Source organism: Nocardia alni (assembly GCF_019038435.1).
In the GTDB taxonomy this organism is placed as follows: domain Bacteria; phylum Actinomycetota; class Actinomycetes; order Mycobacteriales; family Mycobacteriaceae; genus Nocardia; species Nocardia alni.
Map to the genome: position 1 here is coordinate 1 of NZ_JAGPOX010000047.1, position 57,671 is coordinate 57,671.

Consider the following 57,671-nt stretch of genomic DNA (forward strand, 5'->3'; position numbering starts at 1 on the left):
GACCCACCCCGGCGAAGCCCCGTCGCCGGGGGCACCGGCATGCGCACCCTGCCCAGCGGTCCAGCGTCTTTCCTACTCACCGCCAACCAGGACCACGCGCTCACCGCCAGCCAGGACCACGCGGCAGGCCAAATATCTTCAGCTCACCGGACATTCGGTCACCAGCGCACGCGCGGCGGAAATGGCCTGGATCGCCAAGAGTTTCCCGGCCGCGGAGCCGGACGCCCTCCACCAACCCCACGAGCACGAAGACCTCGAGCAACCGATCACCCGACCGCACCAGCGCCAGACGGCTGTCCACTGAAACCCCTCCTCGAGCAAAGTCATTCACTCGCCTGCACACCGGCACTGTTCGCATGCTGCAACAGAAACACGCGGCAATCCACCACTGGCCCCATCGCCGCCCGACACGCAGCACACAGCCGAACCCCACAGCCGGAGCACCCGCTATATTCTGGCCCTCCGCTGCCCTCCGCGCCGAAACTCCACAGTTATTGCGTCCGCCTAGGGAGTTCCGGCACACAGAGACGCTTCGCTGTTGGGGGTCGAATTCCCCACCGGCCCAGCACTTGCGACCGGGACCAGTGGCTTGACCTTCGGGTTACCCGAGGCTTCAGGATGGACGCATGACGGAATCCGATGAATTCATCACGATCGGGGTACTGGCCCGTACGAGTGGGCTCACCTCGACCGCATTGCGGTTCTACGACGATTGCGGTCTGCTGCCGCCCGCTCGGGTCGACGCTGCCACGGGGTACCGCTACTACTCGCCCGACCAGCGTGAGCGGGCGGTGACGATCCGCCGGTTGCGCGAGATCGGGGTTTCCTTGGAGACCGTCGCGGCGGTGCTCGCGGGCGACGCCGACCGCGCCGGACGGCTGCTCGACGAACACGTGGCGGACCTCGAGCGGCGGGCCGACGCGGCCGCCACGGCGGTGGGGTCGATCAAGTTCGCGCTGCGGGCGGGATCCGATCCGGCGCTCGTGTCGGTCTGCGCCGCGGAGTTGGCCGATGCCATCGATCAGGTTCGGACCGCCGTGGCCCATGACGCCGAAATACCGGTGCTGACAGGGATTTTCATCGAGGCTGACGGCGACTCCGTTGTCCTGACCGCAACCGACCGCTATCGGCTCACGACTCGTACGCTGGCGCCGGAACATTCGGCGACCCATCCCTGGTCGCTGGTCGTGCGAACACCCGATCTGACCGACATCGCAGCACGCCTGCGCGACACAGATCGAGTCTTCATGACGCCGACGGACGACTCGCTCGTACTGAGCACCGCCGAGACGCGGCACGTCTGCCCTGTCATCGACGCACCGTTCCCCGATTACCGCACAATGCTCGGCGCGCTCACCCCACCCGGCACCCGCGTCGTGGTGAGTCGGGACGCCCTGCTCGACATCGTGCAGAACGCCGGCCACGACAACGTGCGCTGCACGATCGCCGCCGACGCCCTCGTGATATCCACCGCGGCCCGTGCGAACGCGGATGCCCACTGCGAAGGCTTCCGGTCCTCCGAGACCTCCGCCGATCCCGCCGGACACCGGATCCCGGCCGTGATCACCGGCTCCGGACTCACCTTGTCCTTCGCCCCCACCACCCTGTCGCCCGCACTCCGCAGCGCACTGGGCCCAGAGATCATGCTCGACATCGCGGGACCTGACCAGCCCGTCGTCATCCGCTCGGCCGCCGCAGGCGACCTAACCACCCTCGCTATGCCCACCAAAACCGAACTCACTGCCGCTCATGCCTGAGACTCACGGCTCACGCCCGAGATCACGGCTCACGCCCCAGACTCACCACTCACACCCGAGATCACGGCTCACGCCCCAGACTCACCACTCACACCCGAGATCACGGCTCACGCCCCAGACTCACCACTCACACCCGAGATCACGGCTCACGCCCCAGACTCACCACTCACACCCCAGACTCACCACTCACACCCCAGACTCACGGCTCACACCCGAGACTCACCACTCACACCCGAGACTCATGGCTCACGCCCCAGACTCACCACTCACGCCCCAGACTTATTCACAGTGCACGGGGCTGAGCGAGGGAGTCCTCGTGGCGATCATTCGACCGACCCGGACCCTCGGAACACCGCAATACAGCGGATTCCGGGCCGTCTCTCGTCCAGCACTCCCCTGGAACATAACGCCGGTTCGTGCCCGTATCCGTAGAAATCGCGAAGGGCCAGTGGCGCATCGAAATCGCCACCCGGCGGGACGCGCCCCCGCTGCGCCACCGAATCCGGCTCCGTGCCGGGAGCCATATGACGAACAAGGCGCGGGCGGGTGTGGAGGACGATGGTTCCCATGATCGCTGACCGCTGGGGCGTGACCGACGACGACATCGCACGTCCCTATCCCTGCGACGAGTTCGTCACCGACCCCGCATTACAGGCGTGGCGAGGCGTCACGGTCGAGGCACCCATCGCAGCGGTGTGGCCATGGGTCGTTCAAGTCCGGCTCGCGCCCTACTCGTACGACTGGATCGACAATCTGGGCCGACGGTCACCCCGCGAGTTGGTGGGGCTGCCCGACCCAGTCGCCGGACAGCACTTCACGACCGCGGGCGGGCGGCGGCTGGGAAAAATCGTATCGGTCGAGCCTGGGAGCCAGATGACCGCCGGCATCATGGGCGCCTACATGTCCTACCTTCTCGTGCCACAGGGTCAGCGCACACGTCTGCTGCTGAAGGTGGTCATGCGAACCAATCGCCTAGTCGCCCTCGGGGTCTCCATCGGCGATCTGATCATGGCTCGACGGCAACTGCTGAACCTGAAGCAGCTCGCCGAGCGAGATCGGCACTGAGTCGCATTTGCCGTGGCAGCGCGCCCGAGGCCGGTGCACCGTGGTCGTAAACCCTGTTCACAATGCGATCCATCGTTACGATTCCGCCGTGTCAACCGCCCATTCGGGTCGATCATGGGCATAGTGGGCGTATGGGATATGTGACGGCAGCCGAGGCCTGTCGACCCCTGGTGAGGGCGCTACTGGGCCCCCGGCCTGGGATCGGATTCGAATTCTGGGATGGCAGCAGGATCGAGGGTCAGGGAGATCATCCCGGCACCCTGCGGGTGAATTCGAAGGACGCGCTGCGCCACATGCTTTGGGCGCCGGGCGAACTCGGATTCGGACGCGCATACGTCTCCGGCACGATCGACGTCGAGGGCGATATCGTGGAAACGGTTCGCGCACTACGATCTACCGCGCCCGAGCAGATGGGCCTCGACCCGCGTTCGGTGTTACGGAGCGGTGAGCTGCTCTGGCGGGCAGTCGATTCGGCGCGACGGGTGGGCGCGTTCGGCCGTCGTCCCCCGCCGCCGCCCGAGGAGGCTCCGCGCCCGCACGGACGGCTGCACACCAGGGGCCGCGACGCGGCGGCGATCAGCCACCACTACGACGTCGGCAACGACTTCTATCGCCTGGTACTCGGCCCGAGCATGACCTACTCCTGCGCGCGGTTCGCCGCCACCGACGACACCGGTCACAGCGCCCCCGACGCCACCCTGCCCCTCGACCAGGCCCAAGCAGCCAAGCACGACCTCATCTGCCGCAAGCTCGGACTGAGCGAACGACCGAATATGCGCCTGCTCGACGTCGGCTGCGGCTGGGGATCCATGGCGATCCACGCGGCCGCCACCTACGGCGCGCAGGTCGTCGGCGTCACCATCAGCAAGGCCCAAGCCGAACTCGCCCGCAAGCGAGTCGCCGCGGCGGGTGTGTCCGACAGCGTGGAGATCAGGCTCGCCGACTACCGCGAACTGCGGGGCGAGCAGTTCGACGCGATCTCCTCGATCGGCATGTTCGAACACGTCGGTACCAAGCGCGCCGGTGAGTATTTCCGGACACTGCACGACCTGCTCCGGCCGCACGGGCGGCTGCTGAATCACGCGATCTCCTCGATCGGCGGGTCGGCGATGAACGGATGGTCGTTCGTCGGGCGTTACGTCTTCCCGGACGGTGAGCTCATCGACGCCGGCGAGGTCGTCCTGGCGATGGAACGCGCCGGATTCGAGGTCCGCGACGTCGAATCGCTGCGCGAGCATTACGCACTGACCCTGCGCCGCTGGGTCACCAACCTGGAGAACGACTGGTCCAGGGCGGTCGACCTCTCGAGTGTGGGACGCGCCAGAGTGTGGCGGCTGTACATGGCCGCCTCGGCTGCCGGATTCGAGGACGGCGGACTGGGATTGCACCAGGTCCTGGGCGTAGTACCGGACGCCCAGGGACACGCCGAGATACCGGCGACCAGGCGTGCCTGGGGCTGAGCAGCTGCGCACAAAGCAGGCGTGCTTGGGCTGAGCAGCAGCACACAAAGAGTTGGCGATCAAGTCCTGGATAATGAAAAGCGCATCTGAGACTCCTCACCACGCGAGGGCGGACCAGGAATACGCACACGATCGCCTCAGCGGCTGGATCCGCGGAGACGAGCTGAGGGCTGTTCCAAGGCATGGCCAAGACCCGAGCAGCCTCACCGGCGTCGGAGAATTCCGACTACACGTCCTCCGCCGCCGACTAAGCCGCATCAACGCCGGTCCCGGCCACGTCGTCACGTCGAATACGGCGCATGCCCTACTCGGTGTCGCCGACACTTGCTTGTCAACAGAACGCGTGTGGATCATCTGACGGCCGTGTGTTCGAGCGCGGTGGTCGTTTTTCACGTGCTGCCGACATCGCTGGCCCGGTTTGGGCAAGAGAGACCGTCGGTGCCGTCCCCACACAGCCCGGTGAGCGACGCCAGGATTCGCCGACCTCGACGCCCGATCCAACATCCTCCCGGCTCCAACGCCCTCCCGGCAACCAGCCGGACCGGAGCCTGAACCTGGTGTCTCGCGACAACCGAATTGCCGCCGGTAAACACCCCACTCCACCTACTGTCTGGATCACGGCGCTGACCGCGCCGAGCTGATCTACGCCTACAGACGGCAGACGGATTGAGGCCCGCGCGCTCGGTAGTCTCGCGACAACCGAATTGCCCCGGTAAACACCCGGCTCCACCGGCCGTCTGGACCACGGTGCCGACCACCCCGAACCGACCCACACCCACAGATGACAACCGGATTGAGCCCGCGCTCGACACCCCACTCCACCGGCCATCTCGATCACGGTGCCGACCACCCCGAACCGACCCACACCCACAGATGACAACAGGATTGAGCCCGCGCTCGACACCCCACTCCACCGGCCATCTCGATCACGGTGCCGACCACACCGAACCGACCCACACCCACAAATGACAACCGGATTGAGCCCGCGCTCGACACCCCACTCCACCGGCCGTCTGGACCGCGGTGCCGACCACGCCGAGCCGACCTACACCTAACCGACTGCAGGCGAATTGAGGCCCGCGCTCGGTAGCCTTCCGACAACCGAATTGCCCTGGTGAACACCCCGCTCCACCTGTCGTCTGGGCCGCGCGCCCGATCACGCCGAACCGACCTACGCCTACCGACGATCACAGGCTCCTTTCTGTCGCCTCGGTACAGGGCCGTTTCGAGCCGCCGCCTGACACGCTCACACCCGCTGCGTATTTGCGAATCTAAAGCCTCTGTACACCAGCGCTTTACGAGCTGTAATTGAATCCGACGTCAAGTTTGCCTACGGTCACGAGTAGGATTACGGTCCGTACCTATACCGGCGATTCACGCGATGAGCGAGGTCGGCCGGACAGCCAGGGAAAACACGCGAGGTGGGCAGTGGATACACATAACCTGGTGGACGATTGGGAGCGGCTCGGCCGCCGACAGGTCCAGGCGAACGGCATATCTCTGCGCGTGGTCGATCACGGCGAGGGGCCGCCGGTGGTGTTCTGCCACGGATTCCCCGAGCTCGGTTTCTCCTGGCGGCATCAGGTGTTCGCACTCGCGGCGGCCGGATTCCGCACACTGACCCCGGATATGCGCGGCTACGGTGGCAGTTCACGGCCGGAGCGGATCCAGGACTACAGCATGGACACGCTGTGCGGGGACATGGTCGGCCTGCTCGACGACGCCGGTCTCGACGACGCGATCTTCATCGGGCACGACTGGGGCGCGTCGGTGGTCTGGCAGCTCGCCCTGCGCCACCCCGACCGGGTGCGCGCGGTGGCGGGCCTGAGCGTGCCGATCGCGCCGCGCCCCAAGGGCCCGCCGATCCAGATCCTGCGCCGGCGCCTGGGCGACGAGTTCTACATGTGCTGGTTCCAGCAGCCGGGTGTCGCCGACGCCGTGCTGGCGGCCGACGTGCGGCACACCCTACTGCGCGACGACGTGATCACCGTCGACGATCTGCGCGCCGACGGCACGGATCAGTCCCCGCCGCCATGGCTGTCCGAGGCCGAGTTGGGTTACTACGTCGAGGCTTTCACCGAGACAGGTTTCACCGGAGGCCTCAATTACTATCGCAACGTCGACCGCGACTGGGAGCTGTCGGAGCACCTCGGGGGAGCGCAGATCACCTGCCCAGCGCTGTTCATCGCGGGCGCGGACGACGCCGTCATCCGTTTCAGCCCTACCGACAAGATGGCAGCCGTACTCACCGACCTGCGCGACACTGTATTGCTGGAAGGCGCCGGCCACTGGATCCAGCAGGAACGTCCCGCAGAGGTCAACGCCGCACTGCTCGGCTTCTGCGACGCAGTGAGCGGACGATGATGGCTGTGTCCCAGGTAAGCACGCCGAGCCGGCCGGTCGATTGGTTGCAGCAGCGTATGTACTGATCCATCCGCCCTCAGATTTCTATCTGCCCGACTACACAGGAGATCCCGTGGACCTGTTCAGTAATTCAGCCCGCGCTCAGGGGTATATCAAAGACCTCACCGCCTTCATGGACGAATGCGTTTACCCGGCCGAGTCCGTCTACGCCGAGCAGATGCGCGCGGCCGGGGATCCCCACCACCATCCGCAGATCCTGGAGGACCTCAAGGCGCAGGCCCACACCCGCGGACTGTGGAATCTGTTCCACCCCCACCCCGAATGGGGCCCGGGCCTGACCAATCTCGAATACGCGCCGCTGGCCGAGATCATGGGCCGCAGCCCCGCGCTGGCCCCCGAAGCGTGCAACTGCTCGGCCCCCGATACCGGCAACATGGAGGTGCTGACCCTGTTCGGCACCGAGGAGCACAAGCAGCGCTGGCTGGAACCGTTGCTGGCGGGCACCATTCGCTCGGCCTTCGCGATGACCGAACCGGCTGTGGCGAGTTCGGACGCCACCAATATCGAGATGAGCATGCGGCGCGAGGGCGACGAGTACGTCCTGAACGGCCGAAAATGGTTCGCCTCCAACGCATTGCACCGCAACTGCAAGGTTCTGATCGTGATGGGCAAGACCGATCCGACCGCGCCGCCGCATCGCCAGCAGTCGATGATGGTGGTCCCGATCGACGCACCCGGCGTGACGGTGGTGCGCAACCTGCCGGTGTTCGGCTATTCCGACCGCGAGGGCCACGCCGAGATCACCTTCGACAACGTGCGGGTGCCCACCACCGACGTACTCGCCGGCGAGGGTGAGGGTTTCGCGATCAGTCAGGCCCGTCTGGGCCCTGGCCGCATCCACCACTGCATGCGGGCGATCGGTATGGCCGAGCGGGCGCTGGAATTGCTGTGCCGCCGAGCCGAATCCCGCACCACCTTCGGTAGCAAGCTCAGCGAGCGGGCCAATATCCAGGACTGGATCGCCGAGGCGCGCATCGAAATCGAGCAGACCCGCCTGCTCACGCTCAAGGCCGCGTGGATGATGGACACCGTGGGCAACAAGCAGGCGCGCGTGGAGATCGCCGCGATCAAGGTCGCCGCACCGAACATGGCGCTGAAGATCGTCGACCGCGCGATCCAGTTGCACGGCGCGGGCGGCGTCACCGAGGACTTCCCCCTGGCCAGCTTCTGGGCCCACCTGCGCACCCTGCGGCTGGCCGACGGCCCGGACGAGGTGCACAAGCGCAGCATCGCCCGCGCGGAACTGGGCAAGTACCGCGAGCGCAGACACTGAGCCTGAGTCGTGTCCGGGCCGCACGAGGTCGGGTGAGTGGATTCCCCAGGTCGGCCTTGCCGGTGCGGGGGCCGGTCGGCCACGAAAACGATGGCTTCGCCGGTCCGGCCAGAAGACGGCATGGCGGTGTCGCCGGGCGAATCGACTGGCACACGCGCCGCGGGCGTGGTGGGTGCGATTGCTGCGCGGAATGTGCCGGTCTACCTGGACATCGCCGAGACGATGCCCGCGTTGATGGCCGGTAACACCGCGCACAAACGCAGCCCGATTCGCCCATCCCGGTGCACTCGCCTCCATCAGGGCGCGGCGCCCCCGGCAGGACAGGCCCGCCGGGTGACGGACGAATCGACCGCGACCGGCACTGTCGGCAAACCGGGTAGCCTACGGTCACGGGACCACCCGCTGCCATCGCGAATCGGCACGACGGGAGAACCACACAAGACAGCGAAGGTCAAACCCGGCCCGATGGCGTCGAGTTCCGCCCGGCCACGACAGACAAGAGGTGCACAACCGGCGCGCCAACAGCCACGCCTACGGCAGGTGCACCGCCACAATAGAATTCGCGCATTGCTGAGCAATCAACAACTGCACGGGCGGTGAATCGAATGAGACAGGCACAGCATCCGCCGACCGCAGCGCGACCTACAAGCACATCCGGCACGACGGGAGAACCCATATGACGAGCGAACCGGCCACCTCGGACGAGGCGCGCACGGTCGGCGAGCCGGGCGTAACCGGTCCGGCGAATACATCCGGTGAACCCGCAGGGCCGCAAACCGCAGCAGCGCAGCAGGATTCTCCCACTGTCGTACCTCCGACCGACGATCGCGGGACGCTCGAGGTGGACGAGGCACGCACGGTCGACTCCCCCGGCTCAACCCGTCCGGCGAATACCCCTGCCGAACCCGCAGGAGCACAAATCACAGCAGCACAGCAGGATTCTCCCACTGTCGTGCGTCCCACCGGTGATCGCGGGACATTCGAGGTGGATGACCACGCGGTGGGCGGCTGGCTCGAATCGGTGAGCCTGAAGTACCAGCTTCCGTTGCGCGCCACCAGAGTGGGATTCGGGCAGTCGAATCTGACCTTCCAGGTCACCGATGCCGAGGACCACCGATGGGTGCTGCGGCGGCCGCCGCTCGGGCGGCTACTCGCCTCGGCGCACGATGTCGCGCGGGAGGCGCGGATCCTGACCGCCCTTGCGGGAACGGCGGTTCCGGTTCCCCGTGTCTACGGTGTGTTCGCCGATGGCGAGGTGCCGATGGTGCTCATGGAGTACGTCGACGGTTTGGTCATCGACAGTATGGAGATCGCCGAATCCCTTGCGCCCGAACACCGGCGGGCGATCGGAGTGGCTCTGCCGCGCACGCTGGCCGAGATTCACGCGGTCGATCTCGACGCGGCCGGCCTGATCGATCTGGCCAGTCACAAACCGTATGCGGGCCGTCAGCTGGCGCGGTGGTCGCGGCAGTGGGAGCAGTCCCGCACGCGCGAACACCCACAGCTGGACAGGCTCACCGAACGGCTGCGCGCCGCGGTGCCCGAACAGCACGAGATAGCGCTGGTGCACGGCGATTTCCATATCCGCAACGTGATAACCGCCCCGGCGACCGGCGCCATCGACGCCGTACTGGACTGGGAGCTGTGTACCCTCGGCGACCCGCTCGCCGATATCGGCAGCCTGCTGGCGTACTGGCCGGAACCGGGCGAGGCGGGCATCGGAAATTTCGCGATGTGCACCCTGCCCGGCTTCCCCTCGCGCGCCGAGATCGCCGCGGAATATCTCGCCGCCACCGGCAGAGACCCTGCGGCACTGAGCTTCTGGCACGCCCTGGGTCTGTGGAAGGTCGCGATCATCGCCGAGGGCGTGCTGCGCCGTGCCCTGGACGACCCCCGCAACCGCGCCGCCGCGGGCACGCCGACCATCGAACACATCGACGCCGTGGTGGACAACGCCGACCGCGTGGCCACCGAGGCGGGGTTCTGAAATGGCCGGCGGGTGATTCGGCATGACACAGGGTGAAACCGCAGCCGGGCAAGACGATTCGCCACGCCCTGCCCCGCGCACGCGCCGTGGCATGCGCACCCGCGCGGCACTGATCACTGCCGCGCGGGAGGTCTTCGAGCGCGACGGCTACCTCGACGCGAAGATCTCCGATATCTCCCGCGCCGCGGGCCTGGCCTCGGGCTCGTTCTACACCTATTTCGACAATAAAGACCAGGTCTTCGCCGCCGTGGTCGCGCAGGTGCAGGAGGAGATGCTGCATCCGCATATCCGCCAACGCATCGGCATCACCGATCCGAGCGCGCTGATCGAGGCCGCCAACCGCGAATATCTGATGTCCTACAAGCGCAATGCGCGCCTCATGGCGGTCTTCGAACAGGTCGCGCAGATCGACGAGAACTTCCGGACGTTGCGGATCGAACGCGGTCGTGCCTTCGCCCAGCGCAATGCCCGCATGATCCGCACCCTGCAACGCTCGGGCCTGGCCAGCGCCGATCTGGACCCGATGATCACCGCCCACGCCCTGTCGGGCATGGTGAGCCGGATGGCCTACCTGGTCTTCGTGCTGGACCAGCGAATCCCGTTCGAGAAGCTGGTCGCCACCGTCACCCAGCTGTGGGTGAACGCGCTGCAGATCCCCCCGGGCGCGAGCACGCCGGACTAGTGTGGTCGGCGGTTGTCGGCTTGCCTGGCGACGCCGCCTACGGTTGGTGCCGACAGCATCAATCAGGTGTAACAGCATCGGCTCGGGTGCCGCCGCACCGGCTCGGGCGCGACAACATCAGCCCGCGTACCACCACATCGACTCGAGCGCGACAACATCAGCCCGCGTACCACCACATCGACTCGAGCGCGACAACATCAGCCCGCGTACCACCACATCGACTCGAGCGCGACAACATCAGTTCGAGTACCACCCCACATCAACTCAGAGCCTGACAGCATCGGCTCACGTACCACCCGCATCGACTCAGGCCGCGTCAGCATCGGCTCGGGTGCCGCCGCATCGGCTCGAGTGCCACCACATCGGCTCAGGGCCTGACAGCACCCGCTCACGTACCACCACATCAGCTCAGGGCGCGACAGCATCAGCTCGCGTATCACCGCCGGGCCGAGGGCGGCCAGGCTGATTCCGGTGACATGCCCTACCAGTCCGATGGTCGGACACAAGGGGCTGCGTACACCCTCGCACTCCTACTCCAGCCGAACAGCACAACGCAGCGAAGTAGTGTGGGCGCATGCAAATCGGGGAACCGAGTAAGACCGCCTTTGCGGTGGCGTGGGCCCGCGCGGACCATCAGAGCGACGAGCCGCGGATCTTCACCGATCCCCTGGCCGCGCGGATCGTCGGGCCGGTCAGCACGCGCAGCAGCCAATTCGAACGCGCTCTGGATCCGGATCTGGTGCGGCGACGGCGGATGTTCATCGCCGGGCGCAGCCGTTTCGCCGACGACGTCACCGCAGCCGCGGTCGCCGCCGGGACCACGCAGGTGGTCTTGCTCGGCGCGGGCCTGGACACCTCCGCATACCGCAATCCGCATACCGACGTGCACTTCTTCGAGGTCGATCACCCCGCGACGCAGGAGTGGAAGCGCCGGCAGCTGGCCGAGACGGGGATCACCATCGCGCAGACGGTGCACTTCGCGCCGGTCGACTTCGAACGGTCCACCCTGGCGGCGGGACTGGCCGAGGCCGGTTTCGACCGCACCCGCAGCGCGGTGTTCGTCATGCTCGGCGTCGTGGTGTACCTGAGCGCGCAATCGGTCACCGATACGCTGAGTTACATTGCCGGACAGGGCGGTACGGCCGAGGTGGTGTTCGACTACGCGGAGCCGCCGACGCATCGGTGGCAAGATTCCGAGCGCGCGAAACGGGTTGCCGCGGCGGGTGAACCGTTCCAAACCTTCCGCACGGCCGAGCAGTTCCGCGACGAGCTGACCGCCCTCGGCTTCACCAAGATCGAGGACCACCCGGCTGTCGAGCTCCTGGGCTCCTACACCGGCCAGCGGGACCCTGGCGGTCCCGGTGTGCACATGATTCAGGGCGGCCATTTGATGCACGCCGCCACCGCGTAAATGCACTCCGAGGCTTCACCTATGCGAGAGAACGGCTCATCCGAGCAAGCACACTCGTCGGGTCGGACAGGAGACGGAAGGACCGCAGTGGGTAATCCCAAGACCACCACGCTGCTCGAGTTCGAGACGATGCTGCTCGGCCGGTACAGCCTGTCCTCGGCCCGCACCGGCCATCTGGATCGCAGCGCGTACACCCTCCTGAGTCGCCTGCACATGGGGGGCCCGATGTCGATCAGCCAGCTGAGCGAGGCGCTGGGCCTGGACACCTCGACGGTGAACCGGCAGACCGCCGCGATGCGACGCGCGGGCCTCCTGGACCGCATCCCCGATCCCGACGGCGGCATAGCCCGCAAGTTCCAGATCAGCGCCGAGGGCACCCGCCAGCTCGAGGCCCACCGCGCGGACTCGGTCCAGCACCTCGACGTGATCCTGGCGGACTGGTCTCCCGAGGATCTGAGCGCCCTGGTCGGGTATCTCGAGCGATTCAACACAGACATCGAGCGTTACCACGGTCGCCCCTGGCCGAGGGAGTAGAGCGCCCCAGCCGGTGGTCGCGGCCAGTCTGTGGCCGGAAATGTCACTGCCCCCCGCCAACCAGTGCTGCCGCCACGCCGTACACAGGGGCTCGCGCAGCTGACCTCTGCGTTCAACCCGCCCAGACCGGCGGGCTTTGCGCGCCACGCCGTACACAGCGCTCGCTCAGCCCACGCCTGCCCAGACCGGCGGGCTTTGCCACCAGCCGGGCCTCCCCTCGGCACCGCCCCCTCAGTCCGGCGTATTCGACATCATCACGCTCACCGGAATGTGCCCGGCAGACACAGCGCGCAGGCGAGCGGCGTGCCCCCGGTTCGCACGGCCGAAACATCCGCCGACAGGACTCAGACCATACTGCGCAATCAGCGGGCTTCCCCTGACCGCTCGGTCCCGTTGGTCCGGTGTATTCGCCGTCGTCACGCCCGCCGGAATGTGCCCGCGAACAAGCACACTGCCGAGCAGCGTATCCGCCATGCAGGTCGTATATAGCGGGCTCGCTCAGCCCACACTGCATCCAACCGCCCGAACCGGCGGGCTTTACCACCGGCACCAGCCGGGCCTCCCCTCGGCACCCCCCTCGCAGTCCGGCGTATTCGACGTCGTCGTGCTCACCGGATGTGCCCGGCAGACACAACACACCGCCGAGCAGCGTGCCCACCATACGGTTCGTACGGCCGAAACATCCGCCGACAGGACTCAGACCATACCGCGCAATCAGCGGGCTTCCCCTGACCGCTCGGTGCCCGTTAGTCCGGCGTATTCGCCGTCGTCACGCTCACCGGAATGTGCCCGGCAGACACAACACACCGCCGAGCAGCGTGCCCACCATACGGTTCGAATGGCCGAAACAGCTCGCCGCATCCGACAACAGGACTCATGTCGGACCGCAGCAAACAGCCGGACTTCCCCTGGCACCCGCTAGTCCGGCGTATTCGTCATCGTCGCGCCCGCCGGAATGTACCCCGCAGACGTAGCACGCCGTCGCGCAGCGTGGCCGTCATGCGGTTCGTACGGCCGAAACATCCCGCCGACAGGACTCAGGCATACCGCGGCAAAACAGCCAGGCTTTCCCCTGGCGCTCGGTACCCGTTAGTCCGGTGTATCGGCCGTCGTCGCACCGGACGGAATGTGCCTCGAAAACACAGCCCACAGCACACAGCCGAGAATTGTTGCCGCTACGCCGATTTCGCAGACCAGCGCCCAGCCGCCGGATTCGTAGGCCGCGCCGGCGGTGACCGATCCGGCGACGCCGCCGAGGAAATAGCTCACCATGTACGCCGTGGTCAGGCGGCTGCGGGCGGCCGGGTCGAGGGCGTAGATCGCGCTCTGGTTCGACAGCTGGACGCCCTGGATGCCGAAGTCGAAGACCAGCAGCGCCACGATCAGGGCCACGATCGAATACCCGCCCCAGGCCAGCAGGCCCCAGCTGGCGAGCAGGACCACCCACATGAGCGTCGTCACCACGCGCAGGTGCCCGCGGTCGGCGAATCTACCCACCACGGGCGCGCCCAGCGCCCCCGCCACACCGGCGATGCCGAACAGGCCGATCACGAACTGCGAGTAGTGGAACGAACTGCCGTGCGCACCGGCGAGCAGGAAGGCCAGTGACGTCCACACCATCGAGAAGCAGGCCATGCCGATGAAGCCCAGCGCCATGCGGTGGCGCAGTGCCGGATGCGTGCGGATCAGCGTGAGGATCGATACGAGCACCTCGCGGTACCGTTCCCCCGCCGCGGGCCGCCCGGTGACCGGCGTGAGCAGGTAAACGCTCGCCGACATCACCAACTGGAGCGCGGCCGCGACCACCAGCACCGTGCGCCACCCACTGAACTGCGCGATCACCCCCGACAGCACCCGCGAGGACAGAATCCCCAGCAGCAGCCCGCTCATCACGGTTCCGACGATCTGCCCGCGCCGCTCCGGTTCCGCCAGTGCGGCCGCCCACGGAATCACCACCTGCGCCGCCGAGGCGGTGATGCCGGTCACGAACATGCCGATCAACAGGATCGGGAAGTTCGGCGCCGCCGCCGACAACCCCAGCGCCACCACCGACGCCGCCAGCAGCGCCGGGACCATCCGGCGGCGCTCGAGGAAGTCACCCAGCGGCACCAGCAGCGCCAGCCCCGCAACGTAACCCACCTGCGACGCGCTCACCAGCAGTGCCGCGGTCGCCGTCGAGATCCGCAGCCCACCGGCCACTTCGTGCAGCAGCGGTTGCAGATAGTAGAGCCCGCCGACAGAGGACCCCGCGGTCACGGCGAAGACGAATACCAGCAGCCGAGTGAGCCGGGCCGAAGCCGGGTTCGGGCCGGGATTCGCCGAGCCGGAGTTGGTGGAGGTCGAGGTGGTAGAAACACTCACGATCACCATCATCCGCTAACCGGCTAATCAATAATAGCGATGAATTTCGATGGCCCCAGCAGCGAAATAGATAGGCCGGGCCGCCGAGCGGAGCCAGCCCACATCACAGGCAGTGATCCGAGAGTTCGACGATGCTCGTGCGGTCGACACGCGGGAAGGTCGACGCAAGGCCATTTGGCAAGATCGGGCCGACGCAAGGTAGGAGTTCGTCCAGATGGGCACCGCCGACGTGCCGGTCGAGACACTCGCTCCTGCATAGGCTTGCCCACCAAATCGATCAACAATGTAGATGGATATCGCGATGCCCATCAATCACACTGTTGGATTGTTAGGCTCTGCCGATGGAGCTTCGTCAGATCGAATGCTTTCTGGCTTGCCGTGAACTCGGGTCCTTCACCGCCGCGGCCCGCAGGCTAAATCTGGTGCAGTCCGCGGTGTCCACGAGCGTGGCCAAGCTCGAACGCGAACTCGGCACCCGCCTGTTCGACCGCACGCCCCGCGCCCTGGAGCTCACCGAGGCGGGACGGGCCATCGTGGAACCGGCACGGTCGATGCTGCACGCCCGCCGCGCCGTGGTCGACGCGATCGACGCCGCGCGCGGCGAGGTCCGCGGCGAGGTGGTGATCGGCAACCTGATGAATATCCGCTCGCTGGACCTGGCGAGCATGATCGCCGATCTGCACCGCCGCTATCCGGCACTGACTCTTCAGATGCGCCAGAGCATTTCGGGCGTCTCCGGCAATATCGCCGGACTGCTGGACGGCACCCTCGACATCGCACTGCTGGCCGGACAGGACTCCGAGATCGAGGGTCTGCGACTGTATCCGATCAGCGAGGAGACCGTCGTGCTGTGCATGCCACCGGACCACCCGCTCACGCTCGGCCCGCTCACGCCGGACAGATTGACGGGCGCCCGATTCATCGACTATCCCCCTGGCTGGGGCATCCGCCGCATCGCTGACGAGCGATTCCCGTTGCGCCGCCCCGTGATCGAGGTCGCCGATCAGGAATTCGCACTCGAGTTGGCCGCCAAGGATTTCGGCATCGCCTTCGTCCCGCGCTCCCTCGCCCGGCGCTCCCGCACCCTGGTCCAGCTCGACCCCGAAGACGGCCCCATCCCATGGAAGCTGTTCATAGCCCACGACATCCAGCGCACCCCCACCCACGCCGCGCGCACGGTGATCGAAACGCTGTGCGATGCATAGGATTGCGACTCAGGGCATCAGCGCAAGCACTCCGGACAGCGCGGACGATCAGCAACCGAATCGCCCCGCGCCGCCCGGTGGTGTGATGTGCGCCAGGCAATGGATCGACGCATGCCTACGGTGCTATAAGCGGTAGGGACTGCCCTGGCAGCCCACGGCCAACGACACGATCGAGGCAAGCTCAGGGCAAGCTCGGGTGAGCGACCCCGGGGCGGAGACTCACCGACTCGGGCACTCTGGATCGCCGACGACACGATGCAGGCGCGGCCGCCGGCAATCGCCAGCGACTCACTGTCCCAGCGCCGCGAGCACACGTGTTCGGTCCGCCAGCACATCTATCTCGGCGATCCTGCCGCCGGCCACGGTGAACGCCATGATCACCGCGGCCCTGCCGCCCAGGGACACCACCATGCCCGCCGCGCCGTTCACCAGGACCGGGCGCAGTAGAGCGCCGTCGTGCGCGAACAGCGCTGCCTGCTCGGCGGCGGCGCGGGGTCCGGTGATCTCGCGCAGGCCGGCGACTCCGAGATCGCCGCGCAGGACGACGTCCGGGTCCAGCACGCCGACGAGCGCGGCCAGGTCACCGCGGCGGGCGGCGGCGAAGAAGGCGTCCACGACCCGGCGCTGTTCGTGCCGGTCGCAATCGGGAATCGGAGCCGCTCGGACCCGGCGGCGCGCCCGGCGCGCCAGCTGGCGTACCGCCGCCGGGCTGCGGTCCAGGATGGACGCGATCTCGTCGAACGGCACCGTGAAACCGTCGTGCAGCACCACCGCGATCCGTTCGGCGGGTTCCAGGCGGGACAGCACCACCTGCATCGCCAGACCGACCGAATCCCGCACGAGGACTTCGGTTTCCGGCAGTTCCGGTCCGTCGTCGACAACGATCGGGTCGGGCAGCCGAACGCCGACGGGCTCCTCGTGCCGCGCCTGTCGCGCACGTAGCAGATCCAGGCAGGTGTGGGTCAGGGCCGTGGTCAGCCAGCCGCCCGGATTGCGCACGGAATTCTCCGGCGTGTGCCGGATTCGCAGCCACACCTCCTGCAACGCGTCGTCGGTGTCGCTCACCGAACCGAGCATCCGGTAGGCCATCGCTCGCAGCCTGGGGCGGTGGCGCTCGAGCTCGTGGAACAGAAGTCCCTGGTCGGTCACGTGATCGCTCATCGGCAGATCTTTCGGTTCACGCAGATCCTCGGGCTGCATCGTTGCCGGCCGTCCTGAGTCACATTTTCCGGGGCGTATTCGCCATATCAGTGAGCACCCACCACAACTCCATACTGCACCGACACCAACCCAACGGCCCAACGTTGTCTCGATCTCGAGTGTGCTCGCGTCTGTGATCCACGGCGTGTGCGATCTGCTGTGACCCACGGCGTGTGCGATCGGCGGGGATCCATCGCGTGTGCGATCAGCCGGATCGACGGCCCGCGAGACCAGTCGACAGCATGCCAGAGCTCAGCGTCGAGAAGACAGACGGACCGGGGAGAGGCGGTCGCAGTGCCTACCGATCGACAGGAGCCCCGTCATGGCCGTCTTCACCGAATCGCGCACCACCAGCCGCGTGCGCCCGATCCTCTACTGGGTGGCCACCGTATGCATCGCCGCCGAACTCGCCGTCGGCGGGGTATGGGACGTCGCGCGCATCCCCTACGTCCGCGATCTGGTCACGCACCTCGGATATCCTACGTATTTCCTTGTCCTGCTGGGTGTCTGGAAGATATTCGGCGTGGTCGCACTGCTCGTCCCGGGCTGGCCGGCGGTGAAGGAGTGGGCCTACGCGGGCGCGTTCTTCGTCTACACCGGAGCCATCGCCTCCCACCTGACCGCGCACTACGCCCTCGGCGAGGTCGGTGTACTCGCCGCGATGACGGCGTTGACGGTGCTGTCGTGGGCGCTGCGCCCACCGAGCCGGCGCGCAGCCCGCTCTGAGGATGACGCGCCGACGCCACGTCCCGGTGACAGTACCGAGCGAGCACGGTGAGATGCCCTCGGCCTGTACAACTGTGCCCGGCACCGACCCGACTGCTCCGCGTGTATCCGCACCCATGTCCTGGGCGTCACTGTGTCCTGGGCGTCACTGACCGGAGGGTCGTACCGTTTCATCGGGTGGCCCGGCGATCCCCGGAATGCCGCCCAGCGCCGGAAGATCAGTGACATGTTGCACCACAGGCTGTTTCATCTCAGGGTGACCAGCCCGTCATGTTCGCTCAGAGCATGGCATCGAGCCCTGTCTCATCAGGTGCCGTCAGGATATCCTTACGGCTATGAGCACTGCCAAGCCTGGCGAGGACGCATGGAAACGACTGACGGCCAAGCGCCGCGGGTCACGGTCCGGCGAGGACGCACTGTCCGCGCTCGATGACATCGGAGCCGTGCGACGACTGCTGGACCAGTGGGAACTCGACGCGGTACGAGTCGCGCGCGGCGAGGCCAGGTCATGGGCCGAGATCGCCACCTACCTCGGGGTGACCAGGCAGTCGGCATGGGAGCGGTGGCGCGACCTGGATCAGGATGAACCCGCGCCGGTCGGCCACGCGACCGAAAGTGCGCAAGCCCCAGCCGAACTCGCCCGACGGACCACCGACGAGGGCCCCGTTGCCGGGGCCGTGCGAGAGGTTCTGTCCTCCGCGGCCCGCGAACGGCGCAGGCGCTCCACGGTCAAGGTGCCCGCAGTAGTCGGCATGGAGTGGATCAACGCCCGAGACGCGCTGGCGCACAACAACTTGGTGGCCTTCAATGCCGAACCCGACTCGCCCGTACCGGATCCCGGCGACTCCGGATGGATCGTCACCGATCAGAGCCCGGAATCGGGCGCGCGCGTAGCCGCGGGCTCGGCGGTGCGGTTGTGGCTGCGGCGCGATGGCGGCAGCGGCGTACGCGAACCGCGGCAGCCGATGCCCCCGCTGCGGTCGATACCCGAACTGCCCGAACCGAGCGACAGCACCACGGCCTGACGCGGGCTATCTCCTGCGCGCGCCAGAGCGCAGCGACTGCCGATACACACTGGGCGGCACCGTGTTCCGTGCGACACCCAACATGGCCAGCCCGGCGGCCCGGATGAGCGCGTCCAGATCCTCCACCAGCTCGCCGATCTCCGTTCCGGCCTCACGCACCTGTTCGGGTGTGGACTCGGGCCGGTCGAAGACGGCACGCAGGGAATCCATGCGCAGCCCGATATCGAACAGCCGACGGACCAGCCGGTCGCTGGAGTCGACAAATGCGGCCACATCGCCGGTTAGCCGGGAAGCATCGAACAGGTCCATACGTGGCGTATCTAACATTGCCTCCGTCATTCCGAACTCCTGGTCGATGGCGCACTCTCCGATATGGCCCGGTCGGGCCCGCGCGTGCGATACGCAACCCTCTCGCCCACCGGGGCCGTGGCGGTAGAGTCCTACGTCACCCATCCTGGGCAAACGCTCTGACCTGCACTTAGACTAGCGACAAGGAGGGTTGGCAGTTACCTGACATTTCGGTCTCGAGCTGCTCTCAGGTTCAGGCAGAAATGTTAAGTATGCGGATCAAGTTGCAGCAGTCATCGCGACGCGGATGGCTCCAAGTTAGCGTCGGTGCGGTATCAGCACTGGCAATTGCCGCGGGTGTGCTGGCAACACCGCCGGCAAGAGCGGCAACGCATCATCTCGTCGTTGCCGTGCACAATAACACGTCCCCCGCGAAGGCCACGCCCAAGCAGCAGCTTCCTGCGTTACCCCCCTTACCCGCGATACCGGACCTGTCCCTGGGCACCGGATCGGCGGCCATAAACCCTGGCCCCCAACCAGTTTCGCCACAGGCACTGGCTCAGCAGATGCAATCCGCGATCGTAGGGGCCTCGCCCGGCACCCAGGTCGGCATCGACGTCGTCAACACCGCGACCGGAGCACAGCTCGCCGAGCTGAACAGCGGCCAGCAGTTCTACACCGCCTCGGTGGTCAAACTGCTGATCGCCCTGGACGTTCTGAACTCTCAAGGCTGGCAGCCGGATCCGGCGACCACCGGACAGATCCAGCAGATGCTCTCGGCCAGCGACGACGGTATCGCCGACACGCTGTGGGATACCAACGGCGGCAGCGCGATCGTGACCCGCATGGCCGGCCTGATGGGCCTGACCGGCACCACACCGCCGGGCGATTCCGATCAGTGGGGTGAAACACTCACCACCGCAAAGGATGTCGTCACCATCTACCGTTACCTGAACACCTCGGTCCCCGCAGCGGCCCGCACCGTCGTCATGAACGCCCTGGAGGGCGCCCAGCAGATAGCCGCCGACGGGACCGACCAGTTCTTCGGCATTCCCGACGGGCTGTCCGGTGCGGACTGGGCCGTCAAACAGGGCTGGATGTCGTTGGACAGCTCGATCACCATGGACACCACGGGCCTGGTCGGCTCGGGCGCCGGGCGGCCGATGAACGACATCGTGGTCGTGCTGACCTCCCAGCCCGCGGATGTCAGCTGGAACACGGGCGGCAACGCGCTCACCGCGGGAGTCCGTGTGCTGCAAGGGAAGCTGTAAGATCGCCGTCCCGTCGATCGCGCAACCCGCGTACCCAATGGCGGCTCGACGCGAAACAGCTGTCGCGGGCAGCGGCGAGCAGGCCCACGCTGTTCTCACCGGGCCAGTCGGCGGGCAGCATCGAGGGGGGCAGGCCGGGATCGATGTATGGGATGATCCGCCATTCATCCAGCAGCAGTGCGAATTTCACGAACGCCTCGGGTGGTGTGAGCTCACGCGCGCCCCGCAGGGTAGCCCCGTGACGGGCGAGGAATTCGCGGTGCCGAGTGGCGATCTCGTCCAGATCCCACCAGCGGGCCGCCGCGTCGGCGGGTGTGTCCGGGACCGACAGCCCGTCGCATCGGAAGGTCGTCACATACTCCGTAAGCTGGAGCGCGGCAACGATATCACCGATCTCCTCGGTGAGATATCCGGGGGCGATCCATAGTCCGGGCGAGACGGTTCCACAGCCGATCCAACCGAGGCGGCGGCGCAGCTGATGCCGTGCGGCGCGCAGGGATTCGGGGAGAGTGAAGGAGATCAGCCGCCACGGATCGTCGTCGGCCATCCGTCGGAATTCGAAGATCCGGCGGTCGCCGCGGGCGTACATCGCCTCAGCCTGCGCGGTCAACTGGTAGCCGGGTCGTCCGTCGCGGGCCGCCGATTCCAGCACGCCCCGCCGCTTGAGCCGGGTCACCGCGATCCGCGTCGCCTCGGCCGCCACGCCCAGGGGCAGCATCAACTCGACCAGTTCGGCGATCGCCACCCAGCCGCCGAGTTCGTGCCGGTACGCGCCGAGCACGGTGCGGATCAGCGAGGTCGCACTGCCGGGGCGGGAATCGAAGTCATCCAGGATCGCGTGCTGCGCGTTTCCCGGGGCTGTGCTCGCCGCGCGCTCAGGCATCGCGCCCCTGGGATCCAGGTTCGTCGCGGGTCGATTCATCGCGGATTGCCTGAATACCGACCGCGACCTCACCAAAGCTGGTGCTCAGCGGGCTCAGCCCTATCCGTAGCCCGTGCGGCGGTCTGAAGTCCGGGATCACGCCCCGCGCTTGCAGGTTCGTGGTGACCTCGGCGAAGCTCGGATGATCGATGATGATGTGTCCGCCGCGCAGCACAGGATCCCGTGGGGACCCCAGCTCGATTCCAAGGGGTGTCAACAGCTCATCCACCAGTTCCAGCGCGAATTCGGTGAGCCGCATTGACTTTGCCCGCACGGCATCCATGCCCACCTGCTCGATGAGTTCGAGGGTGTCCTGCATCGCGAGCATCCCCAGAATCGGCGGAGTACCGCTGATCACTCGCCGGATCCCCTGTGCCGGTTCGTATCCCTGGGCCATGCCGAACGGATCCGCCCGGCCCATCCAGCCCTCGATCGGCTGGCGGAACCCGTCCAGATGCCTCCGCCCGACGTAGGCGAAGGCTGGCGAGCCCGGACCGCCGTTCAGGTACTTGTAGGTACAGCCCACCGCGAAATCGACTCCCCAGGAGTCGAGTTCGAGCGGCACCGACCCGACCGAATGGCACAGGTCGAGCAGTAGCAGCGCGCCCGCCTCGTGGGTGCGGCGCGCGATTGCCGCCGCGTCCAGCAGATATCCCGAGCGGTAGGCGACGTGGCTGAGCACCACCAGGGCCGTCCGCTCGCCGACCACCTCGGCCAGCTGCTCGAGCTCGACTCCGGCGCGCGGATCCGGCTCGATCCAGCGCACGGTGAGCCCGTGCTCGGCCGCGATCGACTCGAGTACGTAGCGGTCCGTCGGGAAGTTGTCCCGGTCCAGGACGAGCTCGTTTCGCCCGGGCCGCAACGCGATCGCGCCCCGGGCGAGCTTGTACAGCAGCACCGTCGTCGAATCGCCGATCGTGGTCTGGCCCGCCGCGGCGCCCAGCACCGTCGCGGCGAGCCGGTCACCGATCGTGATCGGCAGCTCGAACCACTGCTCGTCCCAGCCCCGGATCAGCCGACCGCCCCACGCCTGCGTCATGAACGCGGTGATCCGCTCGACACTCGCCCGCAACGGACGCCCCAGCGAATTACCGTCCAGATACGCCCGCACCGAAGGATCCTCGGAGCCGACGAACAAATCGCGGTACGCACGCAACGGATCCGCGGCGTCCAAGGCGGCCGCCCGGGCAGTCCAATCCGGCACAGCCCAATCCGACTCGGTCATTCTCCAGCCTCCACTTCCGCAATCGCGGTGTCATCCGGCCGCACCAGCGCCCGGCCTCCGCGTCCCCGGTCGATCCTCGTCACCTGTCTCGCACTCCCGATCTCATTGCCCGACCGCGACTTCGCCGATTTCCGCGCGGACCGCGAACAGTTCCGGAAAAAACGTCCTGTCCAAGGCATTTCGCAGGTAGCCCACGCCGCTGGATCCGCCCGTGCCCGGTTTGGCGCCGATGATGCGCATCACGGTGCGCAGGTGCCGGAAGCGCCACAGCTGGAAGCTCTCCTCCAGATCCACCAGTTCCTCGAATGCCTCGTAGACCACCCAGTGTTCGCGGTTGTTCTCATAGACCGTCCTGATCAACGGCAGCAGCTCCGGGTTCAGTGCATACGGCTGCGCCACCTCGCGGGCCGCCGCGGACTCGGGCACCGCATAGCCCAGACGCGCCACGCAGCGCCAGAACGCGTCGTACAGGCTCGGTTCGGCGAGCAGACCGCCGAGTAGTGCCCGCGCGGCCTGCTCATCCTCGAACATCTCGAGCATGCGCGCGTTCTTGCCGCCGAATATGAACTCCACCGCGCGGTACTGGTAGGACTGGAATCCGGACGAGTTGCCGAGAAAGCCGCGGAACTGCCCGTATTCGGTCGGGGTCAGGGTCGCCAGCACCGCCCACTGCTCGGTCAGCGTCTCCATGATGCGCTTGACCCGGGCCAGGCACTTCAGCGCCCCGGCGATATCGTCGGCGTCGAAAGCCGCACGGGCGGCGACGGTTTCGTGCAGGATCAGCTTGAACCACAGCTCGGTGGTCTGGTGCTGGATGATGAACAGCATCTCGTCGTGACGCTCGGGCCTGCTCAGTGGGCGTTGCACATCGAGCAGGTCGTCCAGACGTAGATAACCGCCGTAGGTCAGCGCATGAGCCTGGCCCGCCGCCGTATCGAGACCACCGGCCGAGACGAGACCAGCCTTCTCGTCGATCCCCTTGCGCCCCATCGCCTTACCGTCGGGCTCTGCACCCGGAACTACCTTCGTCATATTGCCTCGATCGATTGCTGAACACTTCGCCGCGTTACATAATCATGGCGGCCGCTACAAATATGTCATAAAAGGTGGTCCGGATCCAGCCCTCTACTACCCGACCGCGGTAGACGCAACGATCCGAACGAGCCGAGCGACTGAATACTGTTGGTGCTCAGTACTTGCCAGGCGCGACGAAGTCCGACCGACCCGTCAGGGTGATCCTGAAGCGTCGGCCGGACTCGCCGCACGTCAACTCATGGCCGGGATCGGGGCAGCGACGAGCTTCCCGGTCTCACGCAGCGTCAGCAGTCCGGTCAGGGCGATCAGCGCGGCGGTCGGGGCGTGGACGCCGAACGCGACGGCCGTGGAACCGCCATGCGCCAGCACGTTGGTCATGTCCCCGACCGGAGTGAGAGCCTCTGCCAGCAGAACCAACCCCAGGGCGCGGCGGTGACCGGTCAGCAGCAGGACCCCCAGAACGACACCGGACACGATGTCGCGGATGCCCTTGAGAATCAGAAACCCATCGCCGTCACCGGAGGGCCAGCTCGGCAGGCCGAAGCCCGGCGCGATAGTGCTGGGGGTCAGGACGTAGGACACCCCGATGTAAAGGATGAACAGGATCCCGGCGGTGGTCAGGGTGGTGTTGACGGTCTTGAGCGACATGATTGTCTCCTCGTTGGGTCAGGTCGGATTCGAGTTGGGAAAAGGGTCTGGTCCCGCAGACGCAACGCGCGTAACGAGCACGGCCGATAACGGACCACTTACCGCGTAGCTCTGCGGGGAGGACGGATCGCGCTCGGTGTCTCCGGATTCACCGGGGGTGGCTCGGACTGTTCAGGCCGCGCGGACGTGGCGGATGTGACGGACGTAGCGGGGGCGACCGATCACGTGCCAGATACCGCGGATCGGTGCGGGGAGGACGGACAGGAGTGTGGCGCGTTCGGCGCGGTTCGCGTCCTCCAGCACGAGGCCGAAGAGGGTGAGCAGGGTGAGTTTGGGTGTGTTGGCGACCAGGTGCTCGCCCAGGGAGGCCCATTCCTTGTCGGTGATGTAGCCGGCCGCCAGCGGAAGCAGGGTGGTCTCCTCGTCGTCGAGGTGTTCGAGCAGGACCGCCCGGTGGTCGGCGAGGGCGGCCACGAGGATGTCGCGCTCGTCGGCCGCGGCGGTGGCCTCCCACGCCGGAAACGCGGTGTCCAGTGCGGTCAGGGTGGCGGCGACGCGCTCGTGCTGCGCCTCCATGCGAAGGACGATCTCGGCCTCCAGATCGACCCGCGAGAGCAGTGGCGGCCACAGCAGTTCGTCCTCGCCCTCGTGGTGGTTCTTCAGTCCGAGCCGGTAGTCGCGGAAGTGGTCGGCGATCACCTTGGCGCGAGCGGTGTCACCTGGGACGACCGCCGCGACGAGCTCCATCAGCAACCGCGATTCGCGACGGAATACGCGGTGGACGATCTCCATCTCCTGGGTGTTGACGCTCATCGTTTCCTGCCTTTCGTCTGTCATGTCTTCGACGTGCTCGACACTGCTCGCCCGGGTATGGAGGGCACTTGGAGCCGACTTGGAAGGCTGGTCGCGGCAGCCGTACGATTTGCCAGGTCATGGTCTTGATCCGGGTGTTGGGCTCGTTCGCGGCCGAGGCAGGCGGCGCACCCGTTCCCCTCGGCGGGCCGCGGCAGCGCGGCGTGCTGGCCCTGCTGGTGGCGGCGCGCGGACAGGTCGTGCCCGTCGACCGAATGGTCGAGGACCTGTGGCGCGGTGAACCGCCCTCGCGCGCCCTGACGTCGTTGCAGGCGTACGTGTCCAACCTGCGCCGCCTGCTGGAACCCGGCCGCCCGCCGCGAACCCCCGCCCGCCTGCTGGTGAGCGCCGCGCCCGGCTACGCACTACGGCTGCCGCCGGACGCGGTGGACGCCTGGCGCTTCGAAGGACTGCTCGCCGAGGCCCGGACCGATCCCGGCAACGCCCGCGCCCGGCTCGACGAGGCACTGGCGCTGTGGCGGGGACCCGCGTTCGCCGAGGTCGCCGACGAGCCGTGGGCCGCCGCCGAGACCGCCCGACTGAACGAGCTGCACCTGGTCGCCCGCGAGCTGCATATCGCGGCGGGCCTGCGGCTCGGCGCCGCCGCGACGGTCGTCCCCGAAGCGGCGGCCCTCACCCGCGACACCCCCCTGCGCGAGGAGGGCTGGCGCCTGCACGCCCTCGCCCTGTGGAGCGCAGGCCGCCAAGCCGACGCCCTGGCCACCCTCCGCCGCGCCCGCACCACCTTCGCCGACGAACTCGGCCTCGACCCGGGCCCGGAACTGGTGGCCTTGGAAGAAGCAATCCTCAACCAGCGCACGGACATCCTGCGTACAGCGGTGCCGACGATCTCACACACGAAAGCCCCAGCAGACCACCGCGCGAAAATCCCCGCAGACACGGCCTCATCAACCGGCCCACACACGACCATCCCGATCGACCAGCACGCGACCAGCCCCGCTGTCTCTCGCACAACCGCCTCAGCCGACCCAACAGCCAACCAAGACGCCGCAGTCCCCGCGGAACACGCAACCACCCCAGCCAACCCGAACACGACCGCCGCACCCCGCCGAGGCGCCACCACCCCCATCGACCCGCACGTGGCTGCCTCAGCCAATCAAGGCGCGACAACCCCCGCGGACCCTTACACGACCATCCCGATCGACCAGCACGCCGCCGCCCCAGCTCTCCCGCGCACGGCTACATCAACCGACCAGGCGATCATCCCAACCGCCCCGGGCGCAACCATCCCAGCTGACCCGCGTGCGACCATCCCAGCCGGCCAAGGCATGACCATCCCAGTTGATCCCCACACGGCCACCTCGACCCACCAGGACGCAACCGGCCCTGTATCCCCCGCAGGCATTCTCCATCCGCAAGCCACTACGCCGTCGTCTCCACCCGACATCTCCAGCGCGGCGACCTTCGCGGAGCGCAGCCCCGATGCGGCAATGCTTGTGGGGCACAGCTCCAACACTCCAACCGTTGCCGAGCAGAACCCCGACGTGGCAACGTCTGTCGGGCACAGCCCCAGCGCCACAACCTTTGCCGGCCAGAGCCATGGCGCGACAACGTTTCTGACGCACAGCCTCAGCGCCACGACGTTTGTCGGGCGGGACAGCGAGATTGCCGCGCTGCTGGGGGCCGCGGGCGCGGCCGTCGCCGACGGGGCGCGGGTTGCGCTCGTCACCGGGGAGGCCGGGCTCGGCAAGTCGACACTGCTCGAGCACCTCGCCGCGCGGCTCGGGCAGGACGGCTGGCTCGTGGCCGCGGGGCGCTGTCCCGAGGTGGACAGTGCGCCGCCCGCGTGGGCGTGGGTGGAGACGCTGCGGACGGTGGCCGCGAGCGTTTCAACGGGACAGTTCGCTGCCGACCTGGCGCCGCTGCTGTCCGACACCGTGCCGATGAACGGTGATGCGGCTGCCGGGCGGTTCCGGCTGCGGCAGGCCGTGTGGAACTGGCTCGCGGCGGTTGCCGCCGACCGGCCGGTCGCCGTCGTTCTGGACGACCTGCACTGGGCGGACGCCGCCACGCTGGAACTGCTTGGCGGCGTGGACATTCGGGCCCCGATCCTGGTCGTCGCGGCGTACCGCGCGGACGAGAGTGAACGGCTCACCGAAACGCTCGGATCCCTCGCCCGCACCGCGCCGCTGCGGCTGAACCTGCCGGGACTGCAAGCCGGCGCGGTGGCGCGACTCGTCCGCGCCGAATGCGAGACGGACGACGCGACCGTGGCCCGGATCGCCGAGCGGACGGGTGGCAATCCGTTCTATGTGCGAGAGAGCGCGCGGCTGCTGAGCAGTGAGGGTGCGCTGGTCGCGCTCTCGCAGGTTCCCGAAGGTGTACGAGATGTGCTGCGGCGCAGGCTCGCACGTCTCCCCGAGAGCGGCGTGTCCATCCTGCGGCTGGCGGCGGTCGCCGGCAGGGAAAGCTCGGTGGATGTGCTCGTTCGGGCCGCCGACTCCGACGAGGACAGCGTGCTGGACGCACTTGACGCGGGCGTCATCGCCGGGTTGCTCGACGAGCCGGGGCAGGGACGCGTCCGGTTCGTGCACGCACTGGTCAGAGATACGCTGGTCGCCGACGTCAGCCGGTTGCGGACCACCAGGATGCACGCCCGGATCGCGGCCGCTCTGGAGGGCACGGGCGACGTCGCGGCGCTCGCCTATCACTACGCGCGAGCGGGATCACCGAAGGCCGTCGCCTATTGCGTCCGTGCCGCCGAGCAAGCCGAGGCGCGTTACGCACATGACGTGGCGGCCGCGCTGCTCACCGACGCCGTGGCCAACTCCGGCGATCCGGACGAACGCGCCGAGCTGCTGGGCAGACTGCTGCGCGCGCAGATCAGGGCCGGAGCCGTCGCCGCGGCCAGGGACACGCGCGAGCGGGCCGTCGAGTACGCCGAGTCGATCGGCCGCGACGACCTGATGATCGCCGCCTTCACCGCATGGACCGAGCCCACACCCTGGCAGGCCCGCACGTACGGCACGGTCGATCGTCCGATCGTCGGCCGCCTCCGGCGTCTGCTCGAGCGGACCGATCTCGCCGCCGACGTCCGATGCCATCTGCTCGTCGCATACGCCAACGAGCTTGTGGGCGAAGATGATCCGACAGTCACGACGGCCGCGCGGGAAGCGCTCGACCTCGCCGCCGATCCCCGGCTCCGGGCCGCGGCGCTCCTGATCCTGTCCCGCGACCCCCGGCAGAAGGAATACTCCAGGCAGCTGAGGGCGATCGGAGTCGAGCACGACCTGCCCGCCTACCGCGTGACCGCGCTGTTCAATCTGGCCGCGAACGCCGCGGTGACCAACGACCCGGCGACGATGCGTCGCCTGACCGAGGAGGCGCTCGACCTCGCCCGCGCGTACCGGATGCCGGAGGCGGTCGGCGCCGCCGAGATCGCGCTGGCGACCCTGGTGCTCATCGAGGGCCGCCACACCGATGCCGAGCGCCTCTACATCGAGGCCACCGAACGCATGGAACGCGCCGGATCCGTGCATGCCGCGGGCTTCCTGCACCTCGCGCTGGCGGCGATCTGGCTGAACGACGGGACGCTCGGCGACCATCTGGACGACGTGCGCGCTTTCCACGAGGAACTCGGCCCCCTCCTCGCCGACCTGCTCACGCTCGCCCTGCACGCGGCCGGTCGCGCCGACGAGGCACACCGGAGCCACACATCGCCGAGCCCGATCCGGCACGACTTCTTCTTCACCTTCCTGACGAGCCTGCGCGCGATGGCGATCGTCGCTCTGGGCGACCGCGACACCGCCGAGGAGATCTACGCGGACCTGCTCCCCTACCACGACGGTCCGCCGGCGGGCGCGGAGAGCATGTCGCTGGCCGTGCCTCCGGTCGCCCACACACTCGGCGAACTCGCCCTGCTCCTCGGTCGCGACGAGCAGGCCGCCGCCCACTTCACCGACGCCGCCGCCATCGCCGACCGATGGAATGCCCCGCACTGGTCCGCGGACGCCCGAGCGCACAGGAACCTGCCGGCACCGCGGGATCGCGAAAGATGACCGACCATATTAAACAGTTTCAGCTGTACAGCTGAGACTGTTTAATCTAGGCTGCTATTCGATCGAGCCGACAACTCCTCTCGAGATCGGGGCGTACCACCATGCATTACGGCATCCACTACATCGACTTCCTGCCGGGCGACCCGGCCGCTCTGGGCCCGACCCTAGCGCGCACCGCCATCGCCGCCGAGCAGGCCGGTGCGGATATGTTCACCCTCGCCGACCACTTCTTCCAGATGGAGGGTATGGGCAAGTCCGAGGACCCGTTCCTCGAGGCGTACACCAGCATGGGCTTCCTGGCCGGCCAGACCGAGCGGATCACCCTGACCCTGCTGGTCACCGGCGTCACCTACCGCTATCCCGGCCTGCTCGCCAAGATCGCGACCACACTCGACGTGCTGTCCCAGGGCCGATCAATGCTCGGCCTGGGTGCGGCCTGGTACGAGCGGGAGCACGTGGGCCTGGGCGTACCGTATCCGCCGCTGCGCGATCGTTTCGAGATGCTCGAGGAGACCTTGCAGATCTGCCTGCAGATGTGGAGCGAGAACAACGGCCCCTACGAGGGCAAGCACTACCGGCTCGCCGAGACGATCTGCCAGCCCCAGCCCATCCGCCGCCCGCCGATCTTCCTGGGCGGCAGCGGGGAGAAGAAGACCCTGCGCATGGTCGCGCAGTACGCCGACCTGTGGAACACCACCACTCCGCTGGAAGATCTGCCGCACAAGCTCGGCGTCCTGCGCGCGCACTGCGACACCCTGGGCCGCGATATGTCCGAAATCCGGCTCACCGCAGGCTATTTCATCGACCCCTTCGCCGACACCGACGCCTACCTGAAGTCCGCCGAGGGCTACGCCGACCTGGGCTTCGACCTGATCAACGTGGGCCCGCTGCCCGGCAACCCGGACCCGGCCGGCTGGGTCGCCCGGTACGGCGAGGAGATCGCCCCCAGGCTCGCCCAGATCGGCTGAGCAACAGCCTGTTTCGGTACCCCCGGGGCGGTCTCGACGGACCGTCCCGGGACCAGCCCACTTCGCATCGTAGGTTCCACCGGCCTCGTGAACTGTCCCGCGCAACGTGGCGGTCGGTGCCAGGTCGACATGGGTGGCGTTGCGCGACAAGCTGCCAGCGCTACTCGGCAGCCCGCCGCTGGAGACCCGCCATCGACATGGCGCCCAGAGCGATCGGTCACATCCCTCTGGCGATGAGGCCGAGCGCGCCGCGAACCCCATGCCGTTGAGACAGAGGAACTTCACGATTTCGACGTCGAACAATGCCGAGTGGGCGCGTAATCCACACCCGATTCAGCCCGGGCGCCGCCGGGTCCGTGGTCACCGAACTTGGTGCGGTCAGTGAGCAGCCGATGAATCCTCTACTCAGGGGATGCTCCCGCTCGATCCGCCCCGGGCTCCCGGCGTAATCCACACCCCGACTCCGGGCCGACACACTCTCAGATCCGCAGCCGCTGAACAACACCCACGATAGTGACCAGTCCGGGTATATCCACTGCTCAGTGAATGCACAACCTTGCGCGCCCCCGGCCCCGAGCAACGGGCGTACTCCCAACCCCGACCACGGGCCGACGCTCCCCCACCGGCGCCTGACAGACAGTGCGGGGCGAGTGTGCATCCGATATACAGCTGCTCAGTGGGTGTACACGTTGCTCGACCCGCACCCGGCTCAGCGCCTGATGGACCGCCGGATCAGAATGTCCAGGTGAAGGCGTGTCGGTCGATCGATGAACTGGACAGCGCGGTAGCTGATTGCCGCGCCTGTCCCCGGCTGGTCGCCTGGCGGGAGGAGGCCGCGCGCACCAAGCGTGCGGCGTATCGTGACGAAATTTATTGGGGGCGCGCGGTTCCCAGTTTCGGACCGGCCGACGCCCGGCTGCTGATCGTCGGGCTGGCGCCCGCGGCGCACGGCGGTAACCGGACCGGGCGCATGTTCACCGGCGACCGCAGCGGGGATGTGCTGTTCGCCGCGATGCACCGCGCGGGACTGGCCAGTCAGCCCGACTCGACCGGGCTCGACGACGGCTTGCACCTGCTCGGCACCCGGATCACCGCCCCGGTGCACTGCGCACCCCCGGACAACCTGCCCACCCCCGACGAACGCGACCGCTGCCGCCACTGGCTGATCACCGAACTGGGTCTGCTCGCGCCCGATCTACGCGCGATCGTCGTCCTCGGCGGCTGGGGCTGGCAGGCGCTGTTTCCCGCACTGGCCGAATCCGGTTGGACCGTGCCCCGCCCGCGTCCCCGGTTCGGTCACGGTGTGCGCTACCCGCTCACCCCCGCGCTCCCGGGCCGCGCGGAACTCACGGTTTTCGGCTGTTACCACGTCAGCCAGCAGAACACGTTCACCGGACGGCTCACTCCCGAGATGCTCGAAGCAGTGCTGGTCGAGGCCAAATCCGCCGCCGGTTTGGGGTGAAGTCGAAGGCATCCGGCCGAGCCACATCATGTGCAGCCCCACCCACCCGGGTTCCGGCCGTAGGCGGGCCAGACCTGCGCCCTCACGCCGCCAAGGTCAACGGCAACCGCGCGGTCAACGCCTTGCGCCCCAGTTCCTCTCGCAATTCGGCGACCGGCAGTTCGCCGGTGAGCATCGCGCGACGCAGCCGCCACACGCCTCGCAGGTCCTTGCGCGCGGTGTCCACGATGTCGACCCGGCTGTCCGGATCGTCGACCCAGTCCACCGGCACCTCGTGGATGCGCAACCCGGACCGCTCGGCCAGCACCAGAAGCTCTGTGTCGAAGAACCATTCGCCGTCCTGCACCAGCGGCAGCAGCGCCTGCGCGACATCCGCGCGCACGGCCTTGAATCCGCACTGGGCATCCGAGAAGTGCGCGCGCAGTGCGACTTTCAGGATCAGGTTGTAGCAGCGGGAGATGAACTCCCGCTTGGGCCCGCGCACCACCCGCGAGGCGGGGTCCAGGCGGGTGCCGATCGCGATATCGGAATGTCCGGACACCAGCGGGGCCACCAGCGGCAGCAGACCGTTCAGGTCGGTGGACAGGTCGACGTCCATATAGGCGACCACCTGCGCGTCCGAGGCCAGCCACGCGGTGCGCAACGCCCGCCCCCGGCCCTTGCGGTCCAGGTGGATGACCCGCACGTTGTCGAAGTCGTCGGCCAGGCCGTGAGCCACCGCGAGGGTGTCGTCGGTGCTGGCGTTGTCCGCGATGGTGATGCGTGTCGAGAACGGAAAGCTCTTCAGTTGCCCGAGCAGCCGCCACACGCATGCGCCGAGGCTGTGTTCCTCGTTGTAGACGGGGATGACCACGTCCAGGACCAGGCTGCGATCGTCGGTTCGTACGGTGTGCTCGCTCATAACCACTACTCTCGGCCGTCCCGCTAGAACCAACCTTTGTCCCGGCTGCGAGCTCCCTGTGTACCCGAAGGGCCGTGCCGCTGCCGGACGCCGGGTTCCTCCCGGTAGGAAGTTACCGAGGTAGTCGCGTGCGGCGATCCCAGCTACGGCAGATCTCGCGCCCGGGAATCTAGCAAATTACACTTCTAGCACAGGGCGGCTTATTTTCATACGCTGACAAAATATGAAATCCTGTTCCGCTGATCACAATCGCCGATCGTGGCTTCCGACTCGCCATAATTTCACTATCGCCACAGATCGAGTCGGGGCGGTCCCGCATTTTCCCGACCCGGACGGGCCGCTCGGAGAATCTCCGAAATGATCCCGGCATCCGGATGATCAGGCTCCGGATCACAGCGAGCCGACCGCGAACACGACGCAACGTATCACGAGGAAAAGATGCCGCCGATATCACCGCAACTGCCCGGCGTGTCGCATTCGCCGTCAATTCGTCGAGGCGTATCGAGACGGGCCGGCCAGACCTGAGCGAATGCCCAGAACAGGTGTGACCAACATCATCGGCAGGTCGGACTTGCCGCCCTCGCAGGCCAAAGCATGCGACGGACGGACATACCGTCCACGTTTGTGAAACAACCCCATTTGCTTAACCCGGAGGCAACCGAGGCGCAACTGATCAGTAGTAATACTTTCTTACGTTACATTTCGCCAGGTACTCGACGGGGAGTACGACGACGATTCCCGAACAACCTGTAGTATTTCAATCATTAAGGTGCGACAAATCGACGCCGACCCGTCATGCGGGCGGCATATACATTTCACCGCACGTTATTCGATTGCCAGGCGTACCGTACCGATCAGTTCCTCTTCTGCCAGAGAGCACAAGAATGCGCGAGTATATTCTGGATATCGCCCGAGATCTGCACCGCGATCGTCCCGATGCCACCGTTGATGAAATCGCCGCCGCCGCGCGGCTCGACGCCTCACACATCCACGACTATTTCCGCGGCATCCACGACATCAGGGCCGCCCTGACCGACGCCCCCGACCTGGTCTGACGGGAGAACCGGCACATGCTCATGACCACCAGCTCCGTACGCCGTCGACTGTTCACGATCACATTACGCCGCGCACAGCAGACTCCGCCCGTCGCCCAGCTCGGCACCCTGCGAGAGGCCATCTACCGGACCGGACCGCAGGATTGCGTCCAGACAGCGGGATCCGGCCCGGCATGGTCGAACAAGCCACCGGTCGTCGCCTCCTGCGCGGTGATCCGGCTCTGCGAGGAAATCTGCATGGTCGCACTGCTGGATACGATGCCGGAGGGGTACTGCTCCCTCGGCACCCGCCAGCACCTGGGCCACCTCGGCCCGATCGCCATCGGCGCGGAGGTGACGATCACCGCACGATGCGTCCGGGCACGCGGCAAGTTCAGCAGTTGGCAAGTGACAGTCCGTGATTCGCACGAGACCGTGGGCGAGGGCCGAATGGATTTCGTCGCGGTGCACCGGCCGCGCTACGAGGCCCAGCGGCTCGCCCCCAAGCACGCCGCACTCGGACACACCTCGAGCGCGATACCCTGCCCGACGTCGTAGCACTCCCCTGGCTCAGGGGCTCCGAACTCACCCGCGACGGGAACGCCGAGGGCGGATCAACCGCCCCGGCAGAGAATCGGTCGTCCATGTAAACGATTGGCTACGGTCCGGACACCACACTTGCTATATGCCATCATTCGGCGTTACGTTACACCAAACAGTGGCACGTAATGTAGCGAGTGGTCATGACGTTCGAACTCCTCCGGGAACCCGGGCCGGTCCCGTCGCTCGCCGCGCCGGCCCGGGATACACCGGCGCCGGAGTGGACGAGCCCGAGCCGGCGCGAGCCCGAGCGGCCCGCCGAGCCGTCCTCGGGTGAATTCAACCGCGCCCGAGGCGATTTCGGCATCGACATGCTGGTCGTGCACCTCGACGGCATGGTCGACGGCGTCCACCGCTCCCCCTCGCTCGACGCACCCCAGGTGGTCGCCGCGCTGCCGGTGCCGCGGCTGGACAGCCGGGACCCCAGCTGCGCGCTGCTGGCCAACCTGCAGCACACGCATGCTCGCCATGCCCTGAACATGCTGCAGCGCATTCCCTTCCGCGCCGACGCGAATCCGAGCGTGCCGGGCTCCTTCGAATTCGAGGCGTCCCTCCAGCTGATCCGGGTGCTGCTCGAGCTGGGTGAGACGCGAACCGCCCGCGCCGCACTGGAATCCCTGCGGCCGCACTGCGTCGGCGACTGGCGCATCGCCTGGTACACCGCGATCGCCGCGCGGCTGGACACCGAGTATCGAAGGGCACACCGGCAATTCGACATCGTGCGGGCGATGCTTCCGGACGAGTCCGCGCCCAGTCTGGCGATGGCCGCGACAGCGGAGCTGCTGGTGCGCTCGCGCGGACCGTACGCGGACGGCGACGACTGGCAGCAGGCGTCGATCGAGAACTACCGGCGCGCATGGCAGACCGATCGCCGCGCGGCCAGTGCCGCCTTCGGCCTGGCCCGGCGGCTGGCCGAGGGCGGCGCGATCCCGGCGGCGATCGCCGTGCTGGACGAATTACCCACGGCCTCACCGCATCGCACCACCGCCGGGCTGGCCGGATGTCTGCTGCAGGTCTCGGTCCCCTTGCATCGGCTCACCGAGAAGGATCTGCGGGTCGCGGCCGGACGGCTGGCCGACCTGTCCGGCACGCCGCGCTATCTGCCGACCCGCGTCGTGCTGCTGTGGGCGACGCTGGCGTGGCTGCTGGCCGGTGGGCAGGTGCGCGATCCGAAGAAGGCGATCCTCGAGACCCCCGCGACCGAATCGGGGCTGCGGTCCGGTCTCGAGGCGGGCCTGCGCGCACTCGCGCGCACGGCCGACGACACCGATTACCGAATCCGCCTGGTGGATTTGGCGAATCGTGTCAGACCACGCACGTGGTTATAAGGCACTAACAGTTCGGAAGGATGCAACTCATGGGCACGTGGAGTGTGGGATCAGTGGTGCTCATCACGCTCGCCGGCTGCGGATTCGCGTTGGTCGGGCTCTCACTGCTGTGGTCCGCCCGACCACGCCGGGCCACCATCGCCGGCCATCGGACCCCCCTGGCCCGCCGCGAGGCCAAGACCTGGAGCTGGCCGCCGGGATGGTCGTGCTCGAAACCCGATCGCGCCCTCACGGTCGCCGAGGCCCACCTCACCATGCAGATGCACCGCGAACACTCGTGCGCCCGCAAGCGCGCGGCGTTCGAGACCCTGATCACGGCGGGGCGCATCACACCGGACTCGTCCCGGCTGTACTGACCGAGCTGCGCAGCCATGCAGAGGTGCGAGGCAAACGGGACGACACCGGAGGTCAGCCGGAGCGACGGCCGACCCCAGCTCCTGCTCGGGCTGGGGGGCGAGGCGAACGGGACGACACCGGGGGCCAGCCGGACCGGATCCGCGAGCGATGACGTCCGCGTCGAGGGCCCCGATACGTCCGAATCTAGCCGTCCAGCCACCACGGCTCTCATCCGAGGTCGGCGGGGTCGTCTTGCCGACAGGCGGGATCGTGCGGACAACGTCCGTTCGATCCCGCCGCGTAGGCATAATCGGGCCTGTCCCCGCTCTTCGGCGCTGTCGCCGGAACCTGCCGATCGGTGTCCGACTCGTCTCGCACTGATACGCCGAGTTCCTCCTGTCGCGACGAACGAATCCGTCCACCCGGTACGCGACAGACATCCGCGCCTCGCCTAGCCTCGAGTGACCGGACATCACACAGGAAGGCCGGCGCTGCCATGGAGATCGCGGTCGGGCTCGATCAGGGCCTGGGATTGTCGTGGGACGAACATCGTGAGCTGGCGCGGCATGCCGCTCGGCTCGGTTATCAGAGCGTCTGGACCAATGCCGGGATGGGCCGCGATCCGCTGCACGTCTGCGCGCAGTGGTCGGTGGCCAGCGCGGAGGTCGTGCCCGGCGGCATCGGCACCGGGATATCCGTGCTGCCGGTCGGTCAATGGTCCGTGCCCGCGCTGGCGGCCAGCGCGGCGGCGGTCGGCGAGATCAGCGGCGGGAAATTCGTGCTCGGCATCGGGTCCGGCGCGTTGCACACCCCGTTCTACCGCCGGTCACTGGGCCTGCGCGACGACCTGCGCCCGCTCGGCACGATGCGCGAATGGCTGGAAACCCTGCGTCCCCTGCTGGCCGGACAGACCGTCGAACACGAGGGTAAGGCCGTCACACTGCACGGCTTCGCACTCGCCTCGGCCCCGAACCGGGTGCCGGTGATACTCGGCGCACTCGGCCCGAAGATGCTCGCACTGGCAGGACAGGCCGCCGACGGCGCGTCGTTCAACTGGTGCACCCCCGAACAGGTGGCGGCCAACCGCGAGGTCGTGGCGCAGGGGGCGAGGGCGGCCGGTCGCGACCCGGGCGAGGTCACCATGACCGAGTACATCCGCATCTGCGTGGACGACGATGTGGACGCGGCCCGCCGCGCCCTCGTCGAGGCGCTCATAGGGTATGCGCTGGCCTGGCCCGGCGTGAACAAGGAACTCGGCTACCGCGGCCACTTCGGCCGGATGGGCTTCGACGAGGTGCTGACCGACCTGGAAAACCGCCGCGACCAGGGTGCGTCCCAGGACGAGCTGATCGATGCGTTCCCCGACGAATTGGCCACGCAGGTCGGCTATTTCGGCCCGGCCTCCGGCGCCGGCGCCGCATTCCGCCGTATGGCAGAGGGTTTGGACAGCGCGATCGTCCGGGTGGTGCCCGCGCGACCGGGAGTGGACGCCGTGACCGCGGTCATGGACGCATGCCGGCCGACCCCGTAGATCCGCTCCGCTGAAAGATCGGACACTGTCTCGATAGATCCGGATATCCCGCACATGCACAGGGCGGATCTATCGAGGCTGTGCGCTGCGATCCGCACCGGTTACAGCTGATCGGACCGAATACACCGCCTGCGGCTGAGACGGCGAATTCTGAAGTCGCTCATCGGATCCATCGAGGCTGTGCGCTGCGATCTCCGGGTTGCCGCTGATCGGACCGAATACACTGCCCGCGGCTGAGACGGCGAATTCTGAAGTCGCTCATCGGTTGCCGGACGGCATCTGGTACAGCAATCGCCACGCTCAACCTGACGATAGGGTTATGACCAGCACCGATGCGGCAGTGCCAGCGGCGCCGCTTGCGCCGCCGGAATTCGCCGATCCAATCACCCCCCGACAGGGTCGAGGGGCGTCCTGTGCCGCCCGACACCTGGGGAGTATCCGGGCCAATTGTATTCCAGCACCGGCACTGTGGACAGAGCTCGATCCTGGCATGCCGAGCCTCGCGAGTCAGTCCTCGACGCCGATCGCCAGCGCGGGGCAGATGGCCGCGGCCTCGCGGACTCGATCGGCCAGCTCCGCCGAAGGCTCGGCGTTCAGCAGCACGACGATTCCGTCCTCGTCCCGCTGGTCGAAGACCTCGGCCACGGCCAGCACGCACTGGCCGGAGCCGATGCACTTCTCCTGGTCGACAGTTACTTTCATGGAAAACCTTTCTTACCAGGCGACCGGAAGCTCATAGACGCCATAGACGAAACCATCGTGTTTGAACTGGATCTGCTCGAATTCGGTGGCCAGGCGCAGGGTCGGGATGCGCCGGTACAGGGTGCCGTAGACGACCTGGAGCTCCATCCGCGCCAGCGGCTGGCCGAGGCATTGGTGCACACCGAATCCGAACGCTACATGACGACGCGCGTCGCGGCGCAGGTCGAGCCGGTCGGGATCGTCGAAGACCTCGGGATCGCGGTTGCCGATGTCGTTGGCCAGGACGATGCCCTCACCGGCCCGCAGCGTCACGCCGTCGACCTCGACATCCCCGGTCAGCGCGCGGCGGCGACCGGTGTGCGTGATGTTCAGGTAGCGCAGGAGTTCCTCGACCGCCGAGGCGAGGGTGGCCTGGTCCGGGGAGTCGTGCAGAATCGCCAGCTGGTCCGGATGCTGGAGCAGCGCAAGGGTTCCCAGTGCGATCATATTGGCGGTCGTCTCGTGGCCGGCGATGAGCAGCAGGCGGGCCAGCTGGGCCGCGTCCTCGCGGGTCAGCTCGCCGGTCGAGATCCGCTGCACCGCGAGTTCGGACAGCAGATCGTCCTGTGGGTCGGCGACCTTGCGGCCGACCAGCTCGTCGAGATACTCGTGCAACCGCTGCGAGGCCGCCGCGCGCACATCGGGCGGTGTGTCGCGCTTGATCAGCACGCGGGTGTTGGTCTGGAAGAAGTCGTGGTCGGCGTAGGGAACGCCCAGCAGGCGGCAGATCACCAGGGAGGGCACCGGCAGCGCGAACGCCTCGACCAGATCGGCGGGATTCGGCCCGGCCAGCATCTGGTCGATCAGCTCGTCCACGATCTGCTGCACCGCCGGGCGCATCGCCTCGACCCGCTTGATCATGAACGGCGCGGTCACCATCCGGCGCAGCCGCGCATGCTCCGGATCGTCCATCGAGATGAAGCTCAGCCCGGGACGCTGCCCGTCGGGCTGCGCGATCGGCGCCGCCTGACGAGGAAATCCGGGTGCGTTGACATCGGCGCTGACCCGGGGATCGGCCAGCAGTCTGCGCTGGTCCTCGAAGCGGGTGACCAGCCATGCCTCCTGCCCGTCCCAGACCTTGACCTTGCGCAGCGGCCCCTGCTGTTGGTAGTCGCGCAGCTCACTGGGCGGGTCGAACGGGCAGTTCGCCGCGCGCGGCATCGGGTATTCGGGGAGTTCGTCGGCGGACGCGTCAGTCGGGATCATCGTGGTCATTCGTTATCTCCCAGCACTTTTCGGACTTTCGAGAAACTTTCGACGGCCGGTCGTACCACCACGATAGGCCGAACCGGGCGGCGGCGCAGCGTTGCGCCGTCCACCCGGTCGATTCCTCGAACTTGCTGTGCCCGAAACATTTACACCGGACGCCCCACGGCGGCGTCGCGCTCGGCCGCGGTACAACGCCTGCGTACGTCGGCGGCCAGATCCGCGGCCGCCTCCGGATCCAACCCCGCGGGCCGGAACGACATCCGGGTGAGCAGACCGCCGAAGCGAGCGGCCAACCGCTCCGGAACCTCGTGTACAGCTGCGATGACCGCGAATTCGGCAAGGATGTCGTCGGTGATCAGCCGCGACATCTCGGTCCAGCGACCGGCCTTCGACAGCGCGGTCAGCTCCTCGCTGAGCCCCTCCCAGCCGTGCAACTCGAACAGTCCGCGGTAGGAGGGGGTGGAGGCGTAGAACGCGATCCGCTCACGCAGGGCCGGAATCTCCTGGGCCATCTGCTGATCGGAGCCGGTGACCACGAACGGCGTTGCGACGATATCGAATCCACTCGTGACCGAACCGTCCGGAACCGCCTCGCCCGATGTCACACCGCCCGGGGCCGCGGTGGCGCGCACCCGGCCCGCTGCCAGCGCGGGAAGCGTGCGTTCCCTGATCCACCGCGCGGTGGTGAACCCGTGGCACAGGAACCCGTCGGCGACCTCGCCGGCGACCCTGGTCATCGCATCGCCCACACCTGCCACCAATATCCGTGGCGGATCGAGATCGGTTGCGGGCGAGGCGAAGTCGCGCGGCATCAGGGTATGGCGATAGTACTCGCCCTCGAAGCGCAGCGGGCTGCCGTCACCCCAGGCCGCCCAGATCGCGCGCAGGGCCAGCACATACTCACGCATCTGCGGCGCGGGTCGTCCCCAGGGCATCGAGAACCGGCGCACCACATGCGCTTTCACCTGCGATCCCAGCCCCAGCCACATCCGGCCGCCGGAATGCTGCTGCAGATCGGCGGCGGTATAGGCCAGCGTCATCGGCGAGCGGGCGAAGGCCACGGCGATGGAGGTCCCCAGGTCGATACGGTCGGTGGCCTCCGCGGCCAGTGCCAGCGGCAGGAACGGGTCCTGGTTCATCTCCCCGACCCACAGGCCGTCGTAGCCGCGGCGTTCCAGCCGCCGCGCCTGCGCGGTCGCGCCGGCCAGTCCCCCGATCGTCGCGTCGACCTTCACCTCGTGCTCCTGCGTCCGGGCTGTCGAAAGCCTCCTCGAATGCGGTCCGAACGGACCGGGCCTGTGCCGGCGAACCGGCCGAACATCACATCCGGTGGGCGCCACCTTCGGGACCAGCCCGATGGCACCCCGGCAGCGGTGCCATCGTATCAGCCTGTCGAGAGTACTGTATCGCAGTATCGATAACGTGATTCTCACCGGAGGTGGCCGATGTCCGAAGTAGTCCTCGTCGACGTCGCGGATCGGGTCGCCACGCTCACGCTGAACCGCCCGGCCGCGCGAAATGCCCTCAATCGCGAGCTCATGTACCAGCTATGGGACGCCGTACGCGCCGCCGACGCGGATGCGGCGGTCGATGTCATGGTGCTGACCGGCGCGGATCCGGCCTTCTGCGCCGGTGTCGACCTGGCCGAGGCCTCGGGCCGTAGCGAGCCCTCGGCGCCCGTTCGCGCGCCCGGTGCGGGTCCGGAGCGAGATGTCAACGGCCTGTTCCGTTTTCTGCCGCCGACCGGTAAGCCGATCATCGGCGCGATCAACGGACCGGCCGTCACGGGCGGTCTCGAGATGGCCCTGCAGTGCACCTTCCTGGTGGCCTCGGACCGCGCCCGCTTCGCCGATACACACGCCCGTGTCGGCGTCATGCCCGGCGGCGGCGCGACCGTGCTGCTGGAGGCCACCGTCGGCGTACGCAAGGCACTCGAACTGTCGCTCACCGGCAACTTCCTCACCGCCACCGAGGCTTTGCGCCTGGGCTTGGTGAATCACGTGGTCCCGCACGAGGATCTGCTGCCGTTCACCCGAAAACTGGCCGCCGACATCGCAGGCAACGACCGCCATGCGGTACAGAAGCTACTTCAGCACTACCGCCGCGTCACGAACGCCGCGACCCTCGACGAGGCCCACCTCCTGGAGGGCATACTCGCCGAAACCTGGCAACCGGGCATCAGCCGAATCGCCGAGCGGCGTGCCGAGGTCACCGAGCGCGGGCGAGCGCAGCTGTCCGGCGACCCCACGAGAGGAAACCCTGACCATCCGGCCTGATCACCCGACGCATGACCTGATGCCTCGGCCGATGCCCGGCCGGGAGCCGGAGCCCCCCAGCGCGAGAACGACGGGGCCGCAATACATCCGCTGGACCCGCGGCGGGATGGCACGGCCATGGCGATGACCTGGGATGACAGAGTTCGAATCCCCTCAGATCACGAGGTTGGCGTGGCCCTCCCAGTACTGCTCGCGTAGGCGGCGCTTGTACAGCTTACCGTTGGGGTCTCGCGGCAGCTCGGTCACGAAGTCGACCGTGCGCGGGCATTTGTAGGCGGCCAGTTCCGCGTGGCAGGCGGCGATCAGAGTCGCGGCGGCGTCCGGCCCGGCCGACGACTGGTCTACCAGTTGCACAACGGCCTTCACCGACTCGCCCATCTCCGCGTCGGGCACGCCGATGACCGCGACGTCGGCGACGGACGGGTGGGAGGCGAGCACGTTCTCCGCCTCCTGCGGATAGATGTTCACGCCGCCGGAGATGATCATGTGCGACTGCCGGTCGGTCAGATACAGGTAGCCCTCGGGGTCGAGATAGCCCATGTCACCGAGGGTGCGCCAGCCCTTCGGATGGGTGGCTGCGGCCGTCTTCGCGGGATCGTGGTGGTATTCCGAACCACGTCCGCCGGCGAAGTACACCACGCCGACCCCACCCGGCGGCAGGTCCGCGCCATCCTCGTCGACGATGTGACACTCCTGTAGCGGCCTGCCCACCGACCCCGGATGACTCAGCCACTCCTCTGCGGATATATGCGTACTGCCGATATCCTCTGTGCCAGAATAATATTCGCTGATGATCGGCCCCCACCAGTCCAGCATCTGCCGTTTCACCGGCACGGGGCACGGCGCCGCGGCATGTGTGACGTCGACCAGGCTCGACAGGTCGTATCGCTCGCGTACGTCCTCGGGCAGCCGCAGCATACGAATGAACATGGTCGGCACCATCTGGGCATGCGTGACCCGGTGACGCTCGATCAGCTCCAGGCATTCCAGCGCGTCGAAGCGCTCCATCACCACGACCGTCGCGCCCAGCCGGTGCCACGACATCGAGAACACCAGCGGTGCGGCGTGATACAGCGGAGCCGGGGACAGATACACCGCGCCGTCGCTGATCCCGCTCATCAGTAGCCCCCGTGCGATGAGCACCGGACCGGATTCCGGATCACCCAGCGCCGTGGCCGGAAGCGGTTTGCGAATCCCCTTGGGCGCACCCGTCGTTCCGGACGAGTACAGCATGTCCCGGCCCTCGCACTCGGCCGAGCCCAGGGGCTCCGCCGACGAATCGCGCAGGATTGCCCGGTAATCCTCGAAACCCGGCAGTTCCCCCGCGGCGCAGATCCGCGTGGTGATTCCGGACAGGTCCAGCCCGGCGACCACGTCGGCCATCGCGCCGCTGGACACCAGTGCGGTCGCGCCGCAGTCGTCCAGAATGTATTGCACCTCGGCGGCTTTCAGATGCCGGTTGATCGGGGTGTAGTACAGCCCGCTGCGCTGCGCCGCCCAGGCGATCTCCAGGTACTCTCGATTGTTCTCCATCAGGATCGCGAGATGACCTCCCACCTCGAGCCCGCGTTGCCGCAGCGCTCGCGCGAGCCGGATGGACCGCTCCTCGAGCTGCGCGTAGGTCACCACCTCGCCGCTGCTCGCCATCACGATCGCCGCCCGATCGGGGGATCGCTCGGCGTGCCAGCGGGGTGTCATATCGGGTTGCGTCCCCGCGCCGCCCTCGCCTGTCGCGGAATCTCCGCCGGAACGGTCGTCCATCGAATCCCCACTTTCCCTCGGGCCAGCGGCGTGTGGATCCGCCCGCACAGCAATTGCCCAGCGCTACACCGTATCCCGCGCACCACACGATGCCGGGCACAGCTGTAGTATGCCGCCGTCGTGGCCAGCTCGTTGCGACTGCGCGCATTTCGACACGTCAGCTGGTCGTTCCCAGCCCGCACCCGCCTCACCGCTACGCCGGGCCGAGCGGGAGGCATCCTCGCGGCGCTCGAGGCCGACTCACCGGCTCGAGGCCGACTCACCGGGAGTGGCCCCGTCCGCGCCGAACGCCGACATCGGCGAGCGAGCTGCCACCTTGGCGTGCCGCCGACCGGAGTCCCGGTTTCGGATTCCAGCCGGCAGCACGCGACATCAGCTCAGTTCGATCGCCCGCTCGGGGCAGCAGTCCACCGCCGTCCGGACGTCCTTCTCGTGCTCCGCCGCCACCTCCGGGCTCGACACCTCCGCGTACCCACCGTCGTTGATGGAGAACACATCCGGGCACAACGTGGTGCAGATGCCGTGCCCCCGGCAGCGATCGGTGTCGATGGCTACCTTCATCACGACTTCTCCTCGGCCACATCGAATTCCAGGTTCAGGTGGATCAGACCGCGCAGCACATAGGTCGGCACGTAGCGATACTTGCGGGATCCGGCCGGTCCGTGCACGGATTCATCGATGCGAATATCGGTGGTGCGATCCAGCAGCCGCTCCAGCGCGATCCGGGCCTCGGCACGCGCCAGCGGCGCGCCCGGGCAGGTGTGCACGCCGCGGCCGAAGGCCAGGTGCGAGCGGGCATTCGAGCGTTCCGGATCGAACCGGGTGGGATCGGTGAAACGGCGCGGATCCCGGTTCGCGCCGCTGTTGACCACCATCAGGGTGGTGCCGGCCGGCAGGTCCACCGTGCCCACGGTCACCTGCTCCTTCGTCAGCCGGAAGTCACCCTTCACCGGGCTCTCGGTGCGCAGCACCTCCTCGACGAAGTTGGCGATGCGGCTGGAGTCCTCGCGCAGGAAGCGTTGCAGCTCCGGCTGTTCGGCGATCATCCGCAGCGCGGCGCTGAGCAGGCGCACGGTCGTCTCCTGACCGGCGGAGAACACGTTCGCCGCCACCCGGACCACATCCAGCACCGACGGCTGCGAACCGTCCGGGAAGGTGGCCGTCGCCAGGCTGGTCAGCACGTCGCCGCGCGGCTGGGCGCGACGGTCCTCGACATAGTCGGAGAACTTCGCGAACAGGAACTCGATCGGGTTGTGCTCCATGGCCTTTCCCTCGACGCTGCCGAGGGTGCCGCCGGGCCGGTGCTCACGCTGCAGCTGATTCAGGAACAACTCCTGATCCGCCTCGGGCACCCCGAGCAGGTCGGCGATCACGTACAGGGTGAACGGTCCGGCGAAGTCGCGGATGCAGTCACCGCGCCCGGGCTTCAGGTACTCGTCGAGCATGCGGTCGGCGATCGCCCACATCGCATCCTCGTTCTCCTTCAGCCGCTTCGGGGTGATCAGCCGCATCAGCAGCGCGCGATGGCGGGTGTGCTCCGGCGGGTCCATGGTGGGCAGCTGATCGCTCAGCGGCAGCTTGTCGCGATGCTCGGTGATCAGCGCGTCGATATCACCCACGAGCGGTACCGGGAATCCGGGGAACGGGCCGGTCACCGACATGCACGAGGAGAACCGCTCGGTGTCGTTGAGCACCGCCAGGGCCTCGTCGTATCCGGTCACCATGTACACGCCGTGGTTGTCTTCCCGGGTCACCGGGCTCTGCTCACGCAGTGAGTCGAAGTACGGGTAAGGATCCTCCAGCAGGTCCTGCCCGAGGAAGAAATCCACAGTTGAGTAGTCCCGTGCTGCGGTGTCCGAGGCTAGGTCGTCCGAGGCCACTGATGCGCTCCCTTTGGTCTGCGACGGACCCACCTCGTGCGGCGATGTCCGACAAATTGATTCCACGGACGCCCAGGGACGACCGTTGCGAGAATCATACTCTCCTTAAATGATGATACGATTCTCGTCACAGGATCGGGAGTCGTCAACCGATGGCCCCACCCCACCACCCCGTCCGTCGCCGGAGGACCCAGCGCATGAGCCCAGACATAACCGCCGACCAGCAGTTGTTCCGGCAAACCACTCGCGAATTCCTCGATCGTACGACGCCGATCTCGGTGATCCGCGAACTCGGCGAGGCTGCGACGGGTTTGGACCGGGCCTGGTGGACGCGGGGCGCGGAGCTGGGGTGGACGGCCATGCTGGTGCCCGAGGCGCTGGGCGGCGGTTCGGTCTCGGGTCGCCCCCTGACGGAATTGGCCCTGGTCGCGCAGGAGTTCGGCCGCACCTGCGCCCCCGGACCGCTCATCACGACCAGCGCCGTCTTGGCGGGGCTGTTGACGGCCGGGGAGGCGCCCACCGACCGGGACACCTTCGCCGAACTCATCGGCGCGATCGTCGCCGGGCACACCGTCGCCGCGTGGGCGCTGTACGAGCCCGGCCGCGGCCTGGACCTCTCCGCGCCCGGCACCGGCGTTCGGGAGGACGGCGGCGTCCTGCGCGTCACCGGTGTCAAGGATCGGGTCGAATACGGCGCCGAGGCCGATATCTTCCTGGTCACCGCGCACGGGCCGGATGGTCCGGTGCAGCTGCTGGTGCCCGCCGACTCGACCGGCGTGACGGTCACCCCGGTACCCTCACTGGACCTGGTCCGCCACACCGCGCGGGTCGAATTCACCGATGCGGTAGGAACTCTCGCGCACCGGGGGCCGATCGCCGTCGCCGCCACGCGCACCCAGCTCGAGGTCGCCGCCGCCCTGACCGCGGCAGAATCCGCCGGCGCGGCACAGCGCGCCTTCGACGCCACCGTGGCCTGGATGTTCGATCGCTACACCTTCGGCCGTCCACTGGCTTCCTACCAGGCGCTCAAACATCGCATGGCGGACAACAAGACCTGGTTGGAGGCCTGCCACGCCACCGCCACCGCGGCGGCCGCGCTCTGGGACGACGACCGGGCCTCTGCCGCCGAGGCGATCGGCGTCGCCAAATCCTATGTGGGCGCGAAGACTCCGGTCATCGTGCAGGACTGCGTGCAGATTCACGGCGGCATCGGCGTCACCTGGGAGCACGACCTGCACCTGTTCCTGCGGCGGGTCACCGTCGGCCGCGCCCTCTACGGCACCCCCGCCGATCATCGCCGCAGAATCGCAGAGCTGCTGCTCACCGCCGCATGATCACCCGGCCCCGCTCGCAGACGTACTCGACCGTCACCCCGGCGCGGGTGCATCCGCGGCCGTCAGCTCGGCATGCTGTCGACCGGGATTCACCGAAATCCATTGCTCGCCGATGGATTCCAACGATTTCAGAGAGGCAGTACAGCGATGCCTATCGACCGTGACACCACCGATCGTGAGCCCTCCACGCCCGCATCCCCGGACATCGAGCCCGTCGCCGAATTCGGCGAACGCGCACGGCGCTGGCTGAAGGAGAACCTGCCGCCGTCGACGGGCCGGTACACCGGTGTCGACGACGAGGCCATCTGGGATCGTGCACGGCAGTTGCAACGGCTGCTGTTCGACGGCGGTTTCGCGGGAATCTGTTTCCCCGAGGAGTATGGCGGCCAAGGGCTTACGCGCGAACACCAGCAGGCGTTCACCACCGCGTCGCTGCCGTACGAGATGCCGCTGGTGCTGAATGTGCCGACGCTGGCGATCTGCGCGGCGACCCTGCTCGACCTCGGCACCGAACAACAGAAGCAGACCCACCTGTCCGCGGTGCTGCGCGGCGAGGAGATCCTGGCGCAGTTCCTGTCCGAGCCCCGGGGCGGATCGGATCTGGCCGGGCTGACCACCCGCGCCGATCGCGACGGCGAGGACTGGGTGCTCAACGGCTCCAAGATCTGGAGTTCGGGCGCGTACGCCGCCGACTACGGCCTGTGCCTGGCGCGCACCGACTGGGAGGCCACCAAGCACCACGGCCTGTCCATGTTCCTGGTGCCGGTGCGGGCCCCCGGCGTCACGATCCAGCGGATCCGGCAGGTCACCGGGTCGACGGAGTTCTGCCAGGAATTCTTCGACGATGTGCGCCTGCCCGCCGACGCGATGATCGGCGAGCCCGGCGGCGGCTGGCCCGCCGCGCGGCGACTGCTGTTCCACGAGCGTTCGGCCATGGGCGGCACCTCGCCCTACACCAGCGGCGCCCGCCCGCACCTGGGCGCGGACGTGAGTTCGCTGGTGGACATCGCCCGGTCGGCCGGGCGCCTGGACGATCCCGCGGTGCTGGAGCAGATCGGTGAGGCGCGCGCGATGAACGTCGTGCGCGATCAACTCGTCGACCGCGTCTCCCGCGCCATCGAATCCGGCGGCCTGCCGCCCGCGGCAGGCGCGATCGTGCGCCTGTTCAGCGCCGAGAACGCCGGCCTGCAAACGGATTTCGCGGTAGAACTGGCCGGCGCGGCGGTCGCCGCCGAAGGTCCCGGCGCACTGACCTCCTCGATCGGCCTGGACTACCTGTTCCGCGCGGCCTGGAGCCTGGCCGGCGGCAGCACCGAGATGTCCCGCAACCAGATCAGCGAACACATCCTCGGCATGCCCCGCGAGGCGACGGCCGATCAGGGCGTGCCGTTCAGCCAGGTGAAGCACGGACGCTGAGGACGCGGCAGGCCGCGATCAGCCATGCGCGTAGTGAGAACCGGCCTCCCGCTACATTCTTCGGGGGTGTTCGTCCGTTTCCGGACTTTCGAGCACGCAGAATGTAGCGGTAGGCCGGGCCGTCGTATCGAGGGGTGCGCACCTACCGATAGTGGATCGGATGGGGCCGCCGGTGATCATGGTTCATCCGGTGGCTGTGCCGGTGTCGATCCGGCCGGTGCCAGCCGTGCAGCGACGCGACGAGGTATCGACCAGGGAGCCAGCCGAGCATAGCGTAGGCAAGGCCCATGACTTACGCCCAGAACATGGCCGACCCAGATCATGCTGGGGGTGTGGATGTTTCGTCTACGAGGCAGTAGCGGGAGATGGTGCGAGACGATCCGGCCTCCCGCTACATTCTGCGGGCCGATTCGTAGGGTCGGGCCCAGTGCGGCCGGGTCGCCCGGCAGGAAGTCGATGTAGTGGATGCCGTAATGCATCGGAAACCGGATTTTTGAGGCCTGAAAATGCAGCGATAGGCCGGATTGTCCTTCGCATGGTGGCATGGAGTCGGCTTGCAGAGTGCGGTTCGTGTGGTGTCGCGCGCTAATGGTGGGATGCGGGTGCAGTGCTGGGTCGGTCGCGGAGAACCGGCCTCCCGCTACATTTTTCGAGCGAAATCGTCCGAAACCGGCGTCTCGAGGCGGAAAAGTGTAGCGATAGGCCGGGGTGTCGTTCGCGTTTGTGGTGCGCAGTAACTCACAGTGTGCAGTTCGACCTGGTGGCCGGGCAGGTCGTGAGCGCTGCGACGGTCCGCATAGGAGAACCTGCCTCCCGCTGCATTCTTCGGGCGAAATTGTCGGAAACCAGAGTCTCGAGGCGGAAAATGCAGCGAAAGGCCGGGGTGTCCTTCCCGTGGCGATGTGCAGTCGGCTCGCACTGTGCGGCGTGGTGACGGCCGCGCACTGACGTCATGGGCGCGGTGCCGGGTCGGCATCGCGGCGAGCGGCTTGGAGAACCGGCCTCCCGCTGCATTCTTCGGGTGTAATCGTCGGAAACCAGAGTCTCGAGGCGGGAAAATGCAGCGATGGGCCGGTCACACGCCCTCGACCTGAGCACATCGAGGCTTGGATCATGCTGCCGTCGGTTCGGCGCGGTAGTCCTGCCGTCGAATCGGCGCGATAGTCACGATCCAGAGACGGTGTTGTGTGCGAAGCGGGACGATCCGGGTGTTGTGACGGCGCGGCCACTGCTCGGCGGAGCGCTGGACGGTGGTGAGCCCGGCCATACAGGGGCTCCTGATGACGCAGAACGCCGCCGCTACCATGATCACCGAGTCCCTGCCTCGGGCTCGGCTAGGAGGTGTGACCGATGGCAGCGCCGCGCAGGATCGGCGGGCCCGACGGGAAGAATCGCGGTGCGCTGCTCGATGCCGCCGAGGAGTTGATGTTGCAGGAGGGGTATGCCGCGGTGACCTCGCGTCGGGTGGCCGAGCGAGCCGGGTTGAAAAGCCAGCTCGTGCACTACTACTTCCGGTCGATGGACGATCTGTTCCTGGCGATTCTGGAACGGCGGGTGGACACCGCGGTGTCGCGGCAGGAGGAGTTGCTGCGCACGGATCGGCCGCTGCGGGCGCTGTGGCGCTTCAGCACCGATCCGGCCGATGTGCGGATCACCATGGAGTTCGTCGGGCTGTCGTCACATCGCCCGGCGATCCGGGACGCGGTCGCCCATGCGGCACAAACCTTCCGCCGCATGCAGATCGAGGCGCTCGCCGAGATCGTGAAGGACAGCGACCTGGACACCGAGCGGTTCCCGGTCGGCGCGCTGGCCGTCGCGCTCACCGGAATGGCTCGCACGCTCGTGCTGGAAGAGGCGCTCGGGCTGAGCGACGGTCACGCGGAGGCCCTCGCGGTGATCGAACGCGAGTTGGGGATGCTGGACGGCGAATCCGAGGCGTGAATGGGACGATCGGTCCGCGAGAGCGGCTCGGCCGAACCCCCGTGCCGCGCCGCGACGATCTCGGCGCCGATCGCCACCGCCGTCTCCTCCGGGGTGCGCCCGCCCAGATGCAGGCCGATCGGTGAACGCAGCCTGGACAATTCATCCTCGGACACGCCCGCCTCGAGCAGGCGCGTCCGGCGCTCGACGTCCGCACGGCGCGCGCCCAATGCGCCCACATAGGCCACCGGCAGCCGCAGTGCCATGGTCAACACCGGGATGTCGAATTTCGGATCGTGCGTCAGCACGCACACCACCGTGCGTGAATCCACTTGTGTACCTTCCAGATACCGATGCGGCCACGCCACGACGATCTCGTCCGCGTCCGGCATCCGGGTGGCGTCCAGGAATGCCGGGCGCGCATCGCACACGGTGACGCGATACCCCAGCAGCCGCCCGATACGACACAGCGCGGCGGCGAAATCCGTCGCACCGAAGATGATCATGCGCGGAGGCGGGGCGAACGACTGCACGAAAACGGTCACCTCCTCCGGACCACAACCGACCACACGCAGGCCGTTCTGCCCCAACTCGAGCATCGCACGGGCCTGCACCGCGATGGCATCATCGCCCGGCCCAGCACCGAACTGGTACTCGACGCCCCCGTCCGTTACAGCAACTGTATGCCGCACAGGCCCCTCGCCGAGCACGACATCCGCACCCTGCGCGACGCCCGCATCCGGCCGGCCAACACGCCCCCTCGCCGCTCCCCCAGCCGGTGCGGTGCCCTCGACCCGCACAGAAACACCATCGTTCACAGCACCCCTGTCCTCCCCGACACACCTGCTCCCCACACCATCCTGGTCTTTCGCGACACCCCCGTCCCACGCGACACCTGTGCGCTCAACCCGTACATCACCCTGGTCACCCGCAGCACCGCAGTCCACCACAGCCCCCGGAGACCCCACTCCGGCCGCCTCCTCTGTCGCGGCAGTCCTGCTTACGCCAACACCCCCGCCCAGCGCAGCTCTGCAACCCGTCGCAGCAGACTCCTCCAACACCGCAGTGCTCTCCAGCACGGCAGCCCCCTCCAGCACGGCACTGCCCTCCAGCACCGCAGTCCCCTCCAACACGGCACTGCCCTCCAGCACCGCAGTCCCCTCCAACACGGCACTGCCCTCCAGCACCGCAGTCCCCTCCAACACGGCACTGCCCTCCAGCACCGCAGTCCCCTCCAACACGGCACTGCCCTCCGGCACGGCGTTGCGCGCATCCGCGCCGACAATCCGCATAGCTCCAGTCAGCACATCTCGTACGAGGGCCACGGGGTTGTGGGTGTGCAGGGCTGCTTCGATGATTGCGAACTGCGGTTGGCGCACGGGGTGTACCAGGACCTCGATTCTGCCGCCGCACGTGAGGCCTACCTCGAAATCGTCGGCGTCGGCGGAGGTGTAGCCGAAGGTTTCCAGGATCGTTGTGCCGGATTCCAGGGCCTGTCGGCACAGCTCGTATACCGCGCCCTCGACGCAGCCGCCGGATAGGCTGCCCGCCACCTCACCGGCAGAGTTGACAGCCATGGTGGCGCCGACCGGGCGGGGGGCGCTGCCGGTCACGCCGATGATGGTGGCCAGGGCGTAGGGCGTGGCCGCCGCATGCCAACGTGCCAGGGGCACAGCCAATTCGCGCATGAGAACACACTTCTCATTCAGAAAGATCTACATTCTCGTACAGAGCATAGCCGCTATTGACACCCCTGGAACCAGAATGTTAAACAAGTGCACAGCATCCGCGAACGACAGCCGCGATTCCCTGCCTCACCGCCGCTCACGATGCACCCGACCACCGACGGTTTCCGCCGCCGAGGTGAATGGAGGACGAGCCCGATGAGCGGATCGACAATCCCCCGCACGGTATCCCGCTGGCGGCGACCGTGACCGAAACAACCACCGTGCCAACCGGTATCGTCGGCACCAGCGTCCCCCGGGTGGAGGATCTGCGATTACTCACCGGAGCCGGGGAATTCGTCGACGACGTGCGCCGTCCGGGCATGACACATGCCCATTTCGTGCGCAGCCCACTCGCCCGCGCCCGGATCCTGAGCATCGACACCTCCGACGCGCGCGCCTTGGACGGCGTGCACGCGATCTACACCGCCCAGGATCTGACCCCTGACGTGCACGAGGTGGTCTACCCCCTCGACATGCCCGGAATGCCGCCCGTGCCCCGGCCGCCGCTGGCCGCCGACGAGGTGCGGTTCGTGGGCGATCCGGTCGCGCTCATCGTCGCCGTGGACCGCTATGTCGCGGAGGACGCCGCCGAACTCGTCGTCGTCGAATACGACCCGCTGCCGCCGGTAGTCGACTACATCACCGCCGCCGAATCCACCGAACTGGTGCATCCCGAATGTCCGGGCAACCTCGCCGGTGCGATGGGCGGCCTGCCCGCATCGCAACTGCAGCCGATCTACGACCGGGCCGCGCATGTCGTGCGGCAAGACGTCTTTCAGCAAGCGTACGTCCCCGCGCCGATGGAGACCCGCGGGCTGATCGCGGAGTGGTCCGCCCCGACGGGCGAGCTGACCGTCTGGGCCTCAACACAATCCGCGCACGGGATGCGCGGATTCAGCGCCCGGCTGCTGGGCATCCCCGAGCACAAGGTCCGTGTCATCGCCCGCGACACCGGCGGCGGCTTCGGGCAGAAGGTACTGCCGATGCGCGAGGACATGTGCGTGCTGCTCGCGGCGCGGCGCCTGCGGGGCGCGGTGAAATGGATCGAGGACCGTCAGGAGAACCTGATGTGCGCCGGGACCGCCCGGCACGAACACGGCCAGGCCCGCATGGCATTCGACGCCGCCGGGCACATCCTGGCCGCGAGCATCGACTACGTGCAGAACGTGGGCGCGTACCCGGTCCCCTCGCCGCTGACCGCGGGCATCGCCGTCGGCATGCTGTTCCCCGGCCCCTATCGCATTCCCGCAGCGAGTTTCGACGCGAAGTTCGTCTACACCAACACCGTCGGGCGAGTGGCGTACCGCGGCCCGTGGCAGTTCGAATCGGTGGCACGCGAGCTGTTACTGGACACCGCGGCCCGGCAGATCGGTATGGATCCGGCGGACCTTCGTCGGCGCAACATGATTCGGCGCGAGGACCTGCCGATGGCCAACCCGAACGGCATGCCCTACAGCGATATCACGCCACTGGAGACCCTCGAACAGGCGCTGGAGCTCATCGGTTACGACACGTTCCGCGAACAGCAGCCGCGCGCCCGCGACCAGGGCCGCTACCTGGGCGTCGGCACCTGCACCTACGTGGAGCCGACCGCGGGAGCGATACCGTATCAGGCCACCGAGGGCGCGACCATCCGGATCGAACCGTCGGGCGCGGTCAACGTATACGTGGCCGGTGGTTCGTGCGGAAACAGCCTGGAAACCACCGTGATTCAGCTGACCGCCGACGCGCTCGGCGTGGACTTCGCCGACGTGCACACGGTGCAGGGCGATACGGCCGTGACCCCGTTCGGCGCGGGCACCGGCGGCAGCCGCTCCGGCCCGATGACCGCGGGCGCGATCGCCGAAACCGCCGCGGTGCTGAAGGATCGCATCGTCGCGATCGCGGCGAAACGGTTCGGCACGGATACCGCGGAGGTGGTGTTCGAGGGCGGCCGGGCGCGGGTGCCTGGGCTGCCGGATACCGAGCTGTCGCTGGCGGAGATCGCCGATATCGCCTACTTCCAGCTCGATTCGCTCCCGGCGGGCGTGCCACCGGGGCTGGAGGCCAGCGGGCGCTTTCGCGCTGCCGCGCCGATGATCTGGGCCAACGCCACCCACGCGTGCACCTGCGAGGTGGATCTCGACACCGGCCGGGTCACCCTGCTGCGCTACGTGGTGAGCGAGGACGTCGGGCCGATGATCAATCCGAATGTGGTGGCGGGCCAGGTATTCGGCGGCACGGTGCAGGGCATCGGCGGGGCGCTGTACGAGAACCTCGCCTACGACGAGGACGGCAACCCGGTCGCCACCACCTTCATGGACTACCTGCTGCCCACCACGACGGAGGTTCCGGTGATAGAACTCGGCCATATCGAGACACCGAGCGCCGGGCCCGGCGGATACAAGGGGGTGGGCGAGGGCGGCGCGATCGGCTCGGCCCCCGCGGTGATCAACGCGGTCGCCGACGCCCTGGCCCCGCTGGGTGTGGAGCTGAGCAGGCTGCCACTGACTCCGGCCACCCTCGTCGACCTGATCGACCGGGCGCGGAGCCGGGCATGAAACCCGCGGCATTCGAGTACCACGCGCCGGACACCGCCGACGAAACCGTCGCCCTGCTGGCCGAATTGGGTGACGAGGCGAAGGTCATCGCCGGCGGGCAGAGCCTGATGCCTATGCTCGTGATGCGCCTGGCGGTGTTCGAGCATCTGGTGGACCTGCGCCGGGTGAGCGAACTGCGCGGCATCACGGAGCGTCCGGACACCGTGTGGATCGGCGCGGGCACCACCCACGCCGACGTGGGACGCGCCGCGCCGGTGCAACGTTCGGCCCCGCTGCTGTCCCGCGCCACACCGTTGATCGGGCACTTCCAGATCCGCAACCGGGGCACCCTGGGCGGATCGATCGCGCATGCCGACGCGGCCGCCGAGTATCCGGCCGTCGCGCTGGCCCTGGACGCGGAATTCGAGACGCTCTCGCCGCGCGGACGCCGAACCCTGTCCGCCGCCGAGTTCTTCACCGGGCTGTGGAGCACCCGGCTGGAGCCGGACGAGTTGCTCACCGGGATCAGCGTGCCGCGCCCAGCGGGGCGCTACGGCTGCGCCATCGAGGAATTCGCCCGCCGCAGCGGTGATTTCGCGATGGCCGGTGCGGCGGTGACGATCCGCCTGGACGCCGACTCACGGATCGAACGCTGTGCCATCGCACTGTTCGGGATGGGACCGATACCCGTGCGCGCGACCGATACCGAGGCCTCGGCACTCGGCAAACCCGCCCAGGACATCGTCCCGCAGGACGTGGGGCACAGCGCGACACGATCCCTGTCGTCGATCCCGTCCGACCTGCACGGGTCCGCGGAGTATCGCAGACGGCTCGGCGCCCATATGGTCGCCCGAGCGTGGTTACGGGCAGTCGCGGAGGCGAGCAATGACTGAGCACGACCCCACCGAGATCTCGATCAGGGTGCGCGTCAACGGGATCGGGCGACGCGACCACGTGCCGGCCCGGCTCACCCTGGCCGACTACCTGCGCACGCGGTGTGAACTCACCGGAACCCACCTGGGCTGCGAGCACGGGGTCTGCGGAGCGTGCACGATCCTGGTGGACGGCGAGGCGGTCCGGTCCTGCCTGATGTTCGCGGTCCAGGCCGATGGTTCAGAGATCACGACTGTGGAGGGCCTGGCCGCCCCGGACGGCTCCCTCTCGCCGGTGCAGGCCGCGTTCCGGACCCATCACGGCCTGCAATGTGGTTTCTGTACACCGGGTTTCGTGGTGTCCGCGACAGCGTTCCTGCGTGAGCATCCGACCCCCTCGGATGCCGAGATCGCCGAGGCGTTGTCCGGCAATCTGTGCCGCTGCACCGGATATCAGGGAATCCTGAAAGCCGTTCGCGAGGCAGCGGATTCGATACACGAGACGCGGGCGGCCGCCCCTGCGGACACCGACGCCGTCGCGGGCTGAGGCGAACGAGATGCGCCCGGAATACACACTCGGCCTATCCGCCACCAGCCGCGGCGCGCAGACCGTCGCGCTCTGAAGGGACCCGTATGCAACTCGACAATTCATTCAGCATTCCCGTCCCCGCCGCACAGGCCTGGCCGGTACTGCTGGACCTGGAGCGCATCGCGCCCTGCGTCCCCGGCGCGACGCTCACCGGGCGCGACGGGGAGGGCTTCCTCGGCCGCATCAAGGTCAAACTCGGTCCGGTCGGACTGTCGTACACCGGCACGATCCGGGTCGTCTCCGCCGACGAGAAGGCCGGCGTGGCCGTGCTCGAGGGCGGCGGGCGCGAGACCCGCGGCAACGGTACGGCGAAGGCGACCATCACCTGCCGCCTGGTCGAATCCGGTGACAACACGAATGTTTTCGTCGAGACCGACCTGAACATCACCGGTAAGCCAGCGCAGTTCGGGCGCGGCGCACTGGCCGAGGTGGCGGGCACGCTCATCGGGCGGTTCGCCGAGAACCTCGCCGCGGAGATCACGGCCGGAGCGCAGGATTCCGCGCAGAGCCCCGAGAGTCCAATGCCCGCCGCAGATCCGTCTACTCACGACGTCGATACATCGTCCCCGGCCAGGCTCAGCTCGACACCCCACGCCCTCGGCGTCACCGTGGCGGCGAACCCCGCGAGAACCGCGCCGGCGCATCGCGCCCCAGCCGAGCCGATCGACGTGCTGGCCGCCTCCGGCATCGGCCGTATCACGCTGTACGGCCCGGTCCTCGCCGTGATCGCACTGCTGTTGATCGTGCTGCTCTCCCGGCGCCGTCACGGACACACGTCCGAAGACTGACTCGTGCCACGTGATCTCACCACAGCACGGTCCTCTCCAGCGCATCGGCATCCGCCGCTCGCGCACAACAGATCTCGTCATTCCCGCGTGCTCGAGGCGGGAATCCACCGACGTGTCCCAGGCGCCGATGGAGCCCGGTACGCCGGGATGACCGATCGCCCGCTCAGAAAGGAGCATTCACATGACCGGACGAGTAGAGGGCAAGGTCGCCTTCATCACCGGGGCCGCGCGCGGTCAGGGGCGCAGTCACGCGGTGCGGCTGGCGCAGGAAGGGGCCGACATCATCGCCGTCGACGTGTGCAAGAACGTCAGCGGCAGTGACGCCATTCCAGGGTCCACGCCCGAGGATCTGGCCGAAACCGCCGACCTGGTGAAGAATCTCGGCCGCCGCATCGTCACCACCGAGGTCGACGTGCGGGACTTCGACGCACTGAGGGCCGCGGTCGACAGTGGTGTGGAGCAGTTGGGCCGCCTCGACATAATCGTCGCCAACGCCGGTATCGGCAATGGCGGTGCGACGCTGGACAAGACCAGCGAGCAGGACTGGCAGACCATGATCGACATCAACCTGGCCGGCCCGTGGAAGACCGTGAAAGCCTCTGTCGGCCACCTGCTCTCGGCCGGCAACGGCGGTTCGATCATTCTGACCAGCTCGGTCGGCGGACTCAAGGCGTACCCGAACACAGGGCACTATATCGCCGCCAAACACGGCGTGGTCGGGCTCATGCGGGCGTTCGCGGTGGAGCTGGGACAGCATTCGATCCGCGTCAACTCGGTGCACCCCACGAACGTCAACACCCCGATGTTCATGAACGAGGCCACCATGAAGCTGTTCCGCCCCGACCTGGAGAACCCGGGCCCGGAGGACTTCAAACCGGTCGCGCAGTTCATGCACGTACTTCCGGTGGGCTGGGTCGAGCCCGTCGATATCAGCAACGCCGTGCTGTTCCTGGCCTCGGACGAGTCCCGGTACGTCACCGGCCTGCCGATGACGGTCGACGCGGGTAGCACGCTGAAGTAGCAGGCCGACCAGCGTTCTTCGACGCCGGCCACCCGCCACGGCGGGTGGCCGGCGTGAAAAAACGGTGTTCGGTGACGGCCGCGCCGCG

47 protein-coding genes and 1 pseudogene are annotated in these 57,671 nt (G+C 67.7%); 31 read left to right on the plus strand and 17 right to left on the minus strand.

What is annotated here, in order from left to right; genetic code table 11:
• From JZ791_RS19255 to JZ791_RS19300, 10 genes are all read left to right on the plus strand, one after another.
• Window positions 1–304: hypothetical protein (locus JZ791_RS19255; protein WP_216896542.1), on the plus strand; the 304-nt coding region annotated here is incomplete at its 5' end.
• A gap of 322 nt (window positions 305–626) precedes the next feature.
• Window positions 627–1,757: a DNA polymerase III subunit beta family protein gene (locus tag JZ791_RS19260; protein ID WP_216896543.1), complete on the plus strand. Its 1,131-nt coding sequence runs from the start codon at window positions 627–629 to the stop codon at window positions 1,755–1,757.
• 567 nt (window positions 1,758–2,324) lie between these two features.
• Window positions 2,325–2,822, plus strand: a complete 498-nt coding sequence (locus tag JZ791_RS19265) for a polyketide cyclase (protein ID WP_216896544.1) — start codon at window positions 2,325–2,327, stop codon at window positions 2,820–2,822.
• A 131-nt stretch (window positions 2,823–2,953) separates the two neighbouring features.
• The gene (locus tag JZ791_RS19270) at window positions 2,954–4,282 is read left to right on the plus strand and encodes an SAM-dependent methyltransferase (protein ID WP_254205962.1); all 1,329 of its coding nucleotides are present in this window, start codon (window positions 2,954–2,956) and stop codon (window positions 4,280–4,282) included.
• Window positions 4,283–5,710: 1,428 nt separating this feature from the next.
• Window positions 5,711–6,646, plus strand: a complete 936-nt coding sequence (locus JZ791_RS19275) for an alpha/beta fold hydrolase (protein WP_216896545.1) — start codon at window positions 5,711–5,713, stop codon at window positions 6,644–6,646.
• Window positions 6,647–6,758: 112 nt separating this feature from the next.
• A complete protein-coding gene (locus JZ791_RS19280) occupies window positions 6,759–7,979 on the plus strand; it encodes an acyl-CoA dehydrogenase family protein (RefSeq protein WP_216896546.1) in 1,221 nt (406 codons plus the stop codon).
• Window positions 7,980–8,931: 952 nt separating this feature from the next.
• Entirely contained in the window at window positions 8,932–9,966 is a 1,035-nt protein-coding gene (locus tag JZ791_RS19285) for a phosphotransferase family protein (protein ID WP_438804539.1), read from the plus strand.
• 22 nt (window positions 9,967–9,988) lie between these two features.
• Complete coding sequence (locus tag JZ791_RS19290) at window positions 9,989–10,648, plus strand: TetR/AcrR family transcriptional regulator (RefSeq protein WP_308162989.1); 660 nt, start codon at window positions 9,989–9,991, stop codon at window positions 10,646–10,648.
• A gap of 574 nt (window positions 10,649–11,222) precedes the next feature.
• Window positions 11,223–12,059, plus strand: a complete 837-nt coding sequence (locus JZ791_RS19295; RefSeq protein WP_254205963.1) for a class I SAM-dependent methyltransferase — start codon at window positions 11,223–11,225, stop codon at window positions 12,057–12,059.
• Between the two features lie 87 nt (window positions 12,060–12,146).
• The gene (locus JZ791_RS19300; RefSeq protein WP_308162990.1) at window positions 12,147–12,593 is read left to right on the plus strand and encodes a MarR family winged helix-turn-helix transcriptional regulator; all 447 of its coding nucleotides are present in this window, start codon (window positions 12,147–12,149) and stop codon (window positions 12,591–12,593) included.
• 1,089 nt (window positions 12,594–13,682) lie between these two features.
• Here JZ791_RS19300 and JZ791_RS19305 read toward each other — a convergent pair.
• Entirely contained in the window at window positions 13,683–14,954 is a 1,272-nt protein-coding gene (locus tag JZ791_RS19305) for an MFS transporter (protein WP_308162991.1), read from the minus strand.
• 341 nt (window positions 14,955–15,295) lie between these two features.
• On the opposite strand from JZ791_RS19305, the gene JZ791_RS19310 reads away from it, so the two are divergent.
• A complete protein-coding gene (locus JZ791_RS19310) occupies window positions 15,296–16,159 on the plus strand; it encodes a LysR family transcriptional regulator (protein ID WP_216896549.1) in 864 nt (287 codons plus the stop codon).
• Between the two features lie 288 nt (window positions 16,160–16,447).
• Here JZ791_RS19310 and JZ791_RS19315 read toward each other — a convergent pair whose 3' ends face one another.
• Window positions 16,448–17,320 (minus strand): sigma-70 family RNA polymerase sigma factor, encoded by an 873-nt coding sequence (locus JZ791_RS19315; RefSeq protein WP_254205964.1) that lies wholly within the window; start codon window positions 17,318–17,320, stop codon window positions 16,448–16,450.
• A gap of 361 nt (window positions 17,321–17,681) precedes the next feature.
• Here JZ791_RS19315 and JZ791_RS19320 point away from each other — a divergent pair, with 361 nt between their 5' ends.
• Window positions 17,682–18,137: a DoxX family protein gene (locus tag JZ791_RS19320; RefSeq protein WP_216896550.1), complete on the plus strand. Its 456-nt coding sequence runs from the start codon at window positions 17,682–17,684 to the stop codon at window positions 18,135–18,137.
• Between the two features lie 283 nt (window positions 18,138–18,420).
• Entirely contained in the window at window positions 18,421–19,110 is a 690-nt protein-coding gene (locus tag JZ791_RS19325; RefSeq protein WP_216896551.1) for a PASTA domain-containing protein, read from the plus strand.
• 6 nt (window positions 19,111–19,116) lie between these two features.
• Here the strand turns inward: JZ791_RS19325 and JZ791_RS19330 are convergent, their stop codons facing one another.
• Window positions 19,117–19,449 carry a hypothetical protein gene (locus tag JZ791_RS19330; protein WP_216896552.1) on the minus strand — a complete coding sequence of 111 codons (333 nt, stop codon included), beginning with the start codon at window positions 19,447–19,449 and terminating at the stop codon, window positions 19,117–19,119.
• 515 nt (window positions 19,450–19,964) lie between these two features.
• Between JZ791_RS19330 and JZ791_RS19335 the strand changes: the two genes are divergently transcribed.
• Window positions 19,965–20,669 carry a serine hydrolase gene (locus tag JZ791_RS19335; protein WP_216896553.1) on the plus strand — a complete coding sequence of 235 codons (705 nt, stop codon included), beginning with the start codon at window positions 19,965–19,967 and terminating at the stop codon, window positions 20,667–20,669.
• On the opposite strand, the gene JZ791_RS19340 is transcribed toward JZ791_RS19335, so the two are convergent.
• The 5 genes from JZ791_RS19340 to JZ791_RS19360 form a co-directional block, all read right to left on the minus strand.
• Window positions 20,632–21,552: a PaaX family transcriptional regulator gene (locus JZ791_RS19340; RefSeq protein WP_216896554.1), complete on the minus strand. Its 921-nt coding sequence runs from the start codon at window positions 21,550–21,552 to the stop codon at window positions 20,632–20,634. The genes JZ791_RS19335 and JZ791_RS19340 overlap by 38 nt on opposite strands.
• The gene (locus JZ791_RS19345) at window positions 21,545–22,816 is read right to left on the minus strand and encodes a kynureninase (RefSeq protein WP_216896555.1); all 1,272 of its coding nucleotides are present in this window, start codon (window positions 22,814–22,816) and stop codon (window positions 21,545–21,547) included. Before JZ791_RS19345 ends, JZ791_RS19340 begins: the two co-directional genes overlap by 8 nt.
• 102 nt (window positions 22,817–22,918) lie before the next feature.
• Complete coding sequence (locus tag JZ791_RS19350; protein ID WP_254205965.1) at window positions 22,919–23,848, minus strand: tryptophan 2,3-dioxygenase; 930 nt, start codon at window positions 23,846–23,848, stop codon at window positions 22,919–22,921.
• A 234-nt stretch (window positions 23,849–24,082) separates the two neighbouring features.
• Window positions 24,083–24,499, minus strand: coding sequence for a DUF4267 domain-containing protein (locus tag JZ791_RS19355; RefSeq protein WP_216896556.1), 417 nt, complete (start codon window positions 24,497–24,499; stop codon window positions 24,083–24,085).
• A gap of 171 nt (window positions 24,500–24,670) precedes the next feature.
• Window positions 24,671–25,312: a hemerythrin domain-containing protein gene (locus JZ791_RS19360; protein WP_216896557.1), complete on the minus strand. Its 642-nt coding sequence runs from the start codon at window positions 25,310–25,312 to the stop codon at window positions 24,671–24,673.
• 119 nt (window positions 25,313–25,431) lie between these two features.
• On the opposite strand from JZ791_RS19360, the gene JZ791_RS19370 reads away from it, so the two are divergent.
• The 3 genes from JZ791_RS19370 to JZ791_RS19380 all read left to right on the plus strand — a co-directional run bounded on the left by JZ791_RS19370 (window position 25,432) and on the right by JZ791_RS19380 (window position 31,800).
• Window positions 25,432–29,370 carry an ATP-binding protein gene (locus tag JZ791_RS19370; protein ID WP_254205966.1) on the plus strand — a complete coding sequence of 1,313 codons (3,939 nt, stop codon included), beginning with the start codon at window positions 25,432–25,434 and terminating at the stop codon, window positions 29,368–29,370.
• A 101-nt stretch (window positions 29,371–29,471) separates the two neighbouring features.
• Window positions 29,472–30,338 carry an LLM class F420-dependent oxidoreductase gene (locus tag JZ791_RS19375; RefSeq protein WP_216896558.1) on the plus strand — a complete coding sequence of 289 codons (867 nt, stop codon included), beginning with the start codon at window positions 29,472–29,474 and terminating at the stop codon, window positions 30,336–30,338.
• Between the two features lie 745 nt (window positions 30,339–31,083).
• Complete coding sequence (locus tag JZ791_RS19380) at window positions 31,084–31,800, plus strand: uracil-DNA glycosylase (protein ID WP_308162992.1); 717 nt, start codon at window positions 31,084–31,086, stop codon at window positions 31,798–31,800.
• A 100-nt stretch (window positions 31,801–31,900) separates the two neighbouring features.
• Here the strand turns inward: JZ791_RS19380 and JZ791_RS19385 are convergent.
• Window positions 31,901–32,701 (minus strand): annotated as a pseudogene (locus tag JZ791_RS19385) (dolichyl-phosphate beta-glucosyltransferase); the annotation flags it as partial.
• 884 nt (window positions 32,702–33,585) lie between these two features.
• On the opposite strand from JZ791_RS19385, the gene JZ791_RS19390 reads away from it, so the two are divergent.
• The 5 genes from JZ791_RS19390 (at window position 33,586) to JZ791_RS19410 (ending at window position 37,530) form a co-directional block, all read left to right on the plus strand.
• A complete protein-coding gene (locus JZ791_RS19390; protein ID WP_216896560.1) occupies window positions 33,586–33,756 on the plus strand; it encodes a TetR family transcriptional regulator in 171 nt (56 codons plus the stop codon).
• Between the two features lie 21 nt (window positions 33,757–33,777).
• On the plus strand, window positions 33,778–34,293 hold the full coding sequence (locus tag JZ791_RS19395) for a thioesterase family protein (RefSeq protein ID WP_216896561.1): 516 nt from the start codon (window positions 33,778–33,780) through the stop codon (window positions 34,291–34,293).
• A gap of 185 nt (window positions 34,294–34,478) precedes the next feature.
• Window positions 34,479–35,663, plus strand: coding sequence for a tetratricopeptide repeat protein (locus JZ791_RS19400; protein ID WP_216896562.1), 1,185 nt, complete (start codon window positions 34,479–34,481; stop codon window positions 35,661–35,663).
• Window positions 35,664–35,692: 29 nt separating this feature from the next.
• Window positions 35,693–36,019 (plus strand): hypothetical protein, encoded by a 327-nt coding sequence (locus JZ791_RS19405; RefSeq protein ID WP_216896563.1) that lies wholly within the window; start codon window positions 35,693–35,695, stop codon window positions 36,017–36,019.
• Between the two features lie 476 nt (window positions 36,020–36,495).
• The gene (locus JZ791_RS19410; RefSeq protein WP_216896564.1) at window positions 36,496–37,530 is read left to right on the plus strand and encodes an LLM class flavin-dependent oxidoreductase; all 1,035 of its coding nucleotides are present in this window, start codon (window positions 36,496–36,498) and stop codon (window positions 37,528–37,530) included.
• Between the two features lie 507 nt (window positions 37,531–38,037).
• Here JZ791_RS19410 and JZ791_RS19415 read toward each other — a convergent pair.
• The 3 genes from JZ791_RS19415 to JZ791_RS19425 all read right to left on the minus strand — a co-directional run bounded on the left by JZ791_RS19415 (window position 38,038) and on the right by JZ791_RS19425 (window position 40,715).
• Complete coding sequence (locus JZ791_RS19415; protein WP_216896565.1) at window positions 38,038–38,232, minus strand: ferredoxin; 195 nt, start codon at window positions 38,230–38,232, stop codon at window positions 38,038–38,040.
• Between the two features lie 12 nt (window positions 38,233–38,244).
• Window positions 38,245–39,486, minus strand: a complete 1,242-nt coding sequence (locus JZ791_RS19420) for a cytochrome P450 (RefSeq protein ID WP_254205967.1) — start codon at window positions 39,484–39,486, stop codon at window positions 38,245–38,247.
• Between the two features lie 140 nt (window positions 39,487–39,626).
• Window positions 39,627–40,715 carry a TIGR03617 family F420-dependent LLM class oxidoreductase gene (locus JZ791_RS19425; RefSeq protein WP_216896566.1) on the minus strand — a complete coding sequence of 363 codons (1,089 nt, stop codon included), beginning with the start codon at window positions 40,713–40,715 and terminating at the stop codon, window positions 39,627–39,629.
• 210 nt (window positions 40,716–40,925) lie between these two features.
• On the opposite strand from JZ791_RS19425, the gene JZ791_RS19430 reads away from it, so the two are divergent.
• On the plus strand, window positions 40,926–41,756 hold the full coding sequence (locus JZ791_RS19430; RefSeq protein WP_216896567.1) for an enoyl-CoA hydratase: 831 nt from the start codon (window positions 40,926–40,928) through the stop codon (window positions 41,754–41,756).
• A gap of 153 nt (window positions 41,757–41,909) precedes the next feature.
• On the opposite strand, the gene JZ791_RS19435 is transcribed toward JZ791_RS19430, so the two are convergent.
• From JZ791_RS19435 to JZ791_RS19445, 3 genes are all read right to left on the minus strand, one after another.
• Entirely contained in the window at window positions 41,910–43,454 is a 1,545-nt protein-coding gene (locus tag JZ791_RS19435) for an acyl-CoA synthetase (RefSeq protein ID WP_216896589.1), read from the minus strand.
• A gap of 435 nt (window positions 43,455–43,889) precedes the next feature.
• The gene (locus tag JZ791_RS19440) at window positions 43,890–44,078 is read right to left on the minus strand and encodes a ferredoxin (RefSeq protein WP_216896568.1); all 189 of its coding nucleotides are present in this window, start codon (window positions 44,076–44,078) and stop codon (window positions 43,890–43,892) included.
• Window positions 44,078–45,397, minus strand: a complete 1,320-nt coding sequence (locus JZ791_RS19445; protein WP_308162993.1) for a cytochrome P450 — start codon at window positions 45,395–45,397, stop codon at window positions 44,078–44,080. The genes JZ791_RS19440 and JZ791_RS19445 overlap by 1 nt, the downstream gene beginning before the upstream one ends.
• Window positions 45,398–45,594: 197 nt before the next feature.
• Between JZ791_RS19445 and JZ791_RS19450 the strand changes: the two genes are divergently transcribed.
• The gene (locus tag JZ791_RS19450) at window positions 45,595–46,731 is read left to right on the plus strand and encodes an acyl-CoA dehydrogenase family protein (protein WP_216896569.1); all 1,137 of its coding nucleotides are present in this window, start codon (window positions 45,595–45,597) and stop codon (window positions 46,729–46,731) included.
• A 147-nt stretch (window positions 46,732–46,878) separates the two neighbouring features.
• On the plus strand, window positions 46,879–48,147 hold the full coding sequence (locus tag JZ791_RS19455; protein ID WP_216896570.1) for an acyl-CoA dehydrogenase family protein: 1,269 nt from the start codon (window positions 46,879–46,881) through the stop codon (window positions 48,145–48,147).
• 1,111 nt (window positions 48,148–49,258) lie between these two features.
• On the opposite strand, the gene JZ791_RS19460 is transcribed toward JZ791_RS19455, so the two are convergent.
• Window positions 49,259–49,414, minus strand: a complete 156-nt coding sequence (locus tag JZ791_RS19460; protein ID WP_216896571.1) for a hypothetical protein — start codon at window positions 49,412–49,414, stop codon at window positions 49,259–49,261.
• Between the two features lie 83 nt (window positions 49,415–49,497).
• Between JZ791_RS19460 and JZ791_RS19465 the strand changes: the two genes are divergently transcribed.
• A complete protein-coding gene (locus JZ791_RS19465; RefSeq protein WP_216896572.1) occupies window positions 49,498–50,088 on the plus strand; it encodes a TetR/AcrR family transcriptional regulator in 591 nt (196 codons plus the stop codon).
• Here JZ791_RS19465 and JZ791_RS47210 read toward each other — a convergent pair.
• The gene (locus tag JZ791_RS47210; RefSeq protein ID WP_438804538.1) at window positions 50,022–51,755 is read right to left on the minus strand and encodes an XdhC family protein; all 1,734 of its coding nucleotides are present in this window, start codon (window positions 51,753–51,755) and stop codon (window positions 50,022–50,024) included. The two genes, JZ791_RS19465 and JZ791_RS47210, sit on opposite strands and share 67 nt — an antisense overlap.
• A gap of 179 nt (window positions 51,756–51,934) precedes the next feature.
• Here JZ791_RS47210 and JZ791_RS19480 point away from each other — a divergent pair, with 179 nt between their 5' ends.
• The 5 genes from JZ791_RS19480 (at window position 51,935) to JZ791_RS19500 (ending at window position 57,583) form a co-directional block, all read left to right on the plus strand.
• Window positions 51,935–54,334: a xanthine dehydrogenase family protein molybdopterin-binding subunit gene (locus JZ791_RS19480; RefSeq protein WP_216896573.1), complete on the plus strand. Its 2,400-nt coding sequence runs from the start codon at window positions 51,935–51,937 to the stop codon at window positions 54,332–54,334.
• Window positions 54,331–55,206, plus strand: coding sequence for an FAD binding domain-containing protein (locus JZ791_RS19485; protein WP_216896574.1), 876 nt, complete (start codon window positions 54,331–54,333; stop codon window positions 55,204–55,206). The genes JZ791_RS19480 and JZ791_RS19485 overlap by 4 nt, the downstream gene beginning before the upstream one ends.
• The gene (locus tag JZ791_RS19490) at window positions 55,199–55,732 is read left to right on the plus strand and encodes a (2Fe-2S)-binding protein (protein WP_216896575.1); all 534 of its coding nucleotides are present in this window, start codon (window positions 55,199–55,201) and stop codon (window positions 55,730–55,732) included. Before JZ791_RS19485 ends, JZ791_RS19490 begins: the two co-directional genes overlap by 8 nt.
• A gap of 86 nt (window positions 55,733–55,818) precedes the next feature.
• Entirely contained in the window at window positions 55,819–56,562 is a 744-nt protein-coding gene (locus tag JZ791_RS19495) for an SRPBCC family protein (protein WP_216896576.1), read from the plus strand.
• 181 nt (window positions 56,563–56,743) lie between these two features.
• Window positions 56,744–57,583, plus strand: a complete 840-nt coding sequence (locus tag JZ791_RS19500) for a mycofactocin-coupled SDR family oxidoreductase (RefSeq protein ID WP_216896577.1) — start codon at window positions 56,744–56,746, stop codon at window positions 57,581–57,583.
• Window positions 57,584–57,671: the final 88 nt, after the last annotated feature.

What these genes read in the sequence shown, in the direction of transcription:
- JZ791_RS19260 (WP_216896543.1), top strand. Translation starts at nt 627, where the DNA reads ATGACGGAATCCGATGAATTCATCACGATCGGGGTACTGGCCCGTACG.
- JZ791_RS19265 (WP_216896544.1), top strand. Translation starts at nt 2,325, where the DNA reads ATGATCGCTGACCGCTGGGGCGTGACCGACGACGACATCGCACGTCCC.
- JZ791_RS19270 (WP_254205962.1), top strand. Translation starts at nt 2,954, where the DNA reads ATGGGATATGTGACGGCAGCCGAGGCCTGTCGACCCCTGGTGAGGGCG.
- JZ791_RS19290 (WP_308162989.1), top strand. Translation starts at nt 9,989, where the DNA reads ATGACACAGGGTGAAACCGCAGCCGGGCAAGACGATTCGCCACGCCCT.
- JZ791_RS19295 (WP_254205963.1), top strand. Translation starts at nt 11,223, where the DNA reads ATGCAAATCGGGGAACCGAGTAAGACCGCCTTTGCGGTGGCGTGGGCC.
- JZ791_RS19310 (WP_216896549.1), top strand. Translation starts at nt 15,296, where the DNA reads ATGGAGCTTCGTCAGATCGAATGCTTTCTGGCTTGCCGTGAACTCGGG.
- JZ791_RS19315 (WP_254205964.1), bottom strand. Translation starts at nt 17,320, where the DNA reads ATGAGCGATCACGTGACCGACCAGGGACTTCTGTTCCACGAGCTCGAG.
- JZ791_RS19320 (WP_216896550.1), top strand. Translation starts at nt 17,682, where the DNA reads ATGGCCGTCTTCACCGAATCGCGCACCACCAGCCGCGTGCGCCCGATC.
- JZ791_RS19325 (WP_216896551.1), top strand. Translation starts at nt 18,421, where the DNA reads ATGAGCACTGCCAAGCCTGGCGAGGACGCATGGAAACGACTGACGGCC.
- JZ791_RS19330 (WP_216896552.1), bottom strand. Translation starts at nt 19,449, where the DNA reads ATGACGGAGGCAATGTTAGATACGCCACGTATGGACCTGTTCGATGCT.
- JZ791_RS19335 (WP_216896553.1), top strand. Translation starts at nt 19,965, where the DNA reads ATGCAATCCGCGATCGTAGGGGCCTCGCCCGGCACCCAGGTCGGCATC.
- JZ791_RS19340 (WP_216896554.1), bottom strand. Translation starts at nt 21,552, where the DNA reads ATGCCTGAGCGCGCGGCGAGCACAGCCCCGGGAAACGCGCAGCACGCG.
- JZ791_RS19345 (WP_216896555.1), bottom strand. Translation starts at nt 22,816, where the DNA reads ATGACCGAGTCGGATTGGGCTGTGCCGGATTGGACTGCCCGGGCGGCC.
- JZ791_RS19350 (WP_254205965.1), bottom strand. Translation starts at nt 23,848, where the DNA reads ATGACGAAGGTAGTTCCGGGTGCAGAGCCCGACGGTAAGGCGATGGGG.
- JZ791_RS19355 (WP_216896556.1), bottom strand. Translation starts at nt 24,499, where the DNA reads ATGTCGCTCAAGACCGTCAACACCACCCTGACCACCGCCGGGATCCTG.
- JZ791_RS19360 (WP_216896557.1), bottom strand. Translation starts at nt 25,312, where the DNA reads ATGAGCGTCAACACCCAGGAGATGGAGATCGTCCACCGCGTATTCCGT.
- JZ791_RS19370 (WP_254205966.1), top strand. Translation starts at nt 25,432, where the DNA reads ATGGTCTTGATCCGGGTGTTGGGCTCGTTCGCGGCCGAGGCAGGCGGC.
- JZ791_RS19375 (WP_216896558.1), top strand. Translation starts at nt 29,472, where the DNA reads ATGCATTACGGCATCCACTACATCGACTTCCTGCCGGGCGACCCGGCC.
- JZ791_RS19390 (WP_216896560.1), top strand. Translation starts at nt 33,586, where the DNA reads ATGCGCGAGTATATTCTGGATATCGCCCGAGATCTGCACCGCGATCGT.
- JZ791_RS19395 (WP_216896561.1), top strand. Translation starts at nt 33,778, where the DNA reads ATGACCACCAGCTCCGTACGCCGTCGACTGTTCACGATCACATTACGC.
- JZ791_RS19400 (WP_216896562.1), top strand. Translation starts at nt 34,479, where the DNA reads ATGACGTTCGAACTCCTCCGGGAACCCGGGCCGGTCCCGTCGCTCGCC.
- JZ791_RS19405 (WP_216896563.1), top strand. Translation starts at nt 35,693, where the DNA reads ATGGGCACGTGGAGTGTGGGATCAGTGGTGCTCATCACGCTCGCCGGC.
- JZ791_RS19410 (WP_216896564.1), top strand. Translation starts at nt 36,496, where the DNA reads ATGGAGATCGCGGTCGGGCTCGATCAGGGCCTGGGATTGTCGTGGGAC.
- JZ791_RS19415 (WP_216896565.1), bottom strand. Translation starts at nt 38,232, where the DNA reads ATGAAAGTAACTGTCGACCAGGAGAAGTGCATCGGCTCCGGCCAGTGC.
- JZ791_RS19420 (WP_254205967.1), bottom strand. Translation starts at nt 39,486, where the DNA reads ATGACCACGATGATCCCGACTGACGCGTCCGCCGACGAACTCCCCGAA.
- JZ791_RS19430 (WP_216896567.1), top strand. Translation starts at nt 40,926, where the DNA reads ATGTCCGAAGTAGTCCTCGTCGACGTCGCGGATCGGGTCGCCACGCTC.
- JZ791_RS19435 (WP_216896589.1), bottom strand. Translation starts at nt 43,454, where the DNA reads ATGACACCCCGCTGGCACGCCGAGCGATCCCCCGATCGGGCGGCGATC.
- JZ791_RS19440 (WP_216896568.1), bottom strand. Translation starts at nt 44,078, where the DNA reads ATGAAGGTAGCCATCGACACCGATCGCTGCCGGGGGCACGGCATCTGC.
- JZ791_RS19450 (WP_216896569.1), top strand. Translation starts at nt 45,595, where the DNA reads ATGAGCCCAGACATAACCGCCGACCAGCAGTTGTTCCGGCAAACCACT.
- JZ791_RS19455 (WP_216896570.1), top strand. Translation starts at nt 46,879, where the DNA reads ATGCCTATCGACCGTGACACCACCGATCGTGAGCCCTCCACGCCCGCA.
- JZ791_RS19460 (WP_216896571.1), bottom strand. Translation starts at nt 49,414, where the DNA reads ATGGCCGGGCTCACCACCGTCCAGCGCTCCGCCGAGCAGTGGCCGCGC.
- JZ791_RS19465 (WP_216896572.1), top strand. Translation starts at nt 49,498, where the DNA reads ATGGCAGCGCCGCGCAGGATCGGCGGGCCCGACGGGAAGAATCGCGGT.
- JZ791_RS47210 (WP_438804538.1), bottom strand. Translation starts at nt 51,755, where the DNA reads ATGCGCGAATTGGCTGTGCCCCTGGCACGTTGGCATGCGGCGGCCACG.
- JZ791_RS19480 (WP_216896573.1), top strand. Translation starts at nt 51,935, where the DNA reads ATGGAGGACGAGCCCGATGAGCGGATCGACAATCCCCCGCACGGTATC.
- JZ791_RS19485 (WP_216896574.1), top strand. Translation starts at nt 54,331, where the DNA reads ATGAAACCCGCGGCATTCGAGTACCACGCGCCGGACACCGCCGACGAA.
- JZ791_RS19490 (WP_216896575.1), top strand. Translation starts at nt 55,199, where the DNA reads ATGACTGAGCACGACCCCACCGAGATCTCGATCAGGGTGCGCGTCAAC.
- JZ791_RS19495 (WP_216896576.1), top strand. Translation starts at nt 55,819, where the DNA reads ATGCAACTCGACAATTCATTCAGCATTCCCGTCCCCGCCGCACAGGCC.
- JZ791_RS19500 (WP_216896577.1), top strand. Translation starts at nt 56,744, where the DNA reads ATGACCGGACGAGTAGAGGGCAAGGTCGCCTTCATCACCGGGGCCGCG.